Origin of the sequence: Baekduia sp., from assembly GCF_035996765.1 — a bacterium.
GTDB lineage: Bacteria > Actinomycetota > Thermoleophilia > Solirubrobacterales > Solirubrobacteraceae > Baekduia.
The window spans coordinates 1-57,671 of sequence record NZ_DASYJG010000082.1 but is presented as its reverse complement, the minus strand read 5'-3'; the positions used below and the strand labels follow the sequence as shown (position 1 = coordinate 57,671).

Genomic DNA, 57,671 nt, shown 5'->3' with positions numbered 1-57,671 from the left:
CGAGCAGCCGGTCGGCATCACGTCGATCCGGCCCAGCAGGACGATCGGGTTGACCAGGCCGGCCAGGAGGTCGTTGCCCCAGGTGATGCCGGCGCCGATGTCGATGATCGGCGTGCGCGCGCACGCGGCGAAGCCCTTGGACGACACGAGGATGTCGCCGCCGATGCAGACCCCGATGCAGACGTCGGCGTTGCCCTCCAGGTTGAACGCGCCCTTGTAGAACCAGCCGTCGATCGACCCCTCCACGTTGACCGGACCGAACCCGGCCTTGACGCTACCGCCCGCGCTGATGTGCCCATCGGTGACGAACTGCACGTAGGCCTTGGCCAGCGGAACGCCGAGGACGCTGCCGACGCCGTCGCCGCGGATCGTCACCGGCTTGTCGTCGGGCAACGTCACCTTCACGTCGCCGTCGACCTTGACGAAGCGCTCCGAGCCCTCCTCCTTGAGCGGCGGCCCGGCGCCGAGCGTCACGCCGCCGCTGAAGGTCAGCGGCGAGAACGCCACGCCGCCGCGGATCGCGGTGAGATACGCCACCGAGAACGGGTCGAGCGGGTAGCCGGGCGCGGGCGGGACGAACTCGCCGCTGAGGTGCTCGATCGTCCCGTCGCGGATGCCGAGCGAGGCGGACAGGCTCATGCCCGGCGGGATGTTCAGCTTCAGGGAGCCCGACCAGAGGTTCGCGTCGGCGTCGTAGCCAAGCGCGGCGTCGGCGAGCTCGAGCGGGCCGAGCTTGGCAGTGGAGAAGCCGAAGTGCAGCTCGCGGACATGGAGGCCGGCGATGTTGTCGGCGCGCATGACGAGCGCGGCGCTGACACCGCCCAGGACGTCGGGCAGCCCGATGCTGGCGTGGACCTCGACCGCGCCGCGGACGAGCTGGACGTCGGCGTCGCCGACCAGCTTGAAGCCGAAGACCTTGGACCCCAGCTTGCCGACGTCGAGGTCGCCGAGCGGGAAGACGTTGCCCTTCGGGATCGTCCAGTCGATCGCGCCGTGAAACAGCTTGGTCGCGCCGATCGAGATGTCGACGGGCCCGGTCGACGTCACCTTCAGCTTGGTGGGGTCGAAGCGAATCTCGGCGCCCGCGAGGCTCAGGCCGTTGACCTTCACTCCCCCCTTGGCGATGAAGACGCCCTTGTCCTGCGTGAGGCAGGCGTCGGCGACGACGTCGAGCGCAGCGAGCTGCAGGACGCGGCAGCGCTTGTCCTCGGGGTTGGTGGGCGCGGGAGGCGGTGCGGGCGTGCCGGTCGCCGGGGGCGTGCCCGTGTCGCCACCGCCGCCGCTCGGCGGCGGGGTACCACCACCGCCGCCGCCGCCGCCGCCACCGCCACCGCCCGTCGTCGGCGGCGTCGTGCCGGGCAGCACGACCCCGCCGAAGGCGTAGCCGTAGGGCTGGGTCGGCTGACCGACCATGCCGTCGAAGCCCTGCGTGCCGGTGGTCTCCGACAGCCAGGGGTCGCCGTAGCCGCCGGAGCCGAAGCTGCCCGCACCGCCGCCGAGGTCGTGCTCGAGGTGGCTCTCGCTCGAGGGCAGCAGCACGTTCTTGCTCCAGCCGATGCCGTCGTCGGAGGTCATGTACTGCACGTGGTCGCGCCCGCCGTTGAGGCCCGCCATCCAGCGCGCGAAGTGCAGGCGGCCGTTGGCCTGATCCTCGACGAGGCTCGCCGTGGCGAACGGGTCGTCCCCGTAGAACTCGGCGTCGCGGCCGCCCTCGACCGAGTAGTCCACGTCCGGGATCCGGTGCGGGGCGCCGAGCGTCGTGCCGGTGATCTGCCGCAGCCACCAGGTCGGCGGGTCGCGATCGTCGGCGAGGTTCACCACGCGGTACATCAGGAACGTCCCGAGCGGGCCGGTCACGAGCTGCGGCCGGTTGGCGCCGGTCTCGCTCGGCCCGGTCATCGCATGCCAGTTCGCGCCGTCGTTGATCGCCGTGAGCGGCGCGCCGGGCATGTCGAACGTGCGCAGCTGGATGTGGTGATCGGGGTCATCCCAGGCGGCGATGAACGAGCCGGGGCCGCGCTGGATGACCGACGGGTGGTCGCCGCCGCCATTGCGGTTGCGGGTGTCGGTCGGGTCGGTGAGTTGCGCACGGACCGAGGTGTAGGTGACGCCCTCGGCGCTCAGCGTCGCGCCCTGGACGAAGACCCCGCCGTACTGCGCCGGATCGCTGAACGCGTAGTCCTGCGACGTGATCGTGACGATGCGCCGGTCGGAGAGGTCCAGGATCGAGTCGGTGTCGACGCGCCGGTAGCCGGTGTCGTCACCCGACTTCATCGTGGTGCGCAGCGCCAGCTTGACCGGCGCCGCGAACGTGTCGCCGCCGTCGGTCGACTGGTAGACGACAAGGTCGTCGTTGCCGTAGGGGTAGACGAAGTCGCACAGCGCGTGGGTCACGAGGATCACGTCGCCGAACTGCGAGATCAGGACCTTGGGCCGGTCGACTGGCCGGGGGCCCGAGCCGTAGCTGCTGTCGGTCTCGTTGCGGTAGCAGCCGGCCGGGAGCGTGAACGTGCGGTTGTCCTTGCACGTGTCGGTTCCGGGCGCGATGCGGCAGTACTCGATCTCGTCGTTCTGACCGCCTTCGGGTGGCACGAACCCGTAGACGAGGTGGGTCGTCCCGTCGCGGTCGGTGGCCGACGACGGGCCGTAGCCCGTGGCGATCGTCGGGTTGGCGAGGGCGGAGGCCGGCAACAGCAGACCCATGAGGCCGGCGGCAACCGCCAGTGCGACGACGAGACGGGACACCAGGGGACCGTACGCCGTCAGGGGTTCACGCGGACCTCCCCATTGGTCCTGGATCTCGGCGCTTTCAAAGGCGGTTCGGGTCCGCCGGCGCCGCGGCCTGCGGCGTCTCGGGCTCCCAGTCGACCTCGTGGCCGAGGCCGGCGGACTTCAGGACCTTCAGCGACAGCAGCGCGCACTTCATGCGGGTGGCGGAGATGTCGATGCCGAGGAGGTCGAGGACGAACGAGCGGTCGAGGCGCAGGAGCTCGTCGACGGGCATGCCGACAATCTCGTCAGAGGCCATCGAGGCGCTGGCCTGGGAGATCGCGCAGCCGTGGCCCTCGAACTTGATCTCGGCGACCTTGTTGTCGTCGCCGACCTTCAGCATCACCTTGAGCTGGTCGCCGCAGAGCGGGTTGTGGTCCTCGGCCTCGAGATCCGGCGCATCCATCGGACCCCAGTTGTGGGGTCGCTTGTAGTGCTGGAGGATCTCCTCGCGGTACAGATCATCCATGGCTAGGCGAAGATCCTCCGGACTTCCGCCAGGCCATCGACGAGCGCGTCGATCTCCTCGCGGGCGGTGTGCACGGCAAACGAGGCGCGCGTCGTCGCCGACTCGCCCAAGTGCTGCATGAGCGGCTGGGCGCAGTGGTGGCCGGCCCGGACGCAGACGCCGCGGCGGCCGAGGATCTCGGACACGTCGTGCGGGTGGACGCCCTTCAGGGCAAAGGAGATCAGCGCGCCGCGGCGCTCGACATCGAGCGGGCCGTGCAGCGTGACGTCCTCCTCGGCGCCAAGGCGCTCCAGCGCGTAGGCGGTCAGGTCGACCTCGTGGGCGCGCACGTTCTCCATGCCCAGCTCGGCGAGCCAGTCGACCGCGGCACCAAGGCCGATAACTTCGGCGATCGCCGACGTCCCCGCCTCGAAGCGCGCCGGCGGCGCGGCCCAGCGGACCTCGTCAAACGACACGCTGGAGATCATGTGACCGCCGCCGATCAGCGGCTCGGTGTCGAGCAGCAGGTCGTGGCGGCCGTGCAGGACGCCGACGCCGGTCGGCCCGTAAGCCTTGTGGCCGGTCCACGCGTAGAAGTCGGCATCCAGCGCGCCGAGGTCGACGGGCATCTGCGGCACAGCCTGTGAGCCGTCGACGACCGTCACGACACCCGCGGCGCGCGCACGGCGCACGATCTCGGCGATCGGGTTGATCGTCCCGACGACGTTGGAGACGTGCGCCACGGCCAGCACCTTGGCGCCCGGCAGCAGCCCGTCGAGGACGTCGAGATCGAGCACGCCCTCGTCGTCGACCGGCACCTCGACCAGCTCGGCGCCGGTCTCCTTGGCCAACATCCACCACGGCACGAAGTTGGAGTGGTGCTCCATCCGCGTGACGAGGATGCGGTCGCCGGGCCCGACGTGGCGGCGGCCCCAGCCGTGGGCGACGACGTTCAGCGCCTCGGACGCGTTGCGCGTGAAGACCGTGTCGCGCGCAGCCCAGTTGACGAACGCGGCGATGCGCGTGCGCGCGCCCTCGAAGAGGTCGGTCGCCTCGGAGGCCAGCGGGTAGGTGCCGCGGTGCACCGACGCGCGGTGGTGGCGGTAGTAGTCGTCCATCGCCGCCAGCACGACGTCCGGCGTCTGCGACGTCGCGGCGCTGTCGAGGTAGGCGACGCCGTCACGCTGGAGCGTGGGGAACTGCGCGCGGACGTCGAGCTGGGCGGTGGCGGCCATGATGCTGTCCTTAGGCGCCGACGCCCGCCGCTTCCTTGATGTTGGCGTAGCCCTCGGACTCGAGCTGCTCGACGAGCTCCGGGCCGCCCTCCTTGATGATCTGGCCGTCGAACATGATCGAGACCCGTGTCGGCTCCACCAGGTGCAGGATGCGCTGGTAGTGGGTGATGATCAGGACGCCCATGTCCGAGCCCTTGGCGATCGTGTTGACACCATGGGCGACGACGTTGAGCGCGTCGATGTCCAGACCGGAGTCGGTCTCGTCGAGGACGGCGAGCTTCGGCTGCTGAAGCGCGAGCTGGAGCACCTCGAGGCGCTTCTTCTCGCCGCCGGAGAAGCCGTCGTTGAGGTAGCGGGAGACGAACTCGCGTGGGACGTTGGTCAGCTCCATCGCCGCCTCGACCGTCTTGCGGAAGTCCTTGAGCGAGATCTCCTTCTCGCCGCGCGCCTCGCGGTGGGCGTTGAGGACCATCCGCAAGTACTTGGTGATCGTCACGCCGGGGATGGCGACCGGGTACTGGAAGGCCATGAACAAGCCGGCGCGTGCGCGCTCGTCGGGATCGGCCTCGGTGATGTCCTGCCCCTGGAAGATGATCTGGCCCTCGGTGACCTCGAGGCCCGGGTGGCCCATGATCGCGTTGGCCAGGGTGGACTTGCCCGAGCCGTTGGGGCCCATCAGCGCGTGGATCTCGCCCTTGTTGACGGTGAGGTCCAGGCCCTTGAGGATCTGCTTCTCACCGGCCTGGACATGAAGGTTGCGGATCTCGAGTTCAGCGGCCATGTACGTGTCTTTCTGCGTCTCAAGCCACCGCGGCCGTGCTGTCGGCCGCGACGGGGGTGGGATTCGGGATGGTGCGGTTGGAGAAGGCGACGAGCTCGGCGAGCGTCGTCTGTGCCAGCGCCCGGACGACGCCGCCCTGGACACGGGTCCAGAGCAGCTTGGTCGCGCAGCCGTGGCCGCTGTCGGCCTCGTGGTTGCAGACGACCCGACCGTGGGAAGACTGACCGTCCTCGGCGATGAAGCAGGTCATCGGCGCGACGCCGCCTTCGAGGGCGAGGACGACCTCGTCCATCTGGATGTCGGCGGGCTGGCGCGTCAGGCGGTAACCGCCGTGCGCGCCGCGCGTGGCCTCGACGAGGCCGGCCTTCTTGAGGAGGGCGACGATCCGCTCGAGGTAGGCGAGCGGCAGGGCCTCGGCCTCGGCGATCGCCTTGAGCGAGACTGGAGTGGGAACCCCCGAGGCGTCGTGCTGGCGACCCAGCTCGACGAGGAGCCGCACGCCGTACTCCGCCTTGGTCGTGAAGATCATCGGTCCTAATCCTACCGCGCAGGTAGGAGTAACCGAACGCGGGCTACTGGGCGTCGCGCGCGGCACGCACGCCGAGCGCGCCGGAGAAGAGCAGCAGGCCCAGGCCCGAGCCGATGTCGACGGCCTTGAGCAGCCGGTCGCCGACGCGGGCGCGGATCGCGGTCAGACCGAGCGACAGCACGGTGAACCACGTCAGCGTCCCGCAGCCGACGCCCAGGCAGAGCAGGAGCGTCTCGCCCGTGCCGTCGACCGCGCTGGCCGTAGAAGCGGCCGCGAAGACCGCCGCCCAGGAGAGGATCGTCGTCGGGTTCGACGCGGTCGCCGCCAGCGAGGTCAGAAACGCGCGCGCCGGGGTGGCGACCTCATCGTCGCTCTCGCCGCCGAGCCGCACGCGGAACGCCGACCACAGCGTGCGCAGCCCCAACAGCGCGAGCACCGCGGCGCCGACGAGGCCGAGCGTCAGCGCCAACGCGTCGATCTCCAACAAACGTCCTGCGCCGATCGCGCCCAGCAGCGCGTAGGTCGCGTCGATCACGGCCGCCCCGGCGCCGATCGCGATGCCCGTCCCGAGCGCTCCGCGCAGGACCGTGCGGATGCAGAGCAGGGAGATCGGGCCGATCGCCGCGGCGACCACGAACCCGAGGCCGAAGCCCAACGCGACGACGTGCATAGTCCGGATTCTCGCACGAGGCCACCGCCGCGCCACGCGCAGCGCCGACGCGTTCGGCAGACTCCTCGCCCGCATGTCGGTCCGTCGTCTGCTCGTGTCTCTGCTCGCTGCCCTCGCCGTCGGCGGGTTGGCTGCCGCCGGCGTCGGCCTCAGCCCGGCCGGCGGGCAGGTGGCCGGGACCGAGGAGGTGCCCGACATCAACCCCTGCCACGACCCCAACCTGGCGTTGAAGTGTCCGGACCTGCGGATGGCGCCGCCGGCCGACCTGCGCGTCCAGAAGGCGGGCAAGGTGCTGCGGCTGCTGGCCACCAACCACATCGTCAACGTCGGCGCCGGCGCGCTGGAGCTGCGCGCCGAGCACACCAACAAGGCGACGCGCAACGGCTACCGCTTCGCGACGGCCTACCAGGTGGTCCGCAACCGGCGGGGCGCGCCGGTCTACTTCCCCGAGGCCGGCTCCGTCTACTGGAAGGCCATCCCCGGCCAGGGGCACTACTGGAAGTACTGGCGGGCGGCGCGCTTCGAGCTCTGGACGCTGCACGCCGACGGCTCGCGCGCGCGCATGATCCGCACGGGCCCGAAGCTCTCCTACTGCTTCCGCGATCTCAGGCGCGTGCGCACCTTCGCGCGCTCCCCCAGACACCGGGTCTTCCCGGCGTGCAGTCAGAGCTTCGGCCGCAAGGAGCTGCGTCTCGGCGTCTCCCCCGGCTGGGCCGACATCTACCCCTCGACCTACCACGAGAACTGGATCAGCATCACCGGGTTGAAGGGCTGCTTTGCCTTCGTGCACCGCGCCGATCCGCTCGACGACATCGTCGAAGGGCGCGAGGACGACAACATCGGTCAGCGGACGATCCAGCTGCCGCCGCGCCACGGTCGCGTCGCGCCGCGCCACTGCCCCGGCCCACGGTAGGATTCCGCGCGCATGTCGCTCGTCATCGCCCTCAGCGCCTTCAAGGCCACCTTCGGCCTCGTCATCGTCTTCTTCGTCATCTTCCCGCTGCTCCTGCACGGGCTCATCGGCTTCGCGCTCGCGCAGTCGGCCGGTGAGCACCAGGACAACCTCGATCATCTCGAGGGCGGCGAGGACACCAAGACGCTCTAGCCGCGGCTAGGCCAGTGTCCCGCCGGAGGCGATGAGCGCCTTGGCGCGCTCGATGTCGCCGTGGCCGCCGGCGCTGAGCATCGCCGCGACCTTGCCGTCGGCGAGATACCAGACCGTGAACGTGCCGCTGGGCATGTCGCCCTCGACGACCTCCTCGTCCCACGCAAGCGCCGGGCCGACGTACTCAAACGAGGCCCAGTCGGCGAGGTCGCTGAAGAAGTAGGGCACGTCGGTGTGCTCGGCCTCGGCGCCGAGCATGTTGCGCGCGACCGTGCGGCCTTGCGACGCGGCGTGCTCCTCATGCTCGACGCGGATCACCGCGCCACCGTGCGAAGGGCTGTCGTACTCCGCGATGTCGCCGGCCACGTAGAGCCCGTCAGCGCCGTGGGCGCGCAGCCGCGCGTCGGCCCGTACGCCGCCGCGCTCGCCGATCTCCAGCCCGGCCTTGCGCGCGAGCATGACGTCGGGCGTGACGCCGACGCCGGCGACGACCAGCTCGGCGTCGAGTGCGCGCCCGCCGGCCAGGACGACGCGCGCGACGCGCTCGCCCTCTCCTTCGAAGCGCTCAACCTCGACGTTGCCGACGATCTGAACCCCGTGGCCCGCGAGCACGCCGCGCACCCACTGGCCAACCTGCACGCCGAACGCGCGCTCCATCGGCTCTTCTTCCAGCAGGACGACCGTGACCCGCTTGCCGAGCCTCGTCAGCGTCGCCGCGCTCTCGCAGCCGATGTAGGAGCCGCCGACGCAGACGACGTTCTCCACCGTCTCGGCGTCCTCGATCAGCGAGTCGGCGTTGCCGAGCGCGCGCAGGTAGTGGATGCCGTCGAGGTGGACGCCGTCGATCTGCAGCCGGCGGACCATCGCGCCGGTGGCCAGCAGCGCGGTGCCGTACTCGACGGTCTCCTTGGTCGACAGCGTGACGGTCTTCGCCGCCGGGTCGAGCGCCATGACGGAGGTGCGGGTCAGCACCTCGACGTCGTCGGACAGCTCGATCAAGGTGTCGTCCTTGGTCTCGCTGCCGCCAAGATAGCCCTTCGTGATCGGCGGCCGGTGATACGGCGGGTCGAGCTCGCGCGCGACGAGCAGGATCGAGCCCTTGGCATCGGCATCGCGCAACTCCTGGGCGCAGGTCGCGGAGGCGATGCCGCCACCGATCAGGAGGTGATCCACGAAGCGATCGGCCATGCGACCGATCCTAGTCGCGTCAGACCGTCGGCACGGCCTCCTCCTGCACCACGCCCAGCTCCTGGTCGGCGCTGATCGACCGCCGCGCCAACCGCCCGTCGGCCAGCACCTCGTAAGAGCCCATCCGGCGCAGCGGCGGCGAGTAGAGGTGCAGCGTCACCGCCGCGTCGTCGCCGATGTGCAAGACGCGGTGGATGTCGGTGGCATCGAAGGAGAAGACGCCGCCTTCAGTGACCTCGCGAACCGCAGGCGCGCCGCCGAGCGTCAGCGTCTCCTCGCGGACCTGGCCGGCGACGACGCCGACCGCGCCGTGGGACTGATCGTGGTCATGGAAGCCGGTGTCGTTGCCGTCGCTCCAGCAGATCAGCCATGCCTCGACGTGATCGTCGAGCGCGAGCTGGTGGTAGGTGCGGGCGCCCGAGGGGTCGTGGAAGACATGCTGCTCCCACTCCTCGCGACGGTGCAGCAGGTCGACGGCGGCGAGCTCAAGCTCAGCTCGGGACAGGTCGCGGTCGGTGTGGGGACGGCGGATCATGCGCTTCTCCCGTGCAGCAAACGGTGGACGTTGGTGGTGGCCATGGTGGCCGCGGCCCGCTCACCGAGCGGGGGCGTCAGCGGTGGATCGACGACGGGCCGATCAGAGCCCGTCACCAGCTGGTCGAGACCGACGACCCCGGCCATCGCGCCGATCGCGCGAGGACCGTAGGACGACGTGTCGTAGAAGATGTTGGGGTTGTTGACGGCATCGCCCGGGCCGCCACGCAACACCAGCCGCTCGGCGTGCAGCGGAGCGAGGCCGGCGAGCATCGCGAAGCAGACGCGCAGGGTCGGGTGCGCGTCGACACCCCAACCGAGATAGGCATGCCAAGCGCGGTGCATGTCACCGACGTAGGTCGTGAGGGCCGGCCACCACGGCGCGCCGGCATCCTCGCGCGGAGCGGTCACCGGGCCAATCGGCCCCGGGTGCACCAACAGCGGCGCGCCTCGCAGCGCAAGCGCCGCGAGCACCGGACCCGCCGCCTCGATCGCAGCCGGCGAGGCCAGCGCGGCGGCCGGCAGCGAGACGCCGACGGCACCGCGTGCCAGCAGCGCATCGACGTCGTCGGGCAGCGCGCCGTGGACCGGCAGCGCGCCCCACACGCCGAACGCGTCACCGGCGGCGAAGACGCCCTCGTGCCAGGCATCGAGCAGCGGTCGGGCCTCGTCCTCAGCCAAGGCCTCGATCCCCAGCGGGGTCGACATGCACAGCAGCGCCCGCTCCAGCCCGGTCGCGCGCAGGTCCGCGGCGCGGACAAGTGGGTCGTGGGTGGCCGGACCGAACGGGCTGTCGGGCTCGCCCGGTACCCGGATGATCCAACCGCGCCCATCGCGGCGGACGGCAGGTGCATCGCTGCGCCGAGCCAGCGCGGCGACAAAGCCCTCCGGCCAGAGATGCTGGTGGACGTCGGTCGCGACCATGGTGCCCGGGTGATCGGCCATCGTCATCGATTCTACACAAAGTCAGTCGGCTTTCCTCGATTTATGGCCAGACGTTCCCGTCAACAACCTGGAACCAGCGCTCAAGTTCCCCACCAATCGTGCCGTTGTAAAGGCTTATGCGCCGTGTTCTCGCGCCGATCGTCGTACTGCTCTCGCTCGCGACGGCCAGCCCCGCGATGGCATCGCCCGTCTCTAACAGCGTCGTGGGCGGCTCGCCCCGCGTCGTCGGCGGCTCCCCGGCGACCAGCACCGACGCGCCGTGGCAGGCCCTCGTCCTGCCCAACGGCTATCTCTGCGGCGGCGCGATCCTCGACGCCACGCACATCGTCACCGCCGCCCACTGCGTGTACGACGACGAGAACCAGGAGATCATCGCCCCGTCGACGGTCACCGTCCACGCCGGGATCACCAGCCGCTTCACGACCGGCCAGCACCCGACGGTCACCGCGGTCAGCGTCGACCCCGACTACGACCCCGACATGCAGACCAGCGATGTCGCGATCCTGACGCTCGCCACACCGTTCAGCTTCAACGCGAACGTCCAGGCCATTGCGCTCACCGATGTCGGCTACCGACCCGGGACGAGCGACGGGCTGCGGCTCAGCGGCTGGGGCTCCGACGTCGCCCGCGCACCCGACGACACCACGACCGAGCCACATGCGGTCGACAACCTCAACGTGGCCACGCTGCACACGAGCAGCGGCTGTGCCACGGTCTACGCGCCGTTTGACGACAACTTGCTGCTGTGCGCCGGGCAGGCCGGTATCGACGCCTGCCAGGGCGACAGCGGCGGCCCGCTGGCTGTCCAGGTCGGCGGCGTCTGGAAGCTCGCAGGCATCGTCACCGGTGGCGCCGGCTGCGCGTGGACGGGCTACCCCGGGTACTACGCCCGCGTCGCCAACCCCAGCATCCACGCCTTTCTCGCCAATCTCGGTGCCGGCTATGACCTTCAGGATCCGGCGAACGTTAGCCCGCCGGCGATCACGGGCACCACGACGCCCGGCGGCACGCTCAGCTGCGATGTGGGCACATGGAAGAACGCCTACTCCTACGGCGTCGGCTTCATGATCGGCCACACCTTGGTGTCGTACGGCTCCACGATGAACGTGCTGCCGGCCCACGTCGGCGCGAGCATCACCTGCCTGGTCGAGGCCTATGGATTGACCGGCACCGCCGAGGCGTCCTCGGCCCCGGTCGCCATCAGCCCCGCACCGGCGCCACCACCGGCACCCGCCGTGACCACGCCGTCGCCCAACACGTCGGCGGTCCCGTCGCCCGACGCGGCCGCGCCGAAGGCCCACGTCGCCAAGCTCAGCTGCACGCGGTCGATCTGCACCCTGGTCGTCCGCGTCGACGACCCCGCGCCGAGCGCCGGCGTCAAGGGCGTCGACGCGCGCGTGACCACCGCCTACCGCACGAGCTGCGTCAAGCACCACAAGCGCCGGCGCTGCACCAAGGCCGTCGAGCACCGCCTGAAGACCGTCGCGATCGCCCCGGCCACCTACCGGATCGTGACGCCCCGGCTGCGCAAGGGCACCCAGACCTTCCGGCTGCTGGCCGTCGACCGCAGCGGCCACCGCCAGGCCAAGGCCACGACGGTCAAGAAGACGACGCGCTAGGGGCAGTGGCCCCCAGCAGCGACCGATACGCCGCGTGCGTCTGGCGCGCGACGTCGCTCCAGTCAAAGCGCAGCACGTGCTCTGAGGCCTCGGCGACGAGGCGATCGCGCAGCGCGTCATCGGTGAGCACGCGCTCGACCATCCGGCCGAGCGATCGCGGGTCCTTCGCGGTGAAGCGCAGGCCGACGCGCTCGTTGGGCACGACCTCACGCAGACCGCCGGTGTCGGCGACGATGCAGGGGCAGCCTGAGGCCATCGCCTCCAGCGCGACGAGGCCGAACGGCTCGTAGATCGACGGCACCACGGTCAGGTCGGCGATCCGGTAGAGCGAGTGCAGGACGTCGTCGCCGATCCACCCCATGAACGTGCCGTGATCGGTGAGGCCGAGGCGGCGCGCCTGGTCCTTGAGCTCCCACTCGTGGGTGCCCGAGCCGGCGACCAGGAAGCGCACGCCGCCGACGCGCGCAATCACGCCGTCGGGCCCGGCGAGCGCCTCCAGCGCATGCTGGAAGCCCTTCTCGTAGACGAGCCGGCCCACGAGCAGGACGAGCTTCTCGTCGGGCGCGGCGAACTGCGCACGGAGGCTGGCGAGATCCTGGACCGGCTGCAGGTCGTCGGGGTCGATGCCGTTGGGCGCGACGACGATGCGCTCCTCGTCGATCCCGAAGACGTCGGCGACGTGGCCGCGCATGTAGTGCGAGCAGACCAGCACCTGATCGGCGACGTGGACCATCCAGCGCTCGGTGCGGTGGATGTCTGACTGCGGCGGCTTGTGGACCCACCCCTGGTGGCGACCGTGCTCGGTGGCGTGGACGGTCGCGACGAACGGCGCGCCGATGCGGTCCGCCAGTCGCTTGGCGGCGACGGCGACCAGCCAGTCGTGGCCGTGGACGATGTCGAAGTCGTGCTCGGCGACGAGCTCGCGGCCGCGCTCCAGCAGGTCGTGGTTCATCCGGCCGACCCACTGCACGAACTCCGGCAGCGCGGTCGGATAGTGCGGCTCGCGCACGCGGTGGACGTGCACGCCGTGGCGGATCTCGTCCAGCGGGCCATGCTCGCCGGCGCGCGTGAGGACGTGGACCTCGACGTCTTCATCGGCGACCAGCGCCTCGCTCAGCTTGCGGACAGCGCGGGCCAACCCGCCTTCGACGATCGGCGGGTACTCCCACGACACGACCAACACGCGGAATGGCACCGCGCCGGATGGTATTGGCCAGGCGGCCAGGGCGCGACGCGGACGCAAATGTTGAGTTCAGATTGAGGGTCTGACCCCTTAATGTTGTGGAAGGCGTTCGAGGAGCGTGCGGCCGGTCGGGCCGAGGATGCCGGCGAGGGTCGCTCCGTCGGGGAGCTCGTACTCCTCGGCGGTGAGGACGTCGCGCCAGCGGCCGGTGGCGGTGGTGGGGAGCTGCCAGCCGGAGGTGCCGGTGGCTTTGTCGCGGGTGGTGACGGCGACCAGGATGTCGGTGCCGCGCAAGAACGCGACGATGTCGTCGCCGGCGGGGATCGGCGTGTAGTTGTTGGTGGCGAACGGCTCGGGCCGGCGACGGCGCAGGTCCAGCGCGGCGGCGACGAGGTGCAGCTTGACCGTGTCGGCCGTCGGCGGCGCGCCGTCGCGCAGCGCCGCGAGCGCCTCGCGGCGAGCGGCCCAATCGACCGGCCGGCGGTTGTCGGGATCGACCAGCGACAGCGCCCAGAGCTCGTCGCCCTGGTAGACGTCGGGCAGCCCCGGCACCGTCAGCTTCAGCAGCGTCTGGGCCAGCGCGACGCGCGCGCCGAGCTCGGCGACGCGGGCCGCGACGGTGTCGAAGCCGTAGCGGAAGGGGCCGTGGTCGAGCAGATCGACCGCAAAGCGCGTGACCGCCGCCTCGTGCTCCGTGTTGGGCGTGATCCAGTTCGAGGACCGCTTGGCCTCACGCAGCGCCTTGACGAGATAGGCCTCCAGCCGGTCGGCGTCGATCGGCCAGGCGCCCACGAGCGTCTGGTAGATCAGCAGCTCCTCGGCCGGCGTCGGTGCGCCGAGCTTTGCGTCACGCAGCGGCGCGTTGACCTCGAACCACGAGCGCACCGCGCCTGCCCATTCATCCGGGATCGCGGTCAGCGCGCAGAGCCGCGCGCGCACGTCGCCCGAGCGCTTGGTGTCGTGGGTCGACGACACCAACAGGTTGAGCGGCAATCGCTGCAGGTTGCTCGCGTGGAAGGTGTCGATGTCGATGCCGAACCGGCCCGGGTCTCCGCCGACCTCGTTGAGCGCCAGCAAGCGCACGTAGCGGTAGAAGGCCGTGTCCTCGACGCCCTTGGCCATCACCGGCGGCGTCGTCTGCTGGAAGCGCCGCACGAACTCCGCAGGCGCGCTCGCGTCGTCGAGCGTCAGCACGCGCCGGATCGCCGGCGGGAGCCCGTGGCGCTCGGCTTCGGCCAGCGCCTCGCGGTCGGCCGCCTCGACGCGGGCCGTGTCGGGCTCGATGTAGGTGCGGTAGATCGGCAGCGACGCGACCGCCGCCTCCAGCTCCGCAACCTCGGGCCACAGCCGCCGCAGCCGCTCGACCTCGGGCGTGAACGCCGTCATCGCCTGCTCGAGCTTGGCCTCGGCGGCCAGCTCGGCAAACGGTCGCGCGTCGCCCGTGAGCGACACGTACAACTCGGTCAGCACCGGCTCGGCCGCCGGGTCGACGAAGAGCGCCGCGACGTCGTTGGCGAACTCGTAGCCGACGGTGCCCGAGACCGGCCAGTCGGCGCGCAGCTCCTCGGCTGGGTGGGGGTGGGATGGCGTCAGGATCTTCTCGACCCAGACGTGCTCGGCGCCGCCGTCGCGCAGGCGCTGCAGGTACTGCAGCGGGTCGGTCAACCCGTCGGGATGGTCGACGCGCAGCCCGTCGATCACGCCGTCGGCGAGCAGCCGCAGGGCCAGCCCGCTGACGGCCGCGAAGACCTCCGGGTCCTCCATCCGCACGCCCGCCAGCTCGTCGATGTCGAAGAAGCGACGGTGGCGGCCGCTGACCGGATCGATGTCGAAGAACTTCTCGCGCAGCGCCGGGTCGGTCCAGAAGCGGTTGTGCTCGTCGGTCGCCATGTGGTTGGGGACGACGTCCAAGACAATGCCCATGCCATGGTCGTGCGCGGTCTCGGCCAGCGCGCGCAGCCCCTCCTCCCCACCGAGGTCCTCGCTGACGCGACCGGGGTCGATGACGTCGTAGCCGTGCGTCGAGCCCGGGCGGGCCTGAAACGACGGCGACAGGTAGATGTGCGACGCACCGAGTTCCGAGATGTAGGGGATGAGGTCGCGGGCGGCGGCGAAGTCGAGGTCGGTGCCGAGCTGCAGCCGGTAGGTCGCGCGGAAGGGCGCGCGAGACACGGCCCGCCCACCCACTATGCCGTCCTCCGCAACACCGTGATCGACCGTGACGACAGGTAACAGTCGCCGCGCGCCTTGTAGCTCTCCGCACCCGCCGCGATCCACGGCGCAGCCGTCGTCAGCTCCACCGTCCAGCGCGCACCGAAGCGCGCGGCAGGCAGCTTGTAGACCGCGTCCTCGTGGTACGCATTGAAGAGCACCAAGAACGAGTCGCCCTCCACCTTGACGCCGTGGCGGTCGCGCGCACCGGTCGCCTGCCCGTTGAGGAAGACACCGAGCGAGCGGTGGTCGGGGTTCTCCCAGTCGCGGCGCGTCATGCGGCGACCATCGAGACGGAACCACCAGACATCGGGCAGCCCCGGCTCGGACTGCTCGCCGGCCAGGAAATGCTCACGACGGAAGACCGGCTCACCGCGGCGCAGCGCGATCAGCCGGCGCGTGAACTCCATGATCTGATGGCCTTCGTCGCCAACGTCCCACGCGTACCAGGAGATCGGACTGTCCTGACACCAGCCGTTGTTGTTGCCGTCCTGCGTGCGGCACAGCTCGTCGCCGCCCAGCAGCATCGGCACGCCTTGGCTGAGCATCAGCGTCGCAAGGAAGTTGCGCTGCTGCTTGGCGCGCAGCTCGAGGATCCCGCCGTCGTCGGTGTCGCCTTCGGCGCCGCAGTTCCAGGAGCGGTTGTCGTCGGTGCCGTCGCGGTTGCCCTCCTGGTTGGCCTCGTTGTGCTTGTCGTTGTAGGAGACGAGGTCGCGCAGCGTGAAGCCGTCGTGGGCGGTGATGAAGTTGATGGAGGCAAACGGGCTGCGGCCGTCGTCCTTGTAGAGATCGCTGGAGCCGGTGAACCGCGAGGCGAAGTCGGCAATCGACGCCTGGCCGCGCCAGAAGTCGCGCATCGTGTCGCGGTAGATGCCGTTCCACTCGCTCCACAGCACCGGGAAGTTGCCGACTTGATAGCCGCCGGGCCCGACGTCCCACGGCTCGGCAATCAACTTGACTTGAGAGAGCACCGGGTCCTGGTGGATGGTGTCGAAGAACGAGCCCAGGCGGTCGACGTCGTAGAACTGGCGCGCGAGCGTCGATGCGAGGTCGAAGCGGAAGCCGTCGACGTGGCACTCCTGGACGAAGTAGCGCAGCGAGTCCATGATCAACCGCAAGACCGCCGGCTGCACCGCGTTGAGCGTGTTGCCCGTCCCGGTGAAGTCCATGTAGAAGTGCGGGTCGTCGGGCATCAGCCGGTAGTAGGCCGCGTTATCGACGCCCTTGAACGACAACATGGGACCGAGGTGGTTGCCCTCGGCGGTGTGGTTGTAGACGACGTCGAGGATGACCTCCAGGCCGGCGCGGTGCAGCGCCTTGACCATCCCCTTGAACTCCTTGAGGTTCTCGCCCGGCTCGTGGTTGGCCGCATACGGCGAGTGCGGCGCGAGGTAGCCGATCGTCGAGTAGCCCCAGTAGTTGGTCAGCCCGTGCTCGTGCAGGAACTGCTCGTCGGCGATGTGGTGGACGGGCAGCAGCTCGACCGCGGTCACGCCGAGGTCCTTGAGATAGGTCACCAGCTCGTCGCTGGCCAGGCCGGCGTAGGTGCCCTGCAGCTCGGGCGGCAGCCCCGGGAACTGCTTGGTGAGGCCCTTGACGTGGGTCTCGTAGATGATGGTCTCGGTCCACGGCCGCCGCGGTGGCCGGTCGTCCTCCCAGTTGAAGTACTCGTCGACGACCACGCACTTGGGGATCGCGGGCGCGCTGTCTTCGTCGTCGAACTCGAAGTCGGCGTCGTCGCTGGTGCCGTCCTCGGGCGGCGTGTAGGGCAGCGCGTTGGCGGCACCCCAGTCGACGGTGCCGTCGATCGCCTTGGCATAGGGGTCGATCAGCAGCTTGTTGGGATTGAAGCGATGGCCCTCGGCCGGCGCGTAGCGGCCGTGGACGCGGTAGCCGTAGCGTTGTCCCGGCCCGACGCCGGGCAGGTAGCCGTGCCAGTTGTGCGCGGTCTGATCGACGACGTCGACGCGCTCCTCGTGGCCGTCGGCGTCGAAGAGGCAGAGCTCGACGCGCTCGGCGTTCTCGCTGAAGAGCGAGAAGTTCGTGCCCTGCCCGTCCCAGACGGCGCCGAGCGGGAACGGCTCGCCGGGCCAGCATTCGCGGCTCATCGCGGGGCCCCCACCAGCGCACCGGACAACGGCGGGAGCACCACGGCGCCGTCGCCGCGCAGCGCGGCGGCCTCGTGCGTGGCGAGGACCAAGCGCTGGGCGCCCGCCTCGACGCCCTGCTCGCTGTCGGCGAAGTTCATGACCAAGGTGTACTCCCCGCGCACGACGCGCAGCCAACGCGCCCTCTCGTCGGCGCGCACGTCGTCGACCGGCGCACGCGGCAGCAGCCGGCGGGCGCGCAGCAGGTTGGCGTACAACTCGCGCAGCATCGGGTCTCCCTCGCGCGTCAGCTTGGAGCGCGCGAACGTCGCGGGATCCTGCGGATCGGGCACCTCCTCGCCTGCGAAGCGCGCGAACGCGGCGAATTCACGGCGGCGTCCCTCGCGGGTGGCGATGGCGATCTCCTCGTCGATGTGGTCGGTGAAGAACTGAAACGGCGCGCGCTCGCCGTACTCCTCGCCCATGAACAGCATCGGCGTGTAGGGCGACAGCAGCGTGCAGAACGCGGCGAGCGGGCGTGCGGCGGGCGGCAGGCGGTCGCCGACGGCGCGGTTGCCGACCTGGTCGTGGTTCTGGTCGAAGACGACAAAGCGCTCCGGCGGGCAGCCGATAGCTGGAGCGCCGAACCGGCGCTTGCGGAAGTCCGACCAACGCCCGTCGTGGATGTGCGGGTCGCGGAAGGCGTGGGCCAGATCGCCGAGCGCACCGAACTCGGCGTAGTAGCCCTCGCGCTCGTCGGTCACGAGCGTGCGGATCGCGTGGTGGACATCGTCGGCCCACGCGGCATCGCAGCCCCAGCCGCCGTCGGCCGCGCCGCGAATCACCTTGGGGTCGTTGAGCCCGGACTCCGCGATAACCAGCGCGCCCGGGCACGCCGCATGCACCCGCCGCGCCAGCTCGGCAACCACATGCTCGCCCGACTGGTCGAAGATCGCGTGGACCGCATCCAGGCGCAGGCCGTCGAGGTGGAGGTCACGCACCCACATCTCCGCCGCCTGGATCGCCCACTCGCGCACGGGCCCCGACCACGCGCCGTCGTAGTTGATGGCCTCGCCCCAGAAGGTCGAGTACGTGTCGGTGAAGTACGGGCCGAAGGCGCGGATCGCCTGCTCACCCGACGCACCGACGTGGTTGAGCACCAGGTCGAGCAGCACGCCGATCCCGGCGCCGTGGGCCGCATCGACGAGGCGCTGCAGGCCGTCCGGCCCACCGTAGGCCTCGTGCGCGGCCCAGAAGTACACGCCGTCATAGCCCCAGCCGCGGCGGCCGGGGAAGTCGGCGATCGGCATCAGCTCGATGGCCGTGACGCCCAGCTCGGCGAGCGCGCGTAGATGCGGGATCACCGCGTCGAAGGTTCCCTCGTCGGTGAAGGTCCCGACGTGCAGCTCGTAGACCACCAACTGCTCGAGCGGCACGCCGCCCCAGGCCTGGTCGGTCCACATCCAGGCGCTCGGGTCCACGACGCGTGACGGCCCGCGCAGCCCTTCCGGCTGCAACCGCGTGTGCGGATCGGGCAGCCGCGCGCCGTCGATGAGGTAGGCGTAGTCATCGCCCGCAGCGGCCTCCACGGTCGCAACCCATGTGCCGTACCCCTCATCCACCATCACATGCTCGACCTCACCCACGACGAGCACCGGCTCGTGCTCCAGCGAGAAGACGCGGAAGCGCACAATCCCGTCACCGACCGGCACGGCGCCGAGCGGCTGCTCGAAGGGAAGCGTGGCGGAAGGACCGGTCACTCCGGTGCGAACCACAGCACGCCCAGCGGCGGCAGGCTCATCGCCGCGGAGTGCTCCTGACCGTGCCACGGCAGCGCCTCGGCGTCGACGCCGCCGAGGTTGCCCACGCCCGAGCCGCCGTAGATCTCGGCGTCGGTGTTGAGCACCTCGCGCCAACGGCCGCCGCGCGGCAGCCCGACGCGATAGCCCTCGCGCGGGACCGGCGTGAGGTTCATGACGCAGACCAGGACGCGGCCGTCGCGCGATGTGCGGGCGAACGCGACGACGCTGTTCTCGGCGTCGTTGGCCTCGATCCAGAAGAAGCCCTCCGGGTCGCCGTCGCGCTGCCACAGCGCGGGCTCGTCGCGGTAGGCGTAGTTGAGGTCGCGCACCAGCGACTGCACACCCTCGTGTCCGCTGCCGCCTTCCAGCAGATGCCAATCCAGCGAGCGCTCGGCCGACCACTCGTCGGCCTGCGCGAACTCCTGGCCCATGAACAGCAGCTGCTTGCCCGGATGCGCCCACTGGTAGGCATACAGTGCGCGCACGTTGGCCAGCTTCTGCCAGTGGTCGCCGGGCATCCGCGAGTAGATGGTGCCCTTGCCGTGGACCACCTCGTCGTGCGAAAGGGGCAAGATGAAGTTCTCGCTGAAGGCGTACATCAACGAGAACGTCAACTCGTGATGGTGGAAGCGGCGGTGGATCGGATCGTGCGCGAAGTAGTCGAGGGTGTCGTGCATCCACCCCATGTTCCACTTGAACCCGAAGCCCAGGCCGCCAACGTAGGTCGGTCGCGAGACTCCCGGCCACGCGGTCGACTCCTCGGCGGCGGAGATGATGCCCGGCTCGCGCGCGTGCAGCGCCTCGTTGAGCTCCTTGAGGAACGCGACCGCCTCGAGATCCTCGCGCCCGCCGTGCTCGTTGGGGATCCACTCCCCGGCCTTGCGCGAGTAGTCCAGGTACAACATCGACGCGACGGCATCGACCCGCAGGCCGTCGGCGTGGTACTCCTCGCACCAGAACAGGCCCGACGCCAGCAGGAAGTTGCGGACCTCGTTGCGCCCGAAGTTGAACACCAACGTGCCCCACTCCGGATGGGCCCCGCGGCGCGGGTCGTCGTGCTCATACAGCGCGGTGCCGTCGAAGCGCGCCAGCGCCCAGTCGTCGCGCGGGAAGTGCGCGGGCACCCAGTCCATCAACACGCCGACGCCGTGCTCGTGCATGCGATCGACGAAGGCCTTCAGGTCGTCGGGGCCGCCGAGCCGCGGGTCGGGCGCGAAGTAGCCGGTCACCTGGTAACCCCAGGAGCCCGTGAACGGGTGCGCCATCACCGGCAGCAGCTCGACGTGGGTGAAGCCCATGTCGGTGGCATAGGCCGCCAGCTCGTCGGCGAGCTGGGCGTAGTTGAGCAGTCCCTCGGGGTTGTCAGGATCGCGCCGCCACGAGCCGAGGTGGACCTCGTAGACCGACATCGGTCGCTCGTGCTGGAGCTGGTCGGAGCGCGCCGCAACCCACTCGCCGTCGGCCCACTCGTGCTCGGAGCGCGCGACGATCGCTGCGGTCTTGGGCGAGATCTCGACCTGCCGCGCGTACGGGTCGGTCTTGACGCGTAGCGCGCCGCCCTGCGTGCGGATCTCGAACTTGTAGAGCGCGCCCGCGTCTACGCCCGGGAGGAAGAGCTCCCAGATCCCCGAGGAGCCCAGCGAGCGCATCGGGTGCAGCCGCCCGTCCCAGGAGTTGAAGTCACCGACGACCGCGACCGACTTCGCCGCCGGCGCCCAGACGGCGAAGGCCGTGCCGGCCATGCCGTCCACCTCGCGCAGATGGCCACCGAGATGCTCGTAGATCTCCTCGTGCCGACCCTCGCCCGCAAGGTGGATGTCGAGCTCGCCGACCGTCGGCGCGAAGCGATAGGGGTCGGGTGCCGTGACCGCCACCCCGTCCGGATAGCGCGTCTCGATCTCATAGTCCAACGGCGGCTTCAGGCCGTCCAGATGCGCCGCCCACACACCCGCGGGATGCACGAGCTCGCAGCCGTAGTCCAACCCGCCGGCGACATGGACGACAACATGCTCGGCGCCGGGCCGCCAGGCGCGGACGATCGCGCCGCCATCGCCGTCGGGGTGCGGGCCGAGCAGCGCGTGCGGGTCGGCCAGCTCGCCGGCAGCCAGTGCGTCGGCGTCACGCTGCCAGGCCTTGGTGAAGCGCTCGTCCTGCATCGTGCGGCTCATGCCTCCGGCTCCGTCGTCTCGGGCTCGAGCAGGCGCGCGATCCCGGCAACGGGGATCTTGACCCAGTCGGGGCGGTTGTCCAACTCATAGCGCAACTCGTACACCGCCTTCTCCAACTCGAAGACCGCCAGCAGCCGCTCCACCGCAGCACGTCCGGGCGGTAGCAGCGACTGGTCGGTCTCTTCCAGGTACCCGTCCAGGTAAGCGGCACGCACCTGCGCCTCCCAGCCGGCGGGCGCGGGCGCGCCGTGCAGCAGCTCCGAGGCGGTCGCGGCATAGGCAAAGGAGCGCAGCATGCCGGCGACGTCGCGCAACGGCGAGCGCTTGCGGCGCCGTTCGATCAGCGTCCGCGCCGGCTCGCCCTCGAAGTCGAGCACCACCCAGTCGCCGTCGGCGGTGTGCATGACCTGGCCGAGGTGGTAATCGCCGTGGTGACGGATGACGCGCCCGGCCGAGCCGACCTGGGTGAGCATCCGCAGCTTCTCGCGTACCTCCTCACCGCGGCCGCGAATCGGCGCCAGGATGTCAAGATCATCAGGAAGGTCGAGGAAGACGCGCTCGATCTCCTCGTCGACGGTCGCGGTCAGCAGACCGAGCGCCTCCGCCGAGGTCTCCTCCGGGGCGAAGGCCGGGTCGGCGTTGTCGGAGCCGAGCACGGTGTGCAAGCGCCCCGTGACCTCGCCCAGCGTGCGGGCACGGACGGCGAAGCGCGCCGGATCCTCGCGCAGGTCGGCGAGCGCCAGGTCCCAGCCGTCGGTCGCGCCCGCCAGGAAGTCCTGAACGATGCCGAGCGTCGCGTCGATCAGCCGGCCCGAGTGGCCGTACCAGCCGCGCAGCGCGGCGATGTGCGGGAAGTCGCGCTCGGTGAGGAAGCGCAGGATCTCGAGCTCAGGATTGGGGCCCGCGCCGAGGCGGCGGTAGGCCTTGAGCACCAGCCGCTCGTCGAGCACGACCGAGGAGTTGGACTGCTCGGCGCCCATCGGGCGGACCTCGGCGACCTCGGCGCCAAGACCACCACCAACCGAGCGGAACTCGGCCGTCCCTTGGCCCGTCTCGATCTCGGTGCCCGCCGCGATCAGGCGCACGAGCTGGCGAACCATCTCGGGGTCGCTCATGGCGTCATAGATCGCCATGCCCTCGTTGGTGGCGATCACGCCGTCGGTCCACTCACCCTCCGGGCGGGCGCCGATCGGCAGCTGGTAGAGCTCGTGCGTGCCGGGGAGGAACTCGACCTCCAGGACGCCGATGCCCAGCGGCTGCTCGGTCAGCGGGATCGTCTCCAGCAGCCGGAAGTGCGCGACCTCGCGCGACTTGGAGCCGAACCAACGCTGGGCGAGGACGAACTCGCGCAGCGCGTCCTCGCTGGGGAGCCGCAGTTCGCGGACGGGGTTCATGCGACGCCCTCCCGGTCGTCGGCCTCTTCGTCGGCGGGCTTCTCCAAGATGAACCAGAAGAAGCCACGCGGCGCAAGCGTCAGCAGGTAGGGCAGCTCGCCGATCCGCGGGAAGCGCGAGCGGCCGAACATCTCCACGGGGTGCCGGCCCTTGTACGCCGAGAGGTCCAGCTCGACGGCCTGGGCGGAGCGCGCGACGTTGTGCACGCACATGATCACGTCGTCGGCGTAGGTCCGCAGGTGCGCGAAGATCCGCGTGTTCTCGGTGCGCAGCGGGACGTAGTCGCCCAGCCCGAAGACCGGGTGCTCCTTGCGCAGCGCGATGAAGCGATGCAGCCAGCGCAGCAGCGAGGTCGGCGTGCGCAGCTGGGCCTCCACGTTGACGGCCTGAAAGCCGTAGACGGGGTCCATCAACGGCGGCGCGTAGAGCTGGGCGAAGTCGGCGCGGCTGAAGCCGCCGTTGCGGTCGCCCGTCCACTGCATCGGCGTGCGCACGCCGTCGCGGTCGCCCAAGTAGATGTTGTCGCCCATGGCGATCTCGTCGCCGTAGTAGAGGACCGGCGAGCCGGGCAGTGAGAAGAGAATCGCGGTCATCAGCTCGATCTCGTCGCGGCCGTTGTCGAGCAGCGGCGCGAGCCGGCGGCGGATGCCGACGTTGATCTTCATGCGCGGGTCCTTGGCGTACTCCCCGTACATGTAGTCGCGCTCTTCGTCGGTGACCATCTCGAGCGTCAACTCGTCGTGGTTGCGCAGGAACAGGCCCCACTGCGCGGTGCGCGGGATCGCCGGCGTGCGGTCGAGGATCTCAAGCATCGGCGTCGCATCCTCGCGGCGCAAGGACATGAACATGCGCGGCATGACCGGGAAGTGGAAGGCCATGTGGCACTCGTCGCCCTCCCCCTTGCCGTAGTACTCGACGACATCCTCGGGCCACTGGTTGGCCTCGGCGAGCAGGACGCGGTCGGGGTACTCCTCGTCCACGGTCGCGCGCACCTTGCGCAGGAACTCGTGGGTCTCTTCCAAGTTCTCGCAGTTGGTGCCCTCGCGCTCGTAGAGGTAGGGCACCGCATCGAGGCGGAAGCCATCCAGGCCGCGGTCCAGCCAGAAGCGCAGGACGTCGAGCATGCGCTCATGGACGACCGGGTTGTCGTAGTTGAGATCGGGCTGGTGGGAGAAGAAGCGGTGCCAGAAGTACTGGCCGGCGACCGGGTCCCAGGTCCAGTTCGACGTCTCGGTGTCGGTGAAGATGATCCGCGCGTCGGCGTACTTCTCGTCGGTGTCTGACCAGACGTACATGTCGCGCTCGGGCGAGCCGGCCGGCGCCTTGCGCGCCTCCTGGAACCACTGGTGGTCTGAGGAGGTGTGGTTCATCACCAGGTCGGCGATGACGCGGATGCCGCGCTCGTGGGCGGCCAAGATGAAGGTCTCGAAATCCTCGACCGTTCCGTAGTCGGGGTGGATCGCGTAGAAGTCGGCGATGTCGTAGCCGCCATCGCGCAGCGGGCTGGCGAACATCGGCAGCAGCCAGATGCAGTCGACGCCGAGCCACTGCAGGTAGTCGAGCTTCTCGGTCAGCCCGACAAAGTCCCCCGACCCGTCGTCGTTGCCGTCGTAGAAGCCGCGCATGTGGATCTCGTAGAAGATCGCGCGCTTGAACCAGAGCGGGTCGCGCTCGAACCAGTGCGTCGGGTCGGCCGGGCTGAGGCTCTCGACCTTGCCCTGCGGCTCGCCGGCAGCGACCGGCGGCGGTGAGCCCTCGGCCTGCTCGAAGCGCGTCGGGGTCTCGTCCTGCGGGCTCTCGCGAGCCTGGGTGGCCATTAGGAGTTTGACCTCTTGATGATGGATTCTTTCGTGGTCCGGTTGTAGGTCATCAAGAGGCCACCACGCGGAAGAGGTGCGCCTGGCGGTCGCCGGGCGCCAGCGCGACGTAGTTGCCGCCGACGTGCCACTCGTAGCGACTGCCGTCGAGCAGGTCCTGCACTTGGAAGGTCTGTGGCAACCCAAGGTGGTCGGGCACCTGCACCAGCCCCGTCTGCGCCCACTGCGCATCAAGGCAAACGACCGCGAGGATCGTGTCGTCCTCGTGCTGCTTGATGTAGGCGATGAGCCCGTCGTTCTGGGTGTCCAAGAACGTGATGTTGGAGAGGCGCTGCAGCGCGGGGTGCGCTCGCCGCGCCTCGTTGAGCAGGCGGACGAGGCCGAGCAACGGGGCGCCGCGCAGCGTGCGCTCCTTGGCCTCGTACTTCTCGGAGTCCAGGTACTCCTCGCTGCCGGGCTTGACCGCCGTCTGCTCGACCCACTCATAGCCGGAGTAGATGCCGTAGGTCGGGCTCAGCGTCGCGGCAAGCACGAGCCGCGACTCAAACGCGGCCCGACCCCCGTGCTGAAGCTGCTCGGTGAGGATGTCAGGGGTGTTGACGAAGAAGTTGGGGCGGAAGTAGTCCTGGCTGACATAGGCCAGCTCGCCGACATACTGCTCAAGCTCCCAGCGCGACTGCTGCCAGGTGAAGTAGGTGTAGGACTGGTTGAACCCGACCTTGGCCAGCGTGCGCATCACGGCGCGGCGGGTGAACGCCTCGGCCAGGAAGATCACGTCAGGGTGCTTGGTGTGGACCTCGCGGATCAGCCACTCCCAGAAGGCAATGGGCTTGGTGTGCGGGTTGTCGACGCGAAAGACCTTGACGCCGCGCTGCACCCAGACGAGCACGATGTCCAACAACGCGTTCCACAAGGACTTCCAGTCCTCGCACTGGAAGTTGACGTTGTAGATGTCCTGGTACTTCTTGGGCGGGTTCTCGGCGTACTTCAGCGACCCGTCTGGGCGGCGATGGAACCACTCGGGGTGCTCGGTCAGCCACGGGTGGTCGGCGCTGCACTGGATCGCGAAGTCGATCGCGATGTCCATCTCGTGGGCGGTCGCGGTGTGCACGAGCGCCTCGAAGTCCGCCAGCGTGCCGAGCTCCGGATGGACGGCCTCGTGGCCGCCGACGCCCTTGAGGCCGATCGCCCAGGGACTACCGGGGTCGCCCGGCCGCGCGGTCAGCGCGTTGTTGGCGCCCTTGCGGTTGGTCTCGCCGATCGGGTGGATCGGGGTGAGGTAAAGGACGTCGAAGCCGAGCGCGGCAATCTGAGGGATCGCTTCGGCGGTGCCCTTGAAGCCGCCCCAAGAACGCGGGAAGAGCTCGTACCACGAGCCGAAGCGGGCCAGCTCGCGATCGACGTCGAGCGCGAACGGCTTGTCGAGCTCGGCCGCCTCGTTGCGGTCGGGATAGCGGTCGATGGCCGCAGCCAGCTCCGGACCCAGCGCGGCGTCGTGCTTGGCTTCCTCCGGCGCGTCGGGGTCGGTCAGCGTGCCGATGGTGTGCTGGATGAGGCGGCGATCGGTTGCGGCCTTCGCGCGCTGGGCGGCGGCTTCCAGCAGGACGACGCCCTCGCTCAACTCCCCGGCGAGATCGTGCTGGCCGCCCTGCACCTTGCGGCGCAGCTCCTCACGCCAGGAGGCGAAGCGGTCGATCCACGCCTCGATCGTCCACTCCCAACGGCCGAGACCGTCGACGGCAAACGCGCCTTCGAAGGTGTCGCCGTCGACGTGCCGGTCGACGTGGACCAGCGGCGTCTCGCGCCACTTGCGACTCTGAGGCGCCCTGACCTTGACGACCGCACGCAGCACGTCGTGCCCGTCGGCGAAGATGGTCGCGCGCACGTCGACCGACTCGCCGATCGTGCGCTTGAGGGCATAGCGGCCGCCGTCGAGGACGGGCTCAGGCGCCAAGATGACAATCCGCGGCGGGGCCGCGGGCTTGGCCCGTCGGGTCGTGCCGCCGTTCTTCACGGTGCGGGCAGGGGTTGATTGTTCGGTCGGGCGTGTGGGCACGTAGTGGCGACTCTTCCCAGAATGACGGCAGACGAACGCAACAATCCAGTGACCGGCCGCATGAACCACCTCTCCCGGCGGTCGAGTGGGATGCAGCTCCACCTGACCTCGTTGCCCGGCGGACGCCTGGGCCCGTCGGCACGCGCTTTCGTCGACTGGCTCGCCGAGGCCGGCCAGCGCTGGTGGCAGATGCTCCCGCTCGGGCCGCCTGACAGATACGGCTCGCCATACAAATCCTCGTCGGCGTTCGCGGCGTGGCACGGCTTCCTCGAGCATCCCGGCGCGGAGGTCACACCCGAGGAGATCGACGCGTTCCGGGAACGACACGAATATTGGGCGCCGTCTCTCCCCGCGCGGATGCTGCCCGACCAGGTGCGCTTCGCGCGCGAGTGGGCGGCGTTGCGCGCGTATGCGTCGGAGCGTGGCGTCGGCCTCATCGGCGACGTCCCCATCTACGTGGCGCCCGGCTCCTATGACCAGCAGGCGTGGCCGGAGCTGTTCCTCGACGGCGTGGTGGCCGGCGTGCCGCCCGATGCGTTCACGGCCGCCGGGCAGCGCTGGGGCAATCCAATCTATGACTGGCCGGCGCTGCAGCGCCGCGGCTACCGCTGGTGGGTCGAGCGCTTCCGGCGGGTGTTCGACCTGTATGACATCGCGCGCATCGACCACTTCCGCGCGTTCGTCGCCTACTGGGCGGTGCCGGCGGGCGATCGCGATGCGCGCGGCGGGACGTGGCAGCGCGGGCCGGGGCGCGCGCCGTTTGTGGCTGGGACCGCAGCGCTCGGCGCGATGGCCTTCATCGCCGAGGATCTCGGGGTGATCACGCCGCCGGTGACGCGCCTGCGGCGCGAGCTGGGCTACCCGGGCATGGTCGTCCTGCAGTTCGCCTTCAATCCGGACGACCCGCGCGGCCCGCACCGGCTGGAGAACCACGGCGCAGATGTCGTCGCCTACACGGGCACCCACGACACCGACACGTTGCGCGGCTGGTGGTCGACGCTGGAGCCGGCGCGGCGCGACGAGGCGCTCAGCGCGCTGCGCGCCGCCGGGTTGACCGACGACGATGTCGACTGGGGTCTCATCCGCCTGTGGATGCGCTCGCCGGCACCACTGGTGATGCTGCAGGTCCAGGACGTCTTGGGCCTCGGGTCCGAAGCCCGCATGAACCTCCCGGGGACCGCCGGCGGCGCCTGGAAGTTCCAGTTGCAGCCAGGGCAACTCACAGCGCACCACGCACATCGTCTCCGTGCCGTCACCGAGGAGGCGGGCCGCCTTGCCTGACCCCAGCCCACCGCCACCCCCGCCGGAGCGTCGAGGGACGAGGGATGGTCGGTAGTCGACCATGAGTCGTCCCTCGACGCTCGCGGGGCCCGTGCTGGGTCTCGGTGACTCGATCAGCTGCGGCCCCGAGGAGGGTGCGTTCGGCGTGCCGCCGCGGTCGTGGGCGCAGTGGCTGGCCGAGGCGCTGGATCTCCCGTTCCACAAGCTCGCCCAATCGGGCGCGACGACGCCGTGGATCGCGGATGCGCTCCTGCCGCGGGCGCGCGAGGACTACGCGCTGGCTTGCGTCGGCGTGGGCACCAACGACGTGCGCGCCGTCGACTGGGATCCGCGATCGTTCGAGGCAGCGCTGAGGCGAATCCTCGAGGGCCTGACCGCCCGCGCGGCCCGCGTCTGCGTCGCCACCGTCCCGCTCGACCTCGGTCGCCCGCCGGCGGGTGCGAAGGTGGCCGAGCTCAACGCGATCGTGCGGTCTGCAGCAGCGGCGCGTAACGCTGTCGTGGTCGACCTGGACGATCTCCGTGGCTGGCGCACGTTCTTCCCCGACGCGGTGCACCCCACGGCGCTCGGCCAGTTGGAGATCGCCCGGCGGGCCGCCGAGGCGCTCGCGCTGGACGTCTCTCCGATGGCGCTGACATCGGTCCAACGTGGCGTCCGCGCGGACGCGCGCTACGCGCTGACGCGCCAAGTCGCCCATCTGGCTCGCGATTGGCGCCGTAGAACGGTCGAACGTAACGTTTGAGCTCGGGCAAGGGACGTATGGATATGCGCCGAAGAGGGCAGTACGCCACTCCTTAGGAGCGCTTGATCGGACGATGAGAAGGTTTGCGAGTCGCCGCACCTGGCGACCCTGGACCCCGAAATCTCCCCTCCCCACCGCAACTTCTGCGTCAGTGACGCGTCGCACAGTTGCGCGAGCAACGAATCTGGCGTAGAATCCCTACTGCAGCAATCGGGATTTTACCCGGGAAAGGACCTTAGTTGACCCCCTCCACCCTCACCCCCACGTTTACGAACGACGTCCTGGCCTCCCCCCTGGACCAGCTTCTGCGGCGTGCGAGCCAATACCAGCTTCTCGACCCCGCCAAGGAGATCGAGCTCGCACAGCGCATCGAGCGCGGCGATCTCGACGCCAAGGATCTGCTGGTCAACTCGAACCTCCGCCTTGTCGTGTCCGTCGCTCGCCACTACGTGGGCCAGGGCCTGACCCTGGACGACCTCGTCCAGGAAGGCATGCTCGGCCTCATCCGCGCCGTCGAGAAGTTCGACTACCGCAAGGGCTACCGCTTCTCCACGTACGCGACGATCTGGATCCGCCAGGCGCTGCAGCGTGGCCTCGACAACACGGGCCGGACGATCCGTCTGCCCTCCCATATGTCGCAGCGTGCGCGCCGGATCGCGCGCGTCGAGCGCGAGCTGACCGCCGAGCATGGCGAGCCGCCGACGGACGAGAAGATCGCCGCCGCGGCCGAGCTGGAGCTCGACGAGGTCGCGCTCCTGCGTGAGCGTGACCGCTCGCTGGCCAGCCTGGACCAGACCGTCGGCGACGACGGCGAGACCGCGCTGGGCGCCCTGCTTCCCGCTGACGGCGAGACCGTCGACGAGGAGGTCGAGCGTGAGACCGAGGCGTCCTCGCTGCGCGAGGCCGTCAACCGCCTGCCCGAGGACGAGCGCGAGGTCATCCACCTGCGCTTCGGCACGGGCGGCGACGGCGAGCACACGCTCGTCCAGGCCGCGCGCCGGCTGGGCATGCCGCCCAGCAAGGCGCGTCAGGCCGAGGAGCGCGCGCTCCGTCGCCTCGCGGCCGATGGGGACGTCAAGTCCCTGCGGGTCGCCGCATAGGACCATCGAATGTCCGCGATCGCCGCTCGTGCGGCGATCCGGGCGTGGCTGCGTAGCACCGCATCCACGCGACAAGTTGCAACGATGGGCGGCGCCATGTGCGCCGCCCTTCGTCGTTCTGAGCGCGATTCGCCCGTCGTCGATACCGTCGTTGTCGCGCCACCGGCCGCGATGCCCCGCGCGCCCGGGTGGCGCGATCGCCGGCGGCTGGCGCGTGCAATCCGCGGTGGCGCGGTGGCCGTCGATGGCGCCGGTGATCTGATCGTCATCGGCCGGCGCGTGCGCTTCGACGTGGCGCCCGGTGGGCGCGTCGTCCTCGGAGCGGGCGTCGCGCTCGGCGACGGCTGCCGCCTGCACGTCGGCGCGGCGGGATCGGTGACGATCGGCGAGGGCACCGCGCTCGGCGAGCGCTGCCTGCTGACCGCGCACGATCGCATCGCCGTCGGTGCCCGCTGCCTGCTCGCCGACGAGGTCGTCGTCGTCGACGGCAACCCGTCCTTCGAGGACGTCGAGCGGCCCGTGCGCGAGCAGGGAATCGTCTCCGCGCCGGTCGCCATCGGCGACGGCGTCCGGATCGGGCCAAGCGCGGCGGTGCTGCCCGGCGTGACGGTCGGCGACGGCGCCACGATCGGCGCCCACGCGGTCGTCACGACCGACGTCGCGCCGGGGATCGCCGTTCAAGGCGTCCCGGCGCAGGCGCCGTCGCGGTTTACTCCGCGACCATCGACCTGATGACGCGGAGCTCGTCGTGGTCCGTGTCGTCTGACCCCTGCATGTGGAGGGGTAGACGACACGGATCCGATCCGGCACTGGCGGACTCAGCCGGCGTCCAGCGCCGCCGCCGCGCGCTCGGTGCGCTCGCGGCGCGCCTGAGCGTCGGCCAGCGTCTCTTCGGCCTGCTCCAGGTCGCGGCGGCGGGCGGTAAGAGTGGATTCGACCTGCTCGAGCGCGCGGCGCGCCCCGGCGACGGTGGACTCCGCGTCGGCCTCGGCCTCGGTCGCGCGGCGGAGCGCGTCGCGACGGCGGCGGAGCTCGCGCTTGTCCGGACCCTTGGGCTTGGGCGGCGTCGACGTCGACGGCTCGTCCTCCGGCGCAACCGCACCCGCACCCGCACCCACACGGCCCTTCGTCCCACGCCGCTTCACCGACTTCGCCGGCGCCCCGCCGTCCTCACGCCCCCGCCCGGCGGCAATCAGCGCGTCCAGCCCACCGAAGCCCGCCGCCGAGCGCTCCTTGACCACCCGCCCCTCCGCAACCTCAGCCCGCACCTCCGGATCGACCGTCGCCGCATGCAGCGTCCCGCGCACCTTGTCGCGGGCGGCGCCGTCGACCAGCGCTTCGGCGGCGAGCGCGTCGACCAGCGCCCGCGCCGCCACGGCCGCACTGCGCAAGACATCGGCGTGGGCGCCGTCGAGCAGCTGCTCCTGCGCACCCTCCAGCGCGGTGCCCGCCTCGACCAGCGCCGCGATCTCGTCGGGCCGGTCGCGCACCAGGCGATTGACGGCCCAGGCCGCGCGGGTCGGCTTGGCCAGCTTCTTGACCGCCGCCGCGCCGGCGCGGTCGCCACGGGCGCGCAGCTCCTTGACCAGCGCGTCGCGTACCGGCACGAACTCCTCGAGGTCGAGGCCGTAGAGCTGGGCGGCAGGATCGTCGGCCATCGCCCTCAGGTCTACCCCATCGCCCCGACGGTCGGCGCCGCGTGCTGCAGCCAAAGCGTCACGCGGACGAGCCAGGACGCGATACAACGTGCATGGTGGGACGCCGTACGAGCCACGCGATCGCGACCCTGGCGTTGGCAGGGGCGGCGACGCTCATCCTCGCCGCGCCACCAGCGCTCGCCATAGCTCCCGCTCCCGCAGCAACCCAACCGGACTTCGACGCCCGCAGCGGCGATCGCGCGGCCATCCCCGCGGCGACCGCCGACGCACGCGAGGCGCTGGCCAAGCGCCTGGGTGCCGAGGCGACCGTCGCAGCCGACCCGGTGACAGGCGGCCTGCGCAACGTGGGGCGCACCGACGGCCTGCTCACCGGACCCAGCAGCGCTGATCCTGCCGCGGTCGCCCTCGACTACGTGCGCGCCCACGCCGACGCCTTCGGGCTCGACGGCGCCGACCTGGCGACGCTGAAGCCCGTCACCCGCGCCGTCTCGCCCGACGGCGTGACGCACCTGACCTTCGGACAACTCGACGGCGGCATCAGCGCCTACGACTCCGCGCTGACGGCCAACGTCACCGCCGACGGTCGGCTCATCAACGCCGGCGGCGCGCCCGTCCACGACCTGCAGGTCCCGAGCACCGACCCGCCGCTCGGGCCCGCGGCCGCCCGGACCGCCGCGCGCCGCGACCTCGGGCTCGCGCCCGACGGCCAGACCGGCATCGTCGGCGCCGACCCGGCTCGCACCACGCAGTTCAGCGGTCTGGACCGTGCCAGCCTCGTCACGCTCGCCGACCCCGACGGCGACCACCTCGCCTGGAAGCTCACCGTCGCCGGCACCGACCCCGACGTCTACGAGGTGCTCGTCGACGCGGCCAGCGGCGCGATCCTCACCCGCCACTCGCTGACCGACTTCGCCTCCAACGCCTCGGTGGTCGAGCATCACCCGGGTGACGGCACGCTGCACACCGTCGACCTCGCGGCCTGGCTGACGCTGCCGGTGATGGCGCTGACCGGACCCAATGCCCATGCCTACGCAGACCGGATGTCACCCGACGGCATCGGTGGCGACAGTGACGTCCCGCCGAACCCCAGCACCACCAACTTCAGCTACCCGACGACCGACCAGTCCCCGGGGTCCGGGCAGCACTGCCCGACCGCGTTCCCGGTCAGCTGCACGTGGGACGGCACGACGGTGGGCTCGTCGTCGGTCACGGCCAACGTCAAGCAGGTCACGACGCAGGTCTTCTACTACGTCAACAAGTACCACGACTGGCTCGCGCAGCCGCCCATCGGCTTCACCTCCGCGTCCTACAACTTCCAGACCGGCGGGCCGGGTGGCAACGACCCCATCAACGCCGAGACCGACGACTACGCCTCGATCAACAACGCCAACATGGTCACGTCCGCCGACGGCCAGCCCGGCCGGATGCAGTTGTACCTGTTCAAGTCGCCCTACCCCGCGGTCAACGGCGGCGACGACGCGTCGATGGTCTACCACGAGTACACCCACGGGCTGACCAACCGCCTCGTGGGCAACGACGGGCAAGCCAACGGCCTCCTCGACCGACAGTCGCAGGCGATGGGCGAGGGCTGGAGCGACTGGTACGCCATGGACTTCCTGACGGCCGAGGGCGAGCTGCCGGACACGGCCACGCCCGGCGAGCAGGTGATGGGCGCCTATGTCGCCGACAACACCGCGACGGGGATCCGCGAGAACGCGATCGACTGCCCGGTCGCCGCCGTGTCGACCTCCTGCCCCGGCACGGCGCTCACCGGCCCGGGCGGCTTCACCTACGCCGACCTCGGCGGCGTCGCCGGGAGCGCCGGCCACCCCGCCTTCGAGGTCCACGCCGACGGCGAGATCTGGGCCGAGACGCTGTGGGACCTGCGCCGCACCGTCGGCGCCACGGTCGCCCGCGGGCTGGTCACCAGCGCGCTGCGGCTCTCGCCCAAGCAGCCGTCCTTCCTGGACATGCGCAACGCGATCCTGCAGGCCGACACGATCGCCGGCGGCACGCACCGCGCGCAGATCTGGAGCGTCTTCGCCGCGCGAGGCATGGGCTACAGCGCCTCGACCACGAGCGCCAACGCGACGCACGCCACGGCGGCGTTCGACACGCCGCCCATCGTCGCCGCCGGCGCGCCCGACGTCACCTCCGCCGCGCTCGAGCAGGACACCGTCGTGCACGTGCCGATCGTCAACCCGGGCACCACGCCGCTGACCGGCGTGCACGCGACGCTCACCGCCACGACCGCCGGCGTGACGGTGCCCGCCGGTAGCGCCACGCTCGGGACGATCGGTGCGGGCGCGACGACGACCGCCACCTTCGCCGTCCATGTCGCGACCGCCGCCGGGTGCGGCTCGGTCGCCGGCCTCTCGCTCGCCATCGCCACCGACCAGGGACCGCGCACGGTCCCGCTGAGCCTGCCGGTCGGCACCGGCAGCGCAACGGCGGCGACACGCACCTACGCGCCCGCCGCCGCGATCCCCGACAACCAACCGGCCGGAGGACTGACGTCGACGCTGAATGTCGCGACGCACGGCCGCGTCGGCAACGTGCGGGTCACGATCGCGGCCACCCATCCGTGGATCGGCGACCTGCACGCGTGGCTGACCTCGCCGTCGGGGACGACCGTCGACCTCTTCGAACGCCCCGGCGTCGGCACCTCCGCGTCGTTCTCGCCGGGCAACCTCGTGCCGGCGACGCCGCTCGTCCTCGACGACGCGGCCACCGGGCTGATCCAGGAGCTCGCCAACGCCGACGTGACGGTCGGTGGTGCGCTGCGTCCCAACGAGCCGCTCGCGCGCTTTGCCGGTGAGGACCGCTTCGGGACGTGGACCCTCCGCATCACCGACACCTCCAACAACGGCGCCGGCACGCTGAGCTCGTGGTCGCTGGAGACGGCCGAGCCGGCCTGCGCGGTCACCGACGCGCCGACCGGTCTCGTCGCTGACGGCGCGACCTTCCACGCGCGGATCGATCCGGGCGCGACCGCGACGACCGCGGCCTTCGAGCTGGGCGCCACCGCCGCCTACGGCGCGCGGTCGCCGGCGATCGCACTGACCGCCGGCGGCGGGCTGCAGGCCGTCAACCTCACCACCGGCGGCCTGACCGCCGGCGCGACCTACCACGTGCGCGCGGTCGCGCTGCGCAGCGGCGCCATCGTCGCGGCCGGCGCCGACCGGACGTTCGTGGCAGGCGTCGACCCGCCGCCGATCGACGATCCTGGCCCGGGCACGCCGGTCCCCCCGATTGCGCCCATCGTGCCCGGCACGCCGACACCACCGGTCGTACTGAAGGTGCCCAAGGCCACCATGAAGGGCATGACGCGGACAGCGCGCCTGGACGCCAAGGGGCGCCTGACGCTGTCCTTCGCCGCCACCCCCGCCAAGGCGCGCGGCACGATCAAGATCGCCTACGCCAAGACCAGTGCCGGGAGCGCGACGTTCACCGTGCCGGCCAAGGGCCGTGTCAAGCTGACGATCAAGGCCACCAACAAGATCCGCGCGCTACTGCGCAAGCACGCCGAGGTCAAGACCAAGGCCACGGTCCGGATCGGCGTGACGCCGCTGAGCGCGACCATCACGATCAAGCCCTACAAGAAGCCCAAGAGGTGACCTTCGACGTCGCGGTCGCCGCCCGCGCGTTGTTGGAGGACAACTGGCGCGAGGGCGACTACCGCGGGCGCCACTACGCCTTCTCGGTCCCGAGCCCGCGCAGCTACCCGTGGCAGTGGTACTGGGACTCGTGCTTTCACGCGATCGTGCGGCGACGCTTCGACCCCGCCGGCGCACGCGCCGAGCTGGAGACGCTGCTGGCCGCGGCCGACCTGGACGGCTTCATCGGCCACACGGTGCTGTGGGGCCATCCGCTCGATGGCCAGCGGGCGATCCGCTACAACATCGCGTCGCGAGCGGACCTGATGACGCGCACGATCCAGCCGCCGCTGCTGGCGTGGGCCTGGGCCTGGGCAGTCGGTGATCCGGCGCGTGAGCCGCGGATCGCCGCGCACCACGCCTGGCTGCGCGAGCACCGGGCTCTGGAGGACGACGGGCTGCTATGGCTGATCCAGCCCGACGAGTCCGGCATGGACGCGTCGCCGAAGTTCGATCACGTTTGGGGCCGGCTCGCGCAGGGCCTGCCGTTGTTCCCCATGTTGATCGCCCGCAACCGGCGGCTGGGCTTTGACGCGCGGCGGATCGCCGCCGCCGGGTACCCCGTGGTCTGCGAGGTGCTGACCAACGTGGGGTGGTCGCTGAGCGAGCAGGCGCTGCGGCGCCCGTCGCTGACCGGCGCGCTGATCGAGCGCTGCTGGGACGCACGGCGAGGACGCTTCGCCGACGACATGCGCGGCGCGGCGCGGCCGACGCCGCCCGCCGACCGGCCGGCGACGTGGGACACGCTGGCGCCGCTCGCGCTGCCCGACCTGCCGGACGCGATCGCGCAACGGCTGGTCGATGAGGTGCTGCGCGCGCCGGGCTTCGCCGCGCCGGCGGTCCCGCTGCCCGCCGTCGCGCTGGACGACCCGGCGCACTCGTCGCGCGAGACGTGGTGGGGCCGCCATCGCCACTGGCGCGGGCCGTCGTGGATCAACAGCGCGTGGTTCGTCTCGCTCGGGCTGCGGCGACTCGGGCTGGATGCCGAGGCCGACGCGATCGCCGCGCGCCTGGAAGCCGTTGTGGCACGCGAGGGGTTCCGCGAGTACTACGAGGCACGGCTGGGCTACGGCATGGGCGCGCACGACTTCGGGTGGTCGACGCTGCTGTGGGAGCTGGTCGATCCCGCGGCGCCGCCTACGCTGGCGTGAGCGTGCGCACCCTCGTCATCTCCGATCTGCACCTCGGCACCCGCCTCGGCCGTGACGTCCTGCGTCACCCCGAGGCGCTGGCGGTCCTGCTCGACGCGCTCGAGGGGATCGATCGGCTCGTGCTGCTCGGCGACGTGATCGAGCTCGCCGAAGGACGACCGCGCCAGGCGCTGCAGCTTGCCGAGCCGGTCCTGCGCGCGATCGGTGAGCGAATGGGCGCGGACCGCCAGATTGTGCTAGTGCCAGGTAACCACGATCGCGCGCTGGCGCGCTCGTGGGCGCGCGCTCAGCGTGCTGGGCTGACGGTCGATGCCTTGGTGCCGCCGAACGCGACCGCGCTGCTCGCCAAGGTGGTGGGATGGCTGGCGCCGGCACCCGTCGAGGTCCGCACACCGGGGGTGTGGCTCTCGCCGCGGGTCTGGGCAACCCATGGCCATTACATCGATCGCCATCTGCTGCCGGAGTCGGCGTACGGATGGCACCGGCGCCGGGTGGTGCGCAAGCTCGTGGGGCCGGCGGAGTACGAGCGGGCGGGCCGTCCGTCGATGACGTGGGTCGAGACGCTGGTGACGCGTCGGCTGCCACGGTGGCTGGCATCGCTGGCCGGCGGCGCCGCTGACCTCGTGCGCGCCGCGACGATGCCAAGCCTGCCGCGACGCCTGCAGTCCCACCGGCTGGCCCCGGTGGCGCGGTTGGTGCTCGGCATGCAGATGCAGCGAGCCGCCAACCCAGCGCTGGCGCATGTGGTGCAGCGGCTGGGCGTCGAAGCGGACTGGGTGATCTACGGGCACGTGCACCGCAACGGGCCGCGCGCGGGTGACGACGTCGCCCTGTGGTCGGGGCCCGATGGGCTGCCGCGGCTGGCCAACACCGGCTGCTGGATCTACGAGCCGCTGTTGTTGCACCGCGGCGGCGCGCCGCATCCGTATTGGCCGGGGGGTGCGGTGGTGCTGGAGGGGGACGGTGACCCGGTGGCGGTGGGGTTGCTCGATGGGTTGGATGTGGCCGCACTGCACGCGGCGCGGCCGCGGTGGATTCGGTGAGGGTGGCGCTGGCGTCCGTGGCGCCCGGTGCGCGGCGTTAATTGAAGTTCGTGACGTGGTCGGGTGGCCCTGACGTTCGTGGCGCCCAGTGCGCAGCGTTCGTCGAGCTTTGCAACGGGGTCTGTCGGCACCGAGGAGAGCGAGCGGAGTCGGCACCGCCACCGCCTCCGGGCGTCCGCGAGCGTGGGGGCCGGAGATCCGGGTCGTCTCGGACCGCTCTATGGAGCCCAAGCCGTCCCGGACCGATCCGGGGCGTTCTGCCCCTGCATATGAGGGGCCAGACGACCCGCGTCTGCGATTCGGTACCGGACCCTCGATCCAGGGCGTCTCCTGGTCAACTATTCACCACAAGACGCCCCGGATCCTCGCGCCTAAGGGTGCGGGGCGTTTTCGACGTCAATAGGACGTCCAAGCCGACCCGGATCCCCGGCGAGCGACGATTCAGCCGCGAACCCTCCGGCCCACGCGCCAGCGGACGACGAGCCAGCGCACCGAGCCGCAATCCCCGCTCACTCCCTCGATGCCGACAAACCACGCCGCGAACCGCGACCAACGCCGCGCACTGAGCGCCAAGGACGCCAGCGCCAGACGGCGCCCCTACCCCCGCGCCATCGGCAGCTCGAACCCACCCGTCTGCGCACCCCGCGCCAACCGCTCCTCCAACCCAGCGGCCGCAGCCCGGAACTTCTCCACGTTGGCCAACTTGATGTCCTCATACCCCCGCACCACATCCGGCAACTCCGCAATCTCGGCAACCGTCCCATGCGTCACCGGCGTCAGCCGCTCCAACGACCGCGTCACCAGCGCCCGATACTCACCCGGCAGCGCCCGCTCGACGCGACGAACCTCGGCACGGCCGAACGGATCCAGTCGGGTCCCGCGCAGGCCCTTCATCACACGCAGTGCTCGGAACGTGGGCACGGCGGTGCGACGGAGCTTGATCTTGTGCTTCAGCCCCAGCGCCCGCAGCAGCGGCGGATGGAGCATCACGTACACCTTGGCGCCCGCACCGAACTCGCCCCGCACCCGCGCCTGTTCCACGGCATCCAGATGCAACCGCGCAACCTCGTACTCATCCTTGTAGGCCAACAACTTGAACAGCCCGCGCGCATACGCCTCGGCAATCGCCGACTCGCCCGGCGCGCCACGCTCGTGCTCGACCCGCGCGACCGCCGCCACATCCGAGACATACCGTCGTGCCAACGCCACATCCTGATAGGCCATCAACTCAACAACCCGCACCTCGAGCAGCCGCCGCAGCTCACCCGACGCCCCCGACCCATCCACAATCTCCAACGCCTCACCAGCCAGCGGCGCAGGCGGCGCAGCCGCCTCGCCCTCCAGCACCACGCGCACCGCCTCCGGCGCCGCCACGACCGCGCGACCCCAGGCGAACGCCGCGAGGTTCTTCTCCACCGCCGCCCCGTTGAGCCTGATGGCCTGCTGCAGCGCATCGGCGCTCAGCGGCAGACACCCAGCCTGGTAGGCCGCACCGATCAACACCGTGTTGGTCGGCATGTGATCGCCGAACAGCGCCTCGCTCAACGCCTCCGCATCGACGAAGACGTTCTCGTCAGCACGCGTCGCCGCACCGATCGCCGCGACGTTGCGCTCCAAGGCGGGGAACTTCACGCCGGTGTCGGTGACCATCGCCGCCGTCGGCGCCGCGTGCGTGTTGACCACCGCGATCGTCCGGCCCGCATCGGCCACCAGCAGGTTGCGCGGGTTGGCCGCACCCAGCACGTCGAAGCCGAGGATCAGGTCCGCTGCACCCGCCGACGCCTTGTTGGAGCCCTCGATCGGGTCGCGCGCAATGCGCACATCCGAGACGACCGGCCCACCCTTCTGCGCCAGCCCCGTCTGGTCGAGCCCATAGCTGTGCTTGCCGTCGAGCATCGCCGCCATCTGCAGGATCTGCGAGACGGTCACGACCCCCGTTCCGCCCATGCCCGGCATCCGCATCAGGAAGTCATCGCGCGAGACCTTCAGCACCGGCTCGACCAGCGCCTCGGCCGGTGGAAGAGCCCACCCAGACGTCGTGACCTTCTTGGTGTCCTTGGCCGCCGGGATCACCGTCAAGAACGACGGGCAGTCGCCCTTCACACACGAGTAGTCCTTGTTGCAGGAGGACTGGTGGATCTGCGTCTTGCGCCCGAACTCGGTCTCGACCGGCAGCACCGACATGCAGTTGGACTTCGAGCCGCAGTCGCCACAGCCCTCGCAGACGCGCTCGTTGATGTGGATGCGCTCGACCGGCTCGGCCGCCTTGCCGCGCTTGCGCATCCGCCGCAGCTCGGCCGCGCACCCCTGGTCGTGCAGCAGCACGGTGACGCCACCGATTGCCGCCAGCTCCGCCTGCACCTCGGCCAAATCGTCGCGTGAGCGCACCGACGCGATCGGATCCAACGACACGCCCCGGTAGCGCGACGGGTCCTCGGTCGTGATCACGATCCTGCGCACACCCTCTAGCGCGAGCCAGCGCGTCAGCTCCGGGATCTTCAGCTGCCCGACGACATCCTGGCCCCCGGTCATCGCGACCGTGTCGTTGTACAACAGCTTGTAGGTGATGTTCGCGCCCGACGCGACGGCAAAGCGAATGGCCAGCGACGCGGAGTGATGGAAGGTGCCATCGCCCACGTTCTGCACGAAGTGCGATGCCTCCGTGAAGTCCTTCATGCCGACGAACTGCGCACCCTCGCCGCCCATCTGCGTGATGCCCGTGATCGTGCCCTTGCCCTCGGGCGCGAGCAGCACCATCGTGTGGCAGCCGATGCCTGCGCCGAGCAGCGTGTCGTCCGGGTTGGCCGTCGAGGTGTTGTGGGGACAGCCGGAGCAGAACATCGGCGTCCGCGCCTGCGTCGGGACGGTGCGCGCCGTGGCAGCGCGGCGCGCCTCGATCAGCGCAACGCGCGCGTTGACGGACTCCAACCGCACGCGCCCGCCCAGCCGGGACGCGAGCGCCACGGCGATCGCGTCGGCGTCGAGGTCGCTCTCGGCCGCCAGCAGCGGCGCCTCGTGCTCGTCGCGCTTGCCGACGATCCGCGGCGCATCGGCCGTCCCGTACAGCGCATCGCGCAGCGCGGTCTCCAGGAACGGCAGCTTCTCTTCAACCACCAGCACTTCTTCCAGCCCGCGGCCGAAGGCGCGAAACGACGCGCGATCGTGCGGATAGAGCATGCCGACCTTCAGCAGCCGAACGCCCGCCCGCTCCAGCGCGCGCTGGTCGAGGCCGAGATCGTCGAGCGCCTGGACGAGCTCGTAGTAGACCTTGCCCGCGGCGACAACGCCGAGCCAGGCGTCGCGCGTCGGAACCGTCACCGGGTTCATCTGGTTCAGCGCCGCGTACTGGCGCGCGATCTCCAGCCGGACGCCGAAGAGCGACCGCTCCAGGTCCATCGACACCGGCGCCAGCAGGTTGCCGTTGGGAACGTGGCGGTAAGGGTGTCCGGCCCGAGCCGGATCCTCGACCTCCGGGATCACCGCGCCCACGCGCGCCGGCCAGCCCTGCACGGTCCCCGCGCTGTCGGCAATGTTCGTGACGACCTTCATCGCACTCCACAGCCCCGACGCACGCGAGCACGCGACAGCGTGCAGCCCGAAGTCCAGGACCTCCTGCAGCGTGCCGGGGAAGAACGTCGGCATATACAGCGCCGCCAGCGTCGCTTCGGCCGCCGACGGCAAGGTGGAGGACTTGCACGACGGATCGTCGCCGACCAATGCCAGCGCACCGCCGTGCGGGTGCGTGCCGGCGAAGTTCGCGTGGCGCAGCGCGTCGGCCGCGCGGTCCAACCCAGGGTTCTTGCCGTACCAGACGCCGGTCACGCCATCCACCAGCGGCCCCGGCAAAGAGGGCGCCAGCTGCGACCCGTAGACCGCCGTCGCCGCCAGCTCCTCGTTCAACCCCGCGGCGAAGTGCAACGCGTGATCGGTCGCGATCTCTCCCAGCCCGAGGATCTCCTTGTCCAGGCCGCCGAGCGGCGAACCCTGGTAGCCGGAGACGAACGTCGCGGTCTTCAGCCCGCGGCGGCGGTCGGAGCGGACCTGGTCGAGCAGAACGCGCACGAGCGCCTGCGTGCCCGAGAGGAAGACCGTGCCCTGCTCCAGCAGGTACTTGTCGGCCAGCGAGACGTCAGGGCGATGGAGCTTGACCGGCGCCGTCGAGGTGACGCCGATCCCACCCGGGGACGTCTTCTTCGCCGCAACCGACGATTGCTGCTTGGCGCTCCCCTCCGTCGTGCGTGGCACGGCCGGCGCTCCCTCTCCTCGTTGGGCACGTCATCGACCCACAATGGGTCAATTGACCTTACCACCGTTGGGGGCGGTGCTAAACGCTTGGTCAGGAGCGAAACGCCCAGCCGGGCTAGGCGGCCGGCTTGGTGCGCGAGCCGACCGGCAACAGGAAGTCGGGCAGGGGCCGCACCAGCGCCCGCGCGGTCTCTTCCTCCCACGTCTTCTCCAGCTGGCCGACGTGCTCGTCCATGACCGCCTCGACCTCCAGGAGGTCGCCCGAGCGCACCGCCGCGACCGTCCGCTCGTGGATCTGGATCGTCCATTCAGGGACCAGCGGCAGGTGCATCGCCATGTCGCGTGCGATCTCGAGCTGGCGGAAGAGCACCCGCATCAGCGACTCGACCGTCGCGTTGCCCGACGCTCGCGCAAGCGCCAGGTGGAACTGGACGTCGAGCTGCAGGAAGCGGTCCTCCTGCTTGAGCGCGCGCCCCGCATCGACCAAGGCCCGCATGGCGTCGATCGATCGCTGCAGCGCCGCAAAGTCGTCCTCGGTGGCCCGCACGGCGGCGAGCTGCGCGACCCGCGGCTCGAGCATCCGACGTGCCTCCAACACGCCCGCGACCTCGCCAAGGCGCAGGCTCGAGCGCTGCCGGACGAGCTCGAGGCCGACGACGTCGGTCGCCACGAACATCCCGCCGCCGGGCCCGCGCCGCACCTCCAGCAGACCCGCCTCGACCAAGACCTTGACGGCCTCGCGCAGCGTCGGGCGGCTGATCTGCATCTGCGCGGCAAGCGCCCGCTCGCCGGGCAGCTTGTCGCCCACGCGGAGCTCGCCGATCCGGACTTTGTCCGCGATCTGCTCGGCCGCCTCCTCGAAGGTTCGACGCGTCTGGACCGGCGTGAACACGCCAAAAACATACACTTCTCCTGCTCGTGGTCAGCCTGGCGGACCTATTGGGTGACGTACCGAGACACAGCGCTCTCCTGACCCACGAAGTCGTCCGTCCGTCTTGCAGCCCTTTCGCCGGCCGCCCCGATCGGGTACGGATTCCGTCATGCCCCGCATCCCCAAGAGACTCCTCGCCCTCGGTGGCCTGGCCGCAGGAGGCGCCGCGTTCCGGCGCCGGCGCCGCGGGAAGGCCCCGGCCGCGTCTGCCCCGCCCGCCCCTGCGCCTGCCTCCACCGCACCCCCCGCACCCGCCTACGCGTCCTCGATGCCGACGCCGGGCATCGCGAAGCCTGCGCCCGCGGAGCCCACGCCTGTGGTCCACACCGACGGCGACTTCGTCGCCGCCGAGGAGGCCGCCGCGGCCGCCGAGGCACGCAACATCGGCGGCCCGCGCCTGGATGACGCCCACGGCGACGAGGCCTTCGAGGCCGTCGCCGAGGCCGGCGGCGGCGAGTCGGAAGGCTTCGAGCTCGCCGAGGAGCAGCTCATCGACAACGCCAGCCACGGCGGCGGGCGGGCCGACCCGATCGGCGATGCGTTCACGCCCGAGGTCGAGGCCGACGAGCGCACGGCCGTCGACGGCGAGGCCGACGAGGAGCGTTAGCGAGTGCCTCGTGGTCGTGATCGTGCTCCGGGCGGATGCTGGGCGCCGCGCGACGGCGCAGCCGCTCCTGTCGGACCGGTAAGCCGTCGCGTGGCGATCCAGCGCCGGCCGGGGCGCGAGCACGGCCGCGAGGGGTGATCCTCCGCCCGGACGGGGATGCGGTCCTTGCCATCGGCCAGGCGTCGCACGCCTGGCTGTCCGGGCAGCTCGCCCGGGCTTGGGGCAACGACCGCTTCCCCGTGCCGACGCCCTTCGAGGAGGTCTGCCTCGGAGCGCTGCAGCACGACATCGGGATGGCCGAGTGGGACCTGCGGCCGGCGCGCCACCCCCGCAGCGGCCTGCCGCGCCAGTTCTTCGAGCTCGACCGCCGCACGCACCTCGCGCTCTGGGCGGCGGCACCCACGCGCGTGCTCAGCCAAAGCCGCTACGCAGCGTTGTTGGTGTCCTTGCATGGGACCGGGCTCTACGAGCGCTTCCCGCCGAAGACCGACGACCCGGAGATCGCCCGCGCGGTCGCCGGCTACCTCGAAGGCCAGCGCGCGCTGCAGGCGCAGCTCGCCGCCGAGGTCGGCGCGACCGAAGAGGAGCTCGCCCGCAACCAGGCGCTGCTCGCCATCTGGGACGGCCTCTCGCTCGCGCTCTGCCGCGACCAGGCGCCGCACACGGTCGACGGCTTCGCGCTCGATCGCGCGGGCGATCACCATGACGCCTTCACCCTCGACCCCTGGCCGTTGGCGGTCGACCGCCTCGCCCTCCGCGTCGAGGGTCGACGCCTCGCCGGCGCGCCGTACCCCGACGAACCGGCGCTGCACGCCGCGCTGGACCGCGCACCGGTCCTGACCGTTGGCCTGGTTCTCCGTCCGGGATAGCGCCGCGACAAGGGTTGGCCTCCCGCACCCCGTGGGTAGGGCGACGCCCATGGATGAAGTGCTTCCCGGCGTCCTGCACTGGACGACCTTCCACGAGGGCATCGGCCAACCCGTGCACTCGCACTATTTCGTCGAGGGCGCCGCGCTCTTTGACCCGCGCGTTCCCGATGAGGGCATCGACGAGCTCGGCCGCCACGGGCGACCGGAGACGATCCTGCTCTCCAACCGCCATCACCTGCGCCACGCCGAGAAGCTCGCCGCGGCCTTCGACTGCCCGATCCGCGCACAGCGGCTCGGGCTGCACGAGTTCGCCAACGGCGGCCCGGACGTCCAGCCGTTCGACTTCGGCGACACGGTCGCGCCCGACGTCATCGCGCTAGAGGTCGGTGCGCTCACGCCCGAGGACACCGCCTTCCACATCGCCACCGGCCCCGGCATCCTGCTCTTCGCCGACGCCGTGATCCGCAACGGGGACGGCGAGCTGTCGTTCGTGCCGGACTCCCTGATGGGCGATGACCCCGAGGGCGTGCGCCGCGGGATCACGGAGGCGCTGCGGGCGCTGCTCGACCACGACTTCGACGCGCTGCTCTTCGCCCACGGTGAGCCGATCGCCTCCGGCGGCAAAGAGCGCCTTACGACGTTCGTCAACGGACACAGCGGCTCGGCCTGACGCACGGGCTTCGTCCGACGTTCGTCCAGAAACAGGGCCAATACCGTGTCTAAACCGTTCGGTTGGCCAGTTCTGGGTCTCATTCCTGGGGATCCGTGCCGATCTCCTAGGCGTGCGCCCGTCATGGATGACTCGTGCCGCCGTCGCGACCCTCGCGACCGCGGCGACCGCAATCGCCCTGCCCGCCTCCGCTCACGCGCTGGCGCTCTCGGTCACCACCGGGAGCCCCCAGGATGTCGCCGCCACGCAGGCAACGCTGCGCGCCACCGTCAGCGTCTCCGCGCTCGGCGGCAACGTCGTCTGGCAATACGGCACGACCACGCGCTACGGCACGACGTCGACCGCCGTCGCCACCGGGCTGCTGGGCGTCAATCAGACGCTGACCCTCACCGTCACCGGCCTGGCGCCGAACACGGCCTACCACGTGCGCGCCGTGGCGACGAGCGGGCTGAGCACGGCCTACGGGCGCGACGTGAGCTTCACCACCGCGAGCTCGGGGTCGGGCTCGGGCTCGGGCGACGGGTCTGGCGAGACGAGCGACCCGGCGCCCTCGACGCCGGGCGCGGGCAGCACGAGCACCCCAAGCCTCCCGACCGTCTCGACGGTGACGTCAACGATCATCTCCGGGACCACAGGGTCAGGCTCGGGCACCTCCGGCTCGCCGTCCTCGTCCTCCTCGGGCAAGGCCACCACCCCCGACGCTGACGGCACCCCGTCCGCCGACGACGGCGCCACCGTCGCGCCCGGCGTCGCCACCGCGACCGTCACCCCATCGCTCGGCAAGACGCTCGGCGTCGCCGCCGTCCAGGGCACCGTCACCGCGACCAGCCCGTCCGGCGCACCGCTCGACCTCGGCGCCGCCAAGATCGTGCCGACCGGGACCGTCATCGACGCCCGCGCCGGCACCGCCGAGCTCAAGACCGCGCTGGACCGCCGGGGCGCCACGCAGACCGGCCGCTTCTGGGGCGCCGTCTTCGAGGTCCGCCAGAGCGCGTCCGCGCACGGCATGGTCGCGCTCGTGCTCCGCGGTGGCGACTTCTCGCACTGCAAGACCACCAACAAGGCCGTCGCCCGCGCCGCGGCTTCCAAGACCAAGCACAAGCGCAAGACCACCAAGAAGAAGCCGCCGCGCTCCCTCTGGGGCAGCGACAACCACGGCCGTTTCCAGACCCGCGGCCGCGGCAGCGTCGCCACCGTTCGCGGCACCAAGTGGCTCACGCAGGACACCTGCGCGGGCACGCTGACCCGCGTGGCCGCCGGCGCCGTCGCCGTGCGCGACCTGCGCCGCCACCGCACCGTCGTCGTGGCCCGCGGCCATCAGTACCTGGCGCGCATGACGCCCTGACCCGCCATGGCCCCACGCTCCGCCCCGACGCCGCGCCATTCGCCGGCACACGCCCGCGCCGTGCTGCTCGCGGGCCTCGTCGCCGCGGCCTGCGGGATCGTGGCGTGGACGACCCACGCGGCGCGTTCGCTGGAGGACACGACGGTCGCGCTGCGCTTCCAGTTGCGCCCGGCGCAGCGGCCCGACGATCTCGCGATCGTCGGCATCGACGCCGCGACGTTCTCGGACTACGCCCAGCAGGCCCGTTGGCCCTACCCGCGCTCGTGGCACGCCGACGTCCTCGACGAGCTGCACCGCCTCGGCGCACGCAAGGTCATCTACGACGTCCAGTTCACGGAGGCCACGAGCCCGGCGCAGGACGGTGCGCTGTACGACGCGGTCGGTCGCTTCCCCGGCACGATCCTCGCGACGACCGAGACCGACGCGCGTGGCCACACCAACGTCCTGGGCGGCGACGAGAACCTCGCCCGTGCGCACGCCCAAGCCGCCATGGCGACGTTCCCGATCCTGGCCGGCGGCGAGATCGCCCGCGTGCAGCCGTCCGCCGACGGCGTCCCGACGCTCGCCGTCGCGACGGCCCGCTCGCTCGGGCATCGCGTCGACCCGACGACCTTTGAGCACGGCGGCGCGTGGATCGACTTCCGCGGCCCGCCCGGCACGATCCCGACCTACCACTTCTCCGACGTCCGCGACCATCGTCTGGCGGCCTCGGCCGTCCGCGGCAAGGTCGTCATCGTCGGCATGACCGCGCCGACCGAGCAGGACGTCCACCCCACGCCGACGGTCCGTGACGAGTTGATGTCCGGCCCCGAGGTGCAGGCCAACGCGCTGTGGACCGTCCTGCACGGGCTGCCGCTGCGCAGCGCGCCCGGCTGGGCTGGCATCCTGGCGGTCCTGCTGCTCGCGCTCGCCCCGGCGATCGCCGCGCTGCGCCTCAAGACGCTCTCGGTGCTGACCGCGCCCGTCCTGGCGGTCGCCTACCTCGGCCTCTCCTACCTCGCGTTCCTGCAGGGCTGGATCATCCCCGTCGTCGCCCCGCTGGCCGGCCTCGCGCTCAGCGCCGTCGGCACCGTGACCGCCAGCTACCTCACCGAGCGCCGCGAGCGCCGCCGCGTCGCGCTGCACAACGCGGTGCTGGAGCAGGCCGTGCGCGAGCGCACCGCCGAGCTGCACGAGACCCAGCTCGAGGTCGTCCGCCGCCTCGCCCACGCGGCCGAGTGGCGCGACGAGGACACCGGCGCGCACGTCGAGCGGATCGGGATCCTCTGCGAGCGCCTCGCGCTGGCCGCCGGCTTCAGCGCGACCGACGCCGAGACGCTGCGCCACGCCGCGGTCCTGCACGACGTCGGCAAGATCGGCGTACCCGACCGCGTCCTGCTCAAGCCGGGCCGGCTGGACGAGGAGGAGTGGGCGATCATGCAGACCCACGCCGCGATCGGGGCGTCGATGCTCGCGGGCTCGCCGTCGCCGCTGGTCCAGCTCGGCGAGGAGATCGCGCGCACCCACCACGAGCGCTGGAACGGCGCGGGCTATCCGGCTGGACTGCGCGGCGAGGAGATCCCGCTGGCGGGCCGCATCTGCGCGATCTGCGACGTCTTTGACGCGCTGCGCTCGCGCCGGCCCTACAAGGACGCGTGGACGCTGGAGGAGGCCATCACGGAGATCGCACGCCAGCGCGGCCGCCACTTCGACCCTGCCTTGGTCGACCTCTTCCTGCCGATGGCCGCCGAGCTGGCCGCGGAGCTCGCGCGCAAGGACGAGGGTCAGCGAGGCCGCCCGGACCTGCGGTTCGCCGCGTAGACGGACTCGTTCGGGCAGGTACCATTAGGTGATGCACGAGCAATTCGCCGACGTCGGCAACGGGATCACCCTCTGCTACGAGACCTTCGGCGATCCTGCGGCCCCGCCCGTCGTGCTGATCATGGGGTTGGGCACCCAGATGATCGCGTGGGACACGCGCTTCTGCGAAGACCTGGCGAGCCGCGGCTTCTTCGTCGTCCGCTTCGACAACCGCGACGTCGGCCGCTCGACCCGGCTGGACGACGCGCACGTGCCCGGCCTGAGCGAGATCGCGCTGCGGCGGGTCCCGAACCCGGCCTACAAGCTGGCCGACATGGCGCTCGACACGGTCGGGCTGATGAACGCGCTGGAGCTCGAGAGCGCCCACGTCGTCGGCGTCTCGATGGGCGGCATGATCGCCCAGACGGTCGCCGCTCGCCATCCGTCGCGCACGCGCACGCTGACGTCGATCATGTCCAACACGGGCGCGCGCTTCAGCGGCCAGCCGGCGCTGAAGGCCTACCCCGTGCTGCTCGGCAAGTCGCCCGCCGACCGTGACGGCTTCGTCGAGCGCGGGCTCAAGACGTGGGCGACCATCGGCTCGCCCGGCTTCGAACGTGACGAGATCGAGCTGCGCGCGATGATCGAGCTGAGCTTCGACCGTGGCCCGAGCGCCGCGGGCACCGCCCGCCAGCTCGGCGCGATCATCGCCAGCGGCGACCGCCGCCGCGAGCTGCGCGCCGTGCAGGCGCCGACGCTCGTCATCCACGGCGAGGCTGACGTCCTCGTCTCGCCCTCCGGCGGCCGTGCGACCGCGAAGGCGATCAACGGCGCCCGGCTGATCACGATCCCGGGGATGGGCCACGACCTGCCGTGCGCCGCCTGGCCGCAACTCCTCGGTGCCATCGCCCAACACGGCCATGGCGCGGATGTCGCCGCGGGCGTCGAACCCGCGGTGCGCGCCGCGTAGCGGTCCTAGACTGGGAGCGGTGAGCTTCTTCCGTCGCAGCGGCGGTTCCGACGAAGGCTCCGACCCCGTCGGCGGCCTCGGCGGTCCTGAGGAGATCCGCCGCGTGCAGCGGACCTCGACGCTCGCCGTCGGCACCCTCGCCTGCCCGACCTGCGACGCACCGGTCGCGCCCACCGGCGCCCACCTCGGCCCGGCCTCTCCGCTGGCCTGCCCCTTCTGCGGAGAGACCGGCCGCGTCCGCGACTTCCTCACGCTCGGCGCCCCGACCCGCGCCGCCCACGTCGTGATCAAGGTCATCTCGCCGGCCGAGATCCGCATCTCGCGCCGGCGCGACGACGGCTGAGGACTAACTGTCCTTGGGCTGCGGCTTGGGCTTCGGCCGCGGACGCGGCTCGCCGCGTCCTTCCTCGATGCCGATCCAGGTCGGAAACGCGATGATCTCCTCGGGGGGCGCTGGTCGCGGTGCCATGGCCTCAGGATAGACGAATGGCCAGCAGCCACAAAACGGTTTGCATCACCATCAGGACACTGAGCGCGGCGGACAGCCGCGAGAGCCATCGGACGCTCTGCGCGTTGCGCAACCGGAGATCCTGATAGCCGAATCCAGCCGCTGCGAGCCAGCGCAAGGAGTCGAGATCCGCCTCCTCCCGCGCCTGCCGATACAGCTGCTCGTAGAGATCGCGCGCATTGACGGCGAACTTCAGTCGCCAGGGCGCCAGTACCACCGCAGCAACGACCAAGCCCATCAACAACGCCAGCACCGCCAGCCATCCCAACGCGTGGAAGCCATGGTCTTTGATCGCGGTACCACCGAGGAACGAGGCGACGAGCGCCTGCGCAGCGAGCAGCGTGCCGGTGCGCTGGCGAATGCCACCGACCATCGCCTCCTGGTCGGCGAGCGCCGCCCGGCCGGCTTCATAAGTGACCTCCTCCAGCGTCTTCACGACGGTCGGCGACGCTACCGGCGGCGCAGAGCGCCGGATGCTCGGTGTCGCAGAACTGACGGTGCGTCTGCGCAGATCATGCGCATTCCCGTCCTCGTCGGTGGCAATCCGCCCGGGGCCGGCTCAGCCCACAGCAACACTCAGTGCTTCGAGCGCCGGCGCCGCTGGAGGCGCTCGATCTCGCGGCCGAAGGCCTCTTCGGAGGCGTCGGCCATGGCGACGCCGAAGATCGCCAGGAGCGTGTCGGCGGCGAGTGGGCGGAGGCGCTCGAGCGCGTCGCGGACCTCGGGCCAGCGATCTTCGGGTGCGCCGGCCTCCTCGAAGGGCTTCCAGACCTGCTCGACGAAGAGCTTGACGTAGGCGCGGGCGACGCCGTCGGCGTGCCGGCGGATCGTCGTCGCCAACTCGAGGCCGACCGCGGCGGGCACGCCGAGCGCCTCCAGCTCCTTGCCCGCGCGCGTCAGCCGCGGGCTGATGTCCTCATAGGACCCGTCGCCGAGGGGACGCAACAACCCCAACTTGATGGCCCGCTCCAGGAGTCCCGGATCCGTCGAGCCCCAGCGCTGCGCGAGATCTTCGCGCGTCAGCACCTCCGGCTGCTCCTGGGTGTAGGGCTCGGCGACCGCGCGCAGGAAGCGCAGCGGCTCCTCCGAGGAGCCCGGCGCGGCGTCGACCAGCCGCCGAATCGCCTGCAGGTTGAAGCCCTGGCCCTGCATCTCGCGGATCAGCTCAATGCGAGCGAGGTGCGAGGGGCCGTAGTAGCCGGTGCGGCCGCGCACGTCGGGCGGCGGCAGAAGACCGCGTGACTGATGGGCCCGGATATTGCGGACGGTCATCCCCGTGCGCTGCGCGAGCTCGTCGATGGTCAGATCTCCATCGTGGGTCGCGCGCTCGGGTGCCTCCGTGACATCGGACACAGGACAACTCTACCGCGTTTGATGTGACATGGATCGGTGTAACATCGACTCATGGCACTTTCGCACGTTCTCGCTGCCGCGTCGCCCCCTGCCGCCAATCCGGCCGGCGGCGCCGCGCTCGATCAGATCGCCATCGCCACCGGCATGGCCAGCGTCGCCACCGCGGTCCTGATGCTCGGGATCTTCGGCTACCGCAACGGCAAGGGCAAGACGCTGCGCCGCCTCGCGGCCTTCTCCGAGCGCGTTTCCGGGCTGCCCGCCTGGGCGGCGCTGCCGCTCGGCGTCGGCGGTGGCAGCCTCCTCGTCGCGCTGCTGGGCATGTACTGGGACATCTCCCTGCACATCGACCAGGGCCGCGACCCCGGCCCGCTCGCCAACCCCGCGCACTACCTGATCCTCGTCGGGCTCTACGGCGTCTTCGCCTCGGGTTGCCTCGCGCTCGCGCTCCCGGAAGAGAAGCCCGGCCCCGCCGCGATCCGGATCACGCGCGACTGGTACGTCCCTGTCGGCGGCGTCCTGACCGCGGCCTGCGGCGGCTTCGCGCTGCTCGGCTTCCCGCTCGACGACATGTGGCATCGCCTCTTCGGCCAGGACGTCACGCTCTGGGGCCCGACGCACCTCATGCTCTTCGGCGGCGCCGGCCTCACGCTCATCGGTCAGGCCATCCTGCTCGCCGAGGGCCTGCGCTTCCGCGGCATCCAGGCCGACCGCGTCGACGGCCCCCAGTTCCTGGTGGCCTTCCGCCGCGTCGGCCTGATGGGCGGTCTGCTGATCGGCCTCTCGACCTTCCAGGGCGAGTTCGACTTCGGCGTCCCGCAGTTCCGGATGGTGTTCCACCCCATGTTGATCGCGCTGGCCGCCGGCCTCGCGCTCACGGCGGCGCGCATCTGGATCGGCAAGGGCGGCGCGCTGGCCACCGCGCTGATGTTCCTCGCTGTTCGCGGCGGCATCTCGCTGATCGTCGGCGACGTCTTCGGCGAGAGCGCGCCGACGCTGCCGCTCTACCTCGTCGAGGCGCTGTGCATCGAGGGCGTCGCGCTGGCCACCGGCCGCAACCGCCCGGTGCTGCTCGGCGCCGTCGGCGGCGTGCTCTGCGGCACCGTCGGCCTGGCCGCCGAGTGGCTGTGGGTCGGCCAGCTCTTCCCGCTGCCGTGGAGCGACGGCATCGTGCCGGAGGCGATGATCGTCGCCCCGATCGCCGGCGCCGCCGGCGGCGTGCTCGGCGGCCTGCTCGGCGCGGGCCTGCGCTTCCAGCTGCCGAGCCCGACCGTGGCGCGCACCGCCACGATCGCGTCGTTCGTGGCCATCGCCGCGCTGACCGCCTACGGGCTGGCGACCGTCGCGCCAAGCGGCCAGACCGCCACCGTCGCGCTCAAGAGCGACGGTGGGGATGCGAGGCATCCCCACGTCGTCGGCACCGTCACGCTCAACCCGCGCAACACGGCCGACAACGCCGCGTGGGCCACGGTCACCTCCTGGCAGGACGGCGGCATGAAGGTCGACCGGCTGCAGCGCGTCGCCGAAGGCGTCTACCGCTTCCGCGCCCCGGCGCCGGTCTACGGCGACTGGAAGACGATCGTCCGCGTCCAGAACGGCCGCACGATCATGGGCATCCCGATCTACATGCCGGCCGACCCGGCGATCCCGGGGGCCAAGCTGGTCCCGGCGACCGCCAGCTTCACGCGGACCTTCGTCGCCGACCACGAACTCCTGCAGCGCGAGCGCAAGGACGACATCCCGAGCTGGCTGTGGACCGCCGCCTGCCTGATCGTCCTGGCCCTCTCGCTGATGTTCATGGCCTCGCTGGCCTGGGGTGTGGCGCGCGTCGCACGCACCGGTGACGGCGGCACGCCCAACGGGCCGTCGCCCGCCTCAACACGTCCGGCGCAGGACCGCGCTGAGCGCTTTGTCCACGGCGGCGTGGCGAGCGCTCCAGGAGCCTAGAATCGGGTACAAGAGTTGCGCCATGACCGCCCAGACCGGATCGCCATCCGTCGGACCACACCGCAACGCTGCGGGCGTCGGCTTGGTGATCGTCATGGCCGCCGGCTCGGTCGTCGTCTGGCTCGTCTCCCCCATCGCCTGGCTGTGGATCGCGTCGCGGATGACAGACTCCAGCCAGCCGAGCCTCGGTCCCTACCTCCTGGTGCTCGTCGGGATGGCGCTGACCGCCGTGGTCGTCGGCAAGTTCCTCGGGATCGTCAACCGCACGCACATGCGAGTGACCGGCCGCATCTCCGACAAGCGCGAGCACGCGACCTGGAACCGCTCGATGCGCGGGGAGCGCCGGTCGACCACCGACCGCGGCGTCCTCGAGCAGGTCATGGCGATCAGCGTCAGCTGCGCGCTCGTGCTCTTCGGCATCTGGTTCTTCGTCTTCGCGGGCTCATCACTGCCGTCCTAAGGCCGATAGCCTGAGGGTGGTGGAACTGGCCTCCGGCGACCCGAACGTCGATCTTCGCCGAGGGCCCGACGGTAAGCCGATCGTCGTCCTCGGATTCCCGTATGACCCGCACATCGTCGCGGTCGTGCGGCAGATTCCCCATCGCCGGTTCGACTGGGACACGCGCGAGTGGTGGGCGCCCATCGACGACTGGGCGGCCGTCCACGTCGCCGAGGTCCTCAAGCGCTTCCCGGAGCTGACGACCAGCGCCCAGGTCGACATCTGGCTCAAGGGCGTCGGCGAGCGCTGGGTCGGCCGCGTGCGCACGACGCGCTACGACGGCCGCGGCTGGTGGGTCCTCGACACGCGCGCGGGCACGGTGCCCGAGGCGTTGTTGGAGGGGTCGATCGAGGTCGACGGCAAGCTGCTGGCACCGCTCACGCAGGCGGGTGCCGTGGCGATCGGCGAGGCGCGCGGGGCCAAGCTCGACGGCGCCGCGCTGCGCTGCGTCCTGGCGCTGGAGCACGGCGGCGAGGCGCCGCCGGCGAGACTGGCGCTCAACGTCTCGGTCGAGGGCGAGGCGTTCCTGCTGGAGACGCTGTGGGACCCGTCGGTCGGCGACGCGTTCGAGCGCCTGCCCGGCACCTCCGACGGCGGCCGCTCGCTGCCGTTGGACCCGTGGGTCGTCCACCACCTCGATGGCTTTCTCGCCGCCCACGGCGTCGCGATCGACGCGCCGGCCGCCCACGCGCTGGAGGAATTGCGCGAGGAGGCGGCCGAGGCCGCCGCGGCGATCCGCCGCTCGCGCGCCACCGAGGCCGAGCCGCTGACCGAGATCGTCGACCGCCTCGGCGGCACGCTCGAGCCGTTTCAATGGGCGGGCGTCCGCTACGTCCTGGATGCACGGCGCGCCTTCCTCTCCGATGAGCAGGGCCTGGGCAAGACCGTCCAGGCGCTGGCCGCGATGGAGGCCGACGACGCCTACCCGGCGATCGTCATCTGCCCCGCGTCGCTGAAGCTCAACTGGCTGCGGGAGACGCGCAAGTGGCTGCCGCACCGCTCGGTGGCGATCGTCGAGGGCGGCGTCGCGGTGCCCAAGACCGCCGAGATCACGATCATCAACTACGAGGTCGTCGGCAAGCACTACGAGACGCTCGCGCGGCTGCGCCCCAAGGCCGTGATCATCGACGAGTCGCACTACTGCAAGAACCCGCGCGCCAAGCGCACGCAGGCCGTGCGGCGGCTGGCCGAGTCGGTCGTCAAGGGCGGGCTGCGGGTCGCGCTCACGGGCACGCCCGTGCTCAACCACGCAGAAGAGCTGATCTCCCAGCTGCGGATCATCGGCCGGCTCGACGAGTTCGGCTCCGGCGCGCGCTTCAGCCGCCAGTTCCAGGGCGTCCTGACCGAGGAGCGTTTGCACTGGCACCTGCGGCGCTCGTGCTTCGTGCGGCGCCTGAAGAGCGAGGTGCTGCCGCAGCTGCCGGCCAAGCGGCGCGTCGTCGTGCCCGTGTCATTGGACAACGAGCGCGAGTACCGCGTCGCCGAGCGCGACGTCGTCGAGTGGCTGCGCTCCCAGCCGCTGGAGCTCTCAGACCTCAACGCGAAGATCGCCGCGACGCTGCGGGCCGAGCGCCTGGCGCAGCTCGGCGCGCTCCAGCGCCTCGCTGCCCGCGGCAAGCTCCACGCCGCGCTGGCGTGGATCCACGACTTCCTGGCGAGCGGCGAGCCGCTCGTCGTCTTCGCCCGTCATCGCGAGATCCAGGAGGCGGTGCTCGAGCGCTTCCCCGACGCGCTGCACCTCTTCGGCCGCGACAAGATCGAGGCGCGCGAGGAGTCGGTCCGGGAGTTTCAAGAGCCCGGCGGCCCGCAGCTGATCGTCTGCGCCACCCGCGTCGCCGCGCAGGGCATCACGCTGACGCGCGCCTCCAACGTCGCGTTCCTCGAGCTCGAGTGGACGCCGGCGCTGCACGACCAGGCCGAGGACCGCACGCACCGCATCGGCCAGACCGACTCCGTCACCGCCTGGTACCTACTGGCCGCCGAGACGATCGACGAGACGATGGCCGAGCTCGTCGAGCGCAAGCGCGGCATCGTCGACGCCGTCACCGACGGCAAGACCATCAACGACGAGAACGTCGTCGCGGGCGTGATCCGCTCGCTGCGGGGCGAAGAGCCCTACCGGCACCTGCAGCCGGTGGCGTAGCTCAGCGCGCGTCGAGCTGCTCGCGCAGCAGCGCGGTCGCGACGTAGCGCGTGTTCCGCGTCCGGCCCTGCTGCTCGACGAAGCCGGCGTCGGCGAGCCGGCGTAGGTCGCCGCTGGCGGTCGGCAGCGAGACGTCGGCCTCCGCGGCGTAGGCCGCGCGCTCGGCGCCGCCGACCAGGCTCCGCTCGAGGACGATGACGAGGCGGTCGGGCCACCCGCGCGCGGCGACCAGGTACTCCAGCGCCTGCCACCGGCGCGCCGCCGCCTCGAGCTGCTCCATTCGGCGGTCGACCTGCTCCAGGTGCGCTGCCAGGCAGAACTCGATCCACGGCGTCGCGTCGCGGTCGGGCTGGTAGCTGCCGCTCTGGACCTCCTGCAGCACCGCGTAGTAGCCGGCCGTGTGCTCGTGGAGGTGCTGCTCGATCGAGCCGAACTCCGGCGCGAGGATGCCGTCGCGGGCGAGGACGAGCGACTGCACGATGCGCGAGAGACGCCCGTTGCCGTCGCTGAACGGATGCACCGAGACGAGGTGGAGATGCGCCATCGCGGCGCGGACGACCTGATGGGCGTGGGGGTCGCCCTTGTGGAGCCACGACACCACCTGGCCCATGAGCTTCGGCACGGACTGCGCGTCGGGCCCGACGTAGGCCATGCCGTTCCCGGACGGGCTGGTCACGCCGATCGGGTGATCGCGCCACAAGCCAGGGCGCTTGTCGCGCTGGAACCCGCACGCGTCGAAGTGCAGGTCGAGGATGACGCGGTCGTACCAGCGAAAGCCGGGATCGACGGCCATGACGGCGACGTGCTCCATCGCGCGGCCGTAGGCGACGAGCGCCATGCGATCGGTGTCCTCGGGGTCCGGCACCATCTGGCCGGAGACAAGTGCCGCGATCTCCGTCGGGGGAACCGAGAACCCCTCGATCGCGATCGAGCTCTCCGCGGACTCGGCGCGCACCTGGCGGCGCAGGGTGCCGTTCCAAGGCGTCGGCGTCCCGACGCGGGCGCCGAGAGCGGCGCGGCGCGCGTCGAGGGTCTCCAGACGCTGCTGCAGATCCCGCGAGAGCTTGGGGGTAGCGAACAGCACCCGACAAGACTATACGAATTTACGTATATTCGTCAACTACTGCTTACGCCGCCGCCTTCTCCGCCATCCGCTCGGGCGTGATGTGGACGACGTCCCACGCCAGCCCGGTCTTCTCGAAGGCACGAATGACGAGGCCGGAAAGGTCGAACTGCCAACGCGTCAGCCCGTGGCGCGCCGAGGTCGGAAAGGCGTGGTGGTTGTTATGCCATGACTCGCCGAAGGTGAACGGCGCCAGCCACCACACGTTGCGCGACTCGTCGGGCGTCTCGAAGCCGCGCCGCCCGGTGAAGTGGCAGATCGAGTTGATGGAGTAGGTGACGTGGTGGACGACGAGCATCCGCACGCCGCCGCCCCACAGCAGCCCGGTCAGCCCGGCGTGGACCGAGCCGCCGAGCGCCCAGCCGGCAAAGAAGCACAGGGCGAGACCTCCGAGCGCCCAGACGAGGAAGAGCCGGTCGATGGTCATGATCATCGGCTCGGCGCGCAGGTCGCGGGCGTAACGCTCCTTGGCGCCGCGGTGGGTGTGGAGGAACAGCCAGCCGACGTGGGCGTGGAAGAGCCCGCGCAGCGCGCCGGAGAAGCCGTGGCCGTGCTCGACGTGCGGGCTGTGCGGATCGCCGACCTGGTCGGAGAAGTCATGGTGCTTGCGATGGTCGGCGACCCATGCCGTGATCGGCCCCTCGATCGCAGCCGAGCCGAGGATCGCCAGCGTGGCGCGCAGGGGCTTGCCGGTCTTGAAGGCGCGGTGCGTGAAGAGGCGGTGGAAGCAGATCGGAAGAGCGTCTTGGTGTCGAAGCGGCCGAGCATCTGTCCGCTGAAGTCGCTGTGCCAGACGATGCCGTCCTTGTCGGTGACGACGTCGTGCGGCTGGATCATTTGATCCGGCAGGTCGTACTCGGTGATGACCACGCGCGTGCCGTCGCCGCTGACCCGCGGCACGGTCTTGAGCTCGTAGCTCTGCTCGCCCTTGCTGCGGTTGATGCTGGCGAAATAGGCCGCGACCTTGTCGGCGTTGGGCACGAAGCGGTTGATGTCGCGCACCTCGGTGCGGATCTGCGGCTTCTTGTGGAAGCTGTTGTTCGAGTACTGCGCCATGCGCTTGATGACGTCGAGCATCTCCTCGGCAGTGTATTTCGAGGTCACGATGCGCTCGACGGTGTGGCAGTTGGTGCAGCCGGTGAGCGCGCGCTTCTCCGCGTCGGTGCCGGGAACGCTGAGGATCCACTCGAGGTTCGAGAGCTGCGCGGCGAGATTCTTGGTCTTGGTAAGCTTGAGATCGAGCGAGACCGGCTTGTCACCCGCAACGGTTACCATCGACGGCCCTTCGAGGTCGTAGCCGGCCGCGCGGATCGAGAGCGCATAGTCGCCGGCGCCAAGCTTGCCGGCCGGGAAGCTGAACTCGCCCTTGGCGTTGCTGACCACGCTGACGGTGACGATGCCCTTCTTGGCGCTGACGACGACGCCTTCCAGCGCGCCTTCCGCGCCCGCCGTCACCGTGCCGGTGAGGGCGGCCGGCGATTTGGTCTGGGCCACGGCAGGCGCATGACCCAGG

Annotated in this window: 45 protein-coding genes and 1 pseudogene (1 of these 46 running past the window's edge); 20 read left to right on the top strand and 26 right to left on the bottom strand. The window is 70.9% G+C overall.

The genetic code is table 11. The features are described from left to right. The 6 genes from VGO10_RS18140 to VGO10_RS18115 all read right to left on the bottom strand — a co-directional run. Positions 1 to 2,745: the 5' portion of a hypothetical protein gene (locus VGO10_RS18140; RefSeq protein WP_327471006.1), read on the bottom strand. 903 nt of this gene lie to the left of the window's left edge; the window shows 2,745 of its 3,648 coding nt (coding positions 1-2,745); the start codon lies at positions 2,743 to 2,745; the stop codon falls past the left edge of the window. 64 nt (positions 2,746 to 2,809) lie between these two features. Next, on the bottom strand, positions 2,810 to 3,238 hold the full coding sequence (locus tag VGO10_RS18135) for an iron-sulfur cluster assembly scaffold protein (protein ID WP_327471004.1): 429 nt from the start codon (positions 3,236 to 3,238) through the stop codon (positions 2,810 to 2,812). Positions 3,239 to 3,240: 2 nt separating this feature from the next. Continuing rightward, the gene (locus tag VGO10_RS18130) at positions 3,241 to 4,452 is read right to left on the bottom strand and encodes a SufS family cysteine desulfurase (RefSeq protein WP_327471002.1); all 1,212 of its coding nucleotides are present in this window, start codon (positions 4,450 to 4,452) and stop codon (positions 3,241 to 3,243) included. A gap of 10 nt (positions 4,453 to 4,462) precedes the next feature. Next, a complete protein-coding gene (gene sufC / locus VGO10_RS18125; protein WP_327471000.1) occupies positions 4,463 to 5,233 on the bottom strand; it encodes a Fe-S cluster assembly ATPase SufC in 771 nt (256 codons plus the stop codon). Between the two features lie 19 nt (positions 5,234 to 5,252). After that, positions 5,253 to 5,762: an Rrf2 family transcriptional regulator gene (locus tag VGO10_RS18120; RefSeq protein ID WP_327470998.1), complete on the bottom strand. Its 510-nt coding sequence runs from the start codon at positions 5,760 to 5,762 to the stop codon at positions 5,253 to 5,255. 43 nt (positions 5,763 to 5,805) lie between these two features. Beyond that, positions 5,806 to 6,432 (bottom strand): LysE family translocator, encoded by a 627-nt coding sequence (locus VGO10_RS18115; RefSeq protein ID WP_327470996.1) that lies wholly within the window; start codon positions 6,430 to 6,432, stop codon positions 5,806 to 5,808. A gap of 73 nt (positions 6,433 to 6,505) precedes the next feature. Here VGO10_RS18115 and VGO10_RS18110 point away from each other — a divergent pair, with 73 nt between their 5' ends. Together VGO10_RS18110 and VGO10_RS18105 are read left to right on the top strand one after the other, a co-directional pair. Then, positions 6,506 to 7,345 carry a hypothetical protein gene (locus tag VGO10_RS18110; RefSeq protein WP_327470994.1) on the top strand — a complete coding sequence of 280 codons (840 nt, stop codon included), beginning with the start codon at positions 6,506 to 6,508 and terminating at the stop codon, positions 7,343 to 7,345. A gap of 12 nt (positions 7,346 to 7,357) precedes the next feature. Next, positions 7,358 to 7,537: a hypothetical protein gene (locus tag VGO10_RS18105; RefSeq protein ID WP_327470992.1), complete on the top strand. Its 180-nt coding sequence runs from the start codon at positions 7,358 to 7,360 to the stop codon at positions 7,535 to 7,537. 6 nt (positions 7,538 to 7,543) lie between these two features. Here the strand turns inward: VGO10_RS18105 and VGO10_RS18100 are convergent, their stop codons facing one another. From VGO10_RS18100 to VGO10_RS18090, 3 genes are read right to left on the bottom strand one after another with little or no spacing between them, the layout of a single operon-like run. Continuing rightward, positions 7,544 to 8,725, bottom strand: coding sequence for an NAD(P)/FAD-dependent oxidoreductase (locus VGO10_RS18100; RefSeq protein WP_327470989.1), 1,182 nt, complete (start codon positions 8,723 to 8,725; stop codon positions 7,544 to 7,546). Between the two features lie 19 nt (positions 8,726 to 8,744). Beyond that, positions 8,745 to 9,260 carry a cysteine dioxygenase family protein gene (locus tag VGO10_RS18095; RefSeq protein ID WP_327470987.1) on the bottom strand — a complete coding sequence of 172 codons (516 nt, stop codon included), beginning with the start codon at positions 9,258 to 9,260 and terminating at the stop codon, positions 8,745 to 8,747. Continuing rightward, positions 9,257 to 10,204 (bottom strand): hypothetical protein, encoded by a 948-nt coding sequence (locus VGO10_RS18090; RefSeq protein ID WP_327470985.1) that lies wholly within the window; start codon positions 10,202 to 10,204, stop codon positions 9,257 to 9,259. The genes VGO10_RS18095 and VGO10_RS18090 overlap by 4 nt, the downstream gene beginning before the upstream one ends. Positions 10,205 to 10,320: 116 nt before the next feature. Here VGO10_RS18090 and VGO10_RS18085 point away from each other — a divergent pair, with 116 nt between their 5' ends. Next, a complete protein-coding gene (locus VGO10_RS18085; RefSeq protein ID WP_327470983.1) occupies positions 10,321 to 11,823 on the top strand; it encodes a serine protease in 1,503 nt (500 codons plus the stop codon). Here the strand turns inward: VGO10_RS18085 and VGO10_RS18080 are convergent. The 8 genes from VGO10_RS18080 to VGO10_RS18045 all read right to left on the bottom strand — a co-directional run bounded on the left by VGO10_RS18080 (position 11,804) and on the right by VGO10_RS18045 (position 26,499). Then, positions 11,804 to 13,018 carry a glycosyltransferase family 4 protein gene (locus VGO10_RS18080; RefSeq protein ID WP_327470981.1) on the bottom strand — a complete coding sequence of 405 codons (1,215 nt, stop codon included), beginning with the start codon at positions 13,016 to 13,018 and terminating at the stop codon, positions 11,804 to 11,806. The genes VGO10_RS18085 and VGO10_RS18080 overlap by 20 nt on opposite strands. Positions 13,019 to 13,096: 78 nt before the next feature. Next, the gene (gene treY / locus VGO10_RS18075; RefSeq protein WP_327470979.1) at positions 13,097 to 15,178 is read right to left on the bottom strand and encodes a malto-oligosyltrehalose synthase; all 2,082 of its coding nucleotides are present in this window, start codon (positions 15,176 to 15,178) and stop codon (positions 13,097 to 13,099) included. 14 nt (positions 15,179 to 15,192) lie between these two features. Next, positions 15,193 to 17,325 (bottom strand): glycogen debranching protein GlgX, encoded by a 2,133-nt coding sequence (gene glgX, locus VGO10_RS18070; protein ID WP_327470977.1) that lies wholly within the window; start codon positions 17,323 to 17,325, stop codon positions 15,193 to 15,195. After that, entirely contained in the window at positions 17,322 to 19,064 is a 1,743-nt protein-coding gene (gene treZ / locus VGO10_RS18065; RefSeq protein ID WP_327470975.1) for a malto-oligosyltrehalose trehalohydrolase, read from the bottom strand. Before treZ ends, glgX begins: the two co-directional genes overlap by 4 nt. Next, positions 19,061 to 21,274 (bottom strand): 1,4-alpha-glucan branching protein GlgB, encoded by a 2,214-nt coding sequence (glgB, locus tag VGO10_RS18060; protein ID WP_327470973.1) that lies wholly within the window; start codon positions 21,272 to 21,274, stop codon positions 19,061 to 19,063. The genes treZ and glgB overlap by 4 nt, the downstream gene beginning before the upstream one ends. Continuing rightward, positions 21,271 to 22,668 carry a maltokinase N-terminal cap-like domain-containing protein gene (locus VGO10_RS18055; protein ID WP_327470971.1) on the bottom strand — a complete coding sequence of 466 codons (1,398 nt, stop codon included), beginning with the start codon at positions 22,666 to 22,668 and terminating at the stop codon, positions 21,271 to 21,273. The genes glgB and VGO10_RS18055 overlap by 4 nt, the downstream gene beginning before the upstream one ends. Next, positions 22,665 to 24,485 carry a maltose alpha-D-glucosyltransferase gene (gene treS, locus VGO10_RS18050; RefSeq protein WP_327470969.1) on the bottom strand — a complete coding sequence of 607 codons (1,821 nt, stop codon included), beginning with the start codon at positions 24,483 to 24,485 and terminating at the stop codon, positions 22,665 to 22,667. Before treS ends, VGO10_RS18055 begins: the two co-directional genes overlap by 4 nt. Positions 24,486 to 24,537: 52 nt before the next feature. Continuing rightward, on the bottom strand, positions 24,538 to 26,499 hold the full coding sequence (locus tag VGO10_RS18045; protein ID WP_327470966.1) for an alpha-1,4-glucan--maltose-1-phosphate maltosyltransferase: 1,962 nt from the start codon (positions 26,497 to 26,499) through the stop codon (positions 24,538 to 24,540). A 132-nt stretch (positions 26,500 to 26,631) separates the two neighbouring features. Here VGO10_RS18045 and VGO10_RS18040 point away from each other — a divergent pair, with 132 nt between their 5' ends. From VGO10_RS18040 to VGO10_RS18025, 4 genes are all read left to right on the top strand, one after another. Next, complete coding sequence (locus VGO10_RS18040) at positions 26,632 to 27,822, top strand: 4-alpha-glucanotransferase (protein WP_327470964.1); 1,191 nt, start codon at positions 26,632 to 26,634, stop codon at positions 27,820 to 27,822. Between the two features lie 61 nt (positions 27,823 to 27,883). Continuing rightward, positions 27,884 to 28,564: an SGNH/GDSL hydrolase family protein gene (locus VGO10_RS18035; RefSeq protein ID WP_327470962.1), complete on the top strand. Its 681-nt coding sequence runs from the start codon at positions 27,884 to 27,886 to the stop codon at positions 28,562 to 28,564. A gap of 239 nt (positions 28,565 to 28,803) precedes the next feature. After that, on the top strand, positions 28,804 to 29,664 hold the full coding sequence (locus tag VGO10_RS18030) for a sigma-70 family RNA polymerase sigma factor (RefSeq protein WP_327470960.1): 861 nt from the start codon (positions 28,804 to 28,806) through the stop codon (positions 29,662 to 29,664). Between the two features lie 171 nt (positions 29,665 to 29,835). Beyond that, positions 29,836 to 30,396 (top strand): acyltransferase, encoded by a 561-nt coding sequence (locus tag VGO10_RS18025; protein WP_327470958.1) that lies wholly within the window; start codon positions 29,836 to 29,838, stop codon positions 30,394 to 30,396. Between the two features lie 86 nt (positions 30,397 to 30,482). Here the strand turns inward: VGO10_RS18025 and VGO10_RS18020 are convergent, their stop codons facing one another. Next, positions 30,483 to 31,322: a hypothetical protein gene (locus VGO10_RS18020; protein WP_327470956.1), complete on the bottom strand. Its 840-nt coding sequence runs from the start codon at positions 31,320 to 31,322 to the stop codon at positions 30,483 to 30,485. 92 nt (positions 31,323 to 31,414) lie between these two features. Between VGO10_RS18020 and VGO10_RS18015 the strand changes: the two genes are divergently transcribed. The 3 genes from VGO10_RS18015 to VGO10_RS18005 are packed head-to-tail and all read left to right on the top strand — an operon-like array spanning position 31,415 to position 37,172. Then, positions 31,415 to 34,939 carry a M36 family metallopeptidase gene (locus VGO10_RS18015; protein WP_327470954.1) on the top strand — a complete coding sequence of 1,175 codons (3,525 nt, stop codon included), beginning with the start codon at positions 31,415 to 31,417 and terminating at the stop codon, positions 34,937 to 34,939. Continuing rightward, positions 34,936 to 36,129, top strand: coding sequence for an MGH1-like glycoside hydrolase domain-containing protein (locus VGO10_RS18010; protein WP_327470952.1), 1,194 nt, complete (start codon positions 34,936 to 34,938; stop codon positions 36,127 to 36,129). The genes VGO10_RS18015 and VGO10_RS18010 overlap by 4 nt, the downstream gene beginning before the upstream one ends. A gap of 2 nt (positions 36,130 to 36,131) precedes the next feature. Then, positions 36,132 to 37,172, top strand: a complete 1,041-nt coding sequence (locus VGO10_RS18005) for a metallophosphoesterase (protein ID WP_327470950.1) — start codon at positions 36,132 to 36,134, stop codon at positions 37,170 to 37,172. Between the two features lie 597 nt (positions 37,173 to 37,769). Here the strand turns inward: VGO10_RS18005 and VGO10_RS18000 are convergent. Beyond that, positions 37,770 to 41,417, bottom strand: coding sequence for an indolepyruvate ferredoxin oxidoreductase family protein (locus tag VGO10_RS18000; protein WP_327470947.1), 3,648 nt, complete (start codon positions 41,415 to 41,417; stop codon positions 37,770 to 37,772). Between the two features lie 115 nt (positions 41,418 to 41,532). Next, positions 41,533 to 42,309, bottom strand: coding sequence for a FadR/GntR family transcriptional regulator (locus tag VGO10_RS17995; protein WP_327470945.1), 777 nt, complete (start codon positions 42,307 to 42,309; stop codon positions 41,533 to 41,535). Positions 42,310 to 42,457: 148 nt separating this feature from the next. Between VGO10_RS17995 and VGO10_RS17990 the strand changes: the two genes are divergently transcribed. The 7 genes from VGO10_RS17990 to VGO10_RS17960 all read left to right on the top strand — a co-directional run bounded on the left by VGO10_RS17990 (position 42,458) and on the right by VGO10_RS17960 (position 48,931). Continuing rightward, positions 42,458 to 42,955 (top strand): hypothetical protein, encoded by a 498-nt coding sequence (locus VGO10_RS17990; RefSeq protein ID WP_327470943.1) that lies wholly within the window; start codon positions 42,458 to 42,460, stop codon positions 42,953 to 42,955. 134 nt (positions 42,956 to 43,089) lie between these two features. Next, positions 43,090 to 43,824 (top strand): DUF3891 family protein, encoded by a 735-nt coding sequence (locus tag VGO10_RS17985; RefSeq protein WP_327470941.1) that lies wholly within the window; start codon positions 43,090 to 43,092, stop codon positions 43,822 to 43,824. 49 nt (positions 43,825 to 43,873) lie between these two features. Further along, positions 43,874 to 44,494, top strand: a complete 621-nt coding sequence (locus VGO10_RS17980; RefSeq protein ID WP_327470939.1) for a hypothetical protein — start codon at positions 43,874 to 43,876, stop codon at positions 44,492 to 44,494. Between the two features lie 127 nt (positions 44,495 to 44,621). Next, positions 44,622 to 45,839, top strand: a complete 1,218-nt coding sequence (locus VGO10_RS17975; RefSeq protein ID WP_327470937.1) for a hypothetical protein — start codon at positions 44,622 to 44,624, stop codon at positions 45,837 to 45,839. Between the two features lie 6 nt (positions 45,840 to 45,845). Then, positions 45,846 to 47,639, top strand: a complete 1,794-nt coding sequence (locus tag VGO10_RS17970; protein ID WP_327470935.1) for a CHASE2 domain-containing protein — start codon at positions 45,846 to 45,848, stop codon at positions 47,637 to 47,639. Between the two features lie 31 nt (positions 47,640 to 47,670). Next, positions 47,671 to 48,588, top strand: coding sequence for an alpha/beta hydrolase (locus VGO10_RS17965; protein WP_327470933.1), 918 nt, complete (start codon positions 47,671 to 47,673; stop codon positions 48,586 to 48,588). A gap of 19 nt (positions 48,589 to 48,607) precedes the next feature. Next, positions 48,608 to 48,931, top strand: coding sequence for a hypothetical protein (locus VGO10_RS17960; protein WP_327470931.1), 324 nt, complete (start codon positions 48,608 to 48,610; stop codon positions 48,929 to 48,931). A gap of 3 nt (positions 48,932 to 48,934) precedes the next feature. Here the strand turns inward: VGO10_RS17960 and VGO10_RS17955 are convergent, their stop codons facing one another. The 3 genes from VGO10_RS17955 to VGO10_RS17945 form a co-directional block, all read right to left on the bottom strand. After that, complete coding sequence (locus tag VGO10_RS17955) at positions 48,935 to 49,057, bottom strand: hypothetical protein (RefSeq protein ID WP_327470929.1); 123 nt, start codon at positions 49,055 to 49,057, stop codon at positions 48,935 to 48,937. Between the two features lie 4 nt (positions 49,058 to 49,061). Further along, positions 49,062 to 49,532 carry a hypothetical protein gene (locus VGO10_RS17950; RefSeq protein ID WP_327470927.1) on the bottom strand — a complete coding sequence of 157 codons (471 nt, stop codon included), beginning with the start codon at positions 49,530 to 49,532 and terminating at the stop codon, positions 49,062 to 49,064. Positions 49,533 to 49,672: 140 nt separating this feature from the next. After that, on the bottom strand, positions 49,673 to 50,449 hold the full coding sequence (locus VGO10_RS17945) for a MerR family transcriptional regulator (protein WP_327470925.1): 777 nt from the start codon (positions 50,447 to 50,449) through the stop codon (positions 49,673 to 49,675). A gap of 51 nt (positions 50,450 to 50,500) precedes the next feature. Between VGO10_RS17945 and VGO10_RS17940 the strand changes: the two genes are divergently transcribed. From VGO10_RS17940 to VGO10_RS17930, 3 genes are read left to right on the top strand one after another with little or no spacing between them, the layout of a single operon-like run. Continuing rightward, the gene (locus VGO10_RS17940) at positions 50,501 to 52,393 is read left to right on the top strand and encodes a hypothetical protein (protein ID WP_327470923.1); all 1,893 of its coding nucleotides are present in this window, start codon (positions 50,501 to 50,503) and stop codon (positions 52,391 to 52,393) included. A gap of 22 nt (positions 52,394 to 52,415) precedes the next feature. Then, positions 52,416 to 52,853 (top strand): hypothetical protein, encoded by a 438-nt coding sequence (locus VGO10_RS17935; protein ID WP_327470920.1) that lies wholly within the window; start codon positions 52,416 to 52,418, stop codon positions 52,851 to 52,853. Positions 52,854 to 52,872: 19 nt separating this feature from the next. Further along, positions 52,873 to 55,035: a DEAD/DEAH box helicase gene (locus tag VGO10_RS17930; protein ID WP_327470918.1), complete on the top strand. Its 2,163-nt coding sequence runs from the start codon at positions 52,873 to 52,875 to the stop codon at positions 55,033 to 55,035. A 1-nt stretch (position 55,036) separates the two neighbouring features. Here VGO10_RS17930 and VGO10_RS17925 read toward each other — a convergent pair whose 3' ends face one another. The 3 genes and pseudogenes from VGO10_RS17925 to VGO10_RS17915 form a co-directional block, all read right to left on the bottom strand. Next, a complete protein-coding gene (locus VGO10_RS17925) occupies positions 55,037 to 56,119 on the bottom strand; it encodes a Fic family protein (protein WP_327470916.1) in 1,083 nt (360 codons plus the stop codon). A gap of 43 nt (positions 56,120 to 56,162) precedes the next feature. After that, a complete protein-coding gene (locus VGO10_RS17920) occupies positions 56,163 to 57,344 on the bottom strand; it encodes an acyl-CoA desaturase (protein ID WP_327471018.1) in 1,182 nt (393 codons plus the stop codon). 98 nt (positions 57,345 to 57,442) lie between these two features. After that, a pseudogene (locus VGO10_RS17915) lies at positions 57,443 to 57,613 on the bottom strand (carboxypeptidase-like regulatory domain-containing protein); the annotation flags it as partial. Positions 57,614 to 57,671: the final 58 nt, after the last annotated feature.

Excerpts from the sequence above, each read along its gene's own strand:
- VGO10_RS18025 (WP_327470958.1), top strand. The coding sequence starts at position 29,836 with ATGCCCCGCGCGCCCGGGTGGCGCGATCGCCGGCGGCTGGCGCGTGCA.
- VGO10_RS18015 (WP_327470954.1), top strand. The coding sequence starts at position 31,415 with ATGGTGGGACGCCGTACGAGCCACGCGATCGCGACCCTGGCGTTGGCA.
- VGO10_RS17935 (WP_327470920.1), top strand. The coding sequence starts at position 52,416 with ATGACCGCCCAGACCGGATCGCCATCCGTCGGACCACACCGCAACGCT.
- VGO10_RS18130 (WP_327471002.1), bottom strand. The coding sequence starts at position 4,452 with ATGGCCGCCACCGCCCAGCTCGACGTCCGCGCGCAGTTCCCCACGCTC.
- VGO10_RS18120 (WP_327470998.1), bottom strand. The coding sequence starts at position 5,762 with ATGATCTTCACGACCAAGGCGGAGTACGGCGTGCGGCTCCTCGTCGAG.
- sufC (WP_327471000.1), bottom strand. The coding sequence starts at position 5,233 with ATGGCCGCTGAACTCGAGATCCGCAACCTTCATGTCCAGGCCGGTGAG.
- VGO10_RS18135 (WP_327471004.1), bottom strand. The coding sequence starts at position 3,238 with ATGGATGATCTGTACCGCGAGGAGATCCTCCAGCACTACAAGCGACCC.
- VGO10_RS17975 (WP_327470937.1), top strand. The coding sequence starts at position 44,622 with ATGACTCGTGCCGCCGTCGCGACCCTCGCGACCGCGGCGACCGCAATC.
- VGO10_RS18020 (WP_327470956.1), bottom strand. The coding sequence starts at position 31,322 with ATGGCCGACGATCCTGCCGCCCAGCTCTACGGCCTCGACCTCGAGGAG.
- VGO10_RS18090 (WP_327470985.1), bottom strand. The coding sequence starts at position 10,204 with ATGGCCGATCACCCGGGCACCATGGTCGCGACCGACGTCCACCAGCAT.
- VGO10_RS17965 (WP_327470933.1), top strand. The coding sequence starts at position 47,671 with ATGCACGAGCAATTCGCCGACGTCGGCAACGGGATCACCCTCTGCTAC.
- VGO10_RS18040 (WP_327470964.1), top strand. The coding sequence starts at position 26,632 with ATGCAGCTCCACCTGACCTCGTTGCCCGGCGGACGCCTGGGCCCGTCG.
- VGO10_RS18100 (WP_327470989.1), bottom strand. The coding sequence starts at position 8,725 with ATGGCCGATCGCTTCGTGGATCACCTCCTGATCGGTGGCGGCATCGCC.
- VGO10_RS18105 (WP_327470992.1), top strand. The coding sequence starts at position 7,358 with ATGTCGCTCGTCATCGCCCTCAGCGCCTTCAAGGCCACCTTCGGCCTC.
- VGO10_RS18035 (WP_327470962.1), top strand. The coding sequence starts at position 27,884 with ATGAGTCGTCCCTCGACGCTCGCGGGGCCCGTGCTGGGTCTCGGTGAC.
- VGO10_RS18055 (WP_327470971.1), bottom strand. The coding sequence starts at position 22,668 with ATGAACCCCGTCCGCGAACTGCGGCTCCCCAGCGAGGACGCGCTGCGC.
- VGO10_RS18115 (WP_327470996.1), bottom strand. The coding sequence starts at position 6,432 with ATGCACGTCGTCGCGTTGGGCTTCGGCCTCGGGTTCGTGGTCGCCGCG.
- VGO10_RS17955 (WP_327470929.1), bottom strand. The coding sequence starts at position 49,057 with ATGGCACCGCGACCAGCGCCCCCCGAGGAGATCATCGCGTTTCCGACC.
- VGO10_RS17970 (WP_327470935.1), top strand. The coding sequence starts at position 45,846 with ATGGCCCCACGCTCCGCCCCGACGCCGCGCCATTCGCCGGCACACGCC.
- VGO10_RS18085 (WP_327470983.1), top strand. The coding sequence starts at position 10,321 with ATGCGCCGTGTTCTCGCGCCGATCGTCGTACTGCTCTCGCTCGCGACG.
- VGO10_RS18095 (WP_327470987.1), bottom strand. The coding sequence starts at position 9,260 with ATGATCCGCCGTCCCCACACCGACCGCGACCTGTCCCGAGCTGAGCTT.
- glgB (WP_327470973.1), bottom strand. The coding sequence starts at position 21,274 with ATGAGCCGCACGATGCAGGACGAGCGCTTCACCAAGGCCTGGCAGCGT.
- VGO10_RS17940 (WP_327470923.1), top strand. The coding sequence starts at position 50,501 with ATGGCACTTTCGCACGTTCTCGCTGCCGCGTCGCCCCCTGCCGCCAAT.
- treS (WP_327470969.1), bottom strand. The coding sequence starts at position 24,485 with ATGGCCACCCAGGCTCGCGAGAGCCCGCAGGACGAGACCCCGACGCGC.
- VGO10_RS17990 (WP_327470943.1), top strand. The coding sequence starts at position 42,458 with ATGCCCCGCATCCCCAAGAGACTCCTCGCCCTCGGTGGCCTGGCCGCA.
- glgX (WP_327470977.1), bottom strand. The coding sequence starts at position 17,325 with ATGAGCCGCGAATGCTGGCCCGGCGAGCCGTTCCCGCTCGGCGCCGTC.
- VGO10_RS18110 (WP_327470994.1), top strand. The coding sequence starts at position 6,506 with ATGTCGGTCCGTCGTCTGCTCGTGTCTCTGCTCGCTGCCCTCGCCGTC.
- VGO10_RS17980 (WP_327470939.1), top strand. The coding sequence starts at position 43,874 with ATGGATGAAGTGCTTCCCGGCGTCCTGCACTGGACGACCTTCCACGAG.